This window comes from Sulfurovum sp. AR, from assembly GCF_000296775.1.
Lineage (GTDB): Bacteria > Campylobacterota > Campylobacteria > Campylobacterales > Sulfurovaceae > Sulfurovum > Sulfurovum xiamenensis.
In genome coordinates this window covers 113560-171230 of sequence record NZ_AJLE01000003.1, presented here as the reverse complement: position 1 = coordinate 171230, position 57671 = coordinate 113560, and the positions used below count along the sequence as shown (strand labels likewise).

Sequence of the window (57671 nt, the reverse complement as noted above, 5' to 3'; positions counted from 1 at the left end):
ACAGGCGGTTCGGGCAAAGTAAAGTGCTGTCATGTGATTTACTTTTGTTACTTCTTTTTTTGTTGGTACCACTGGAGTAATACTCTGCTCCCAACAATGTATATTTTTTACATATTTTTAAAATATATACTATATTTTAAAAATACAGTTGACATTTATAGTTATAATTAGTACAATTTTAAAATAAGGAGAAAAATATGGGATCTAGAGATAAATTTGTAGAACTTGCAGAAAAAAGAGTAACCAAAGCCTTAAAAGATATTCACTTAATTGGAAATCTTAGTAATAAAAATAACTATGAATACACAGAAGTAGATTATAAAAAAATAATTAATGCTTTGGACAATGCTGTAAAAAATGTAAAAAAGAGATTTGAGGAAAATTCTAAAGAAGAACATACCGAATTTAAATTATAAGGAGTAATTGCAATGTGGCGATATAAAAAATTGGCCGATGACGATAAAGAACGTGATCCGATGCAGGATGCGTTCTTTACTATTGAAAATATTGAAGAACACACACAAGCACTTGTTAGGGAAAGTACTCAAAATACACTTGATGAATCTACATCAGACAAAGTAAAAATACGGATTTATATCTCATCTGAGAGCGCCTTTCTTTCTCCTTCTGAAGTAAAACATTATTTTACAGATGCTGCACAACACTTTAAAAGCAAAGATTCCGGATTGGAAAATGTACCTGATATAGAAAATGAAAAATGCCGATTTATGGTATTTGAGGACTTCAATACACGCGGTCTTACAGGTGATGTCACTCAATATCATGGTGTAACAAACAAAGAGAATAGGTTCTACTATTTTTTACGTGCTGAAGGAAAATCAGGTAAAGGTGATTCGGATAGAGGAAGGTGGGGGATTGGTAAATATGTTTTTCCCCGTTCAAGTCGCATAAAATCCTTTTTTGCACTTACGGTCAGAGAAGATGATGGGAAAGAGTATCTTTCCGGTCAAAGTGTATTGAAAACACATACTATAGATAATGATACATTCTCACCTGATGGATGGTGGGGAAAACATGAGCCAAAAGTTAATTTGCCTATCGACGATTCAGATGATATAGCTTTATTTAAAGATACATTCAATGTTTCAAGGAAAAATGATGAACCTGGGCTAAGTATTGTTATTCCCTATTTGGAAGAGGATATAACTATTGAGAGTCTGATTTCATACATGATCCAGGAATATTATCATCCTATTAACTTTAATAAACTTGAAGTTGAAATATATGACGATATCAATACTTGTGTGATAACCAGTGATAATCTTCTTGAAAAAATTGAAACACATGTCAAGGATCCTGAAAAAAGCGAAAAAATTGTCAATATAATCAATATGTGTAGTAATGCGCTTGAACAGATAGAAACCAAAAAGTATTTTGAATTGGAAAAACCGAAAATAGGACAGACAATAAGGATTACCAAAGATCAGGTATCTGAAACTGATTTGGAGTTGATGAAAGAAAAATTTCACAATGAAGAGTTAATCACAGTCCGTATACCTATAGATGTCCACATGACTGATGATACAGTAGTAGAAAGCTATTTTGATGTATATATAAAGAAAAATTCAAAATTGGGCAACGGAATACCTGTTTTCATAAGAGAAGGCATTCTAGTTCCCGACCCTGCCAAATCTGTAAGTAAAGCCAGTGATGTATTGTCAGTTGTACATATTTATCATAAAGATTGCAATATAAAAGAAGGTATTGCTACTCTAATGGGGAATGCTGAAAACCCTGCTCATACAGAGTGGCAGTTCAGGTCAGAAAAAATGCAAAAATATAAATATCCAAAGGCATATGTAAACTTTATAAAAAGATGTGTGTATGACATTGTTAAACTAACTGATGAAAATACAGAAAAAGATGTGCTCACTCTTCGTGACTACTTTCCTTCACCATTACCAAATCCTGACGGAAAAGAAAGTACAAATAAAAAACAGAAAAAAAAGCCCAAAAGTAAAAAAACGAAGGATGATATTCCAGTAAGGTCTATAAGCAAGCCGGTATACACAATAGATGAAATTCCAAATGGTGTTATAATCAGAGGTATTGATGAATCAATTAATGAGCCCCAGCAGTTTGCAGTTAAATTTGCATATCTAACAAAAGACGGCAATCCTTTTCAACAATGGACACATCTTGATTTTCAACTTGGGAAAGATATTAAAATATTTTCTATAGGAACAGGAATGTCAGGAGAAATCTCAATTGATGAAAAAAAGCATAATCGTCTTCTGTTCAATGTAAACAATAATGATTTTAAAGTAACAGTTACAGGGTTTGACACCAATAGGGATATTGCCGTTGATGTATCGCGAAAGAGGATTGAAAATGCATAAGTTTAATTATACACATCGTCAGAAACTTATAAAGTCGGATATTGGGATAAGTACTTTTGTGAATGACAAGAATTTATGTTTTTATTTACATTCACTTGATCTTGAAAGATATGAATTCCCGGAAGAAGCAGAGATCTCTCTTGAAGCAAAACGTCTTACAACACATATGCAATTCTCTCTTGGTACAATTGCCAATCCTGAGTTTAGACCACATAAAAATATTTTATCCGAATTTCATGATCCTTCGGAGATTCAATTTCGTGTTAAAATTATTGAACCTGCTACTGGTATGTTACTTGGCGAAGTCGATAATCTGAAAGCCGGTTCTCCGAATGATGATGAGAGTGGTCTTGGAGATTCATTGTTGCCGATCATGTCTGAAAATCTTGAAGATATGGTTTGGTTTCTTGATATGACTGATACAGGCCCAGTACTTTTAATTAACAGTAATCAGATTAAAAGTGATGTTAGTACTTCAGACAGCTTCAGAGCTCTTGTTTTTCCTCAAATAATCTATCAGATTTTCACACATATTTATTATATTGAAAAATTGGATTACGATGAAGAAGACACAGATTACTGGGTTCAATTATGGTATAAGTTTGCTATAAAGGAAATGGGCAGTCAAACTTTACCTCCGCCAATTGATGCAGAAAACACCGATATAAAAGACTGGATAACTCAGGCAACAGCTACATTTGCAAAAAGATTGGATTGTAATCGTCTTTATACTAAATTGATGGAAGGATAAGATATGCGTTTAAAAAAAATGACAGATTTGGGTCTAAAACAATTTACTAAATATTTATCCGAACTTCGTGCTGGAAAAAACTCTGAGTATCCTAAATTTATTCTTGAAGATGATGAATACTCGGAACCATATGGATCTGAGGCTATTGAAGTTGTTGAAAAAAAGTTTGAAACAAAGCTTGAAATGCTTCAGGAGATAGATAATATTTTAAAAAATCCAAATAGAAAAGATGTAGATTCTGATACACATCTTTGGGCATGGCTATCTCTCTTTTATTTTGAATCAATAGTTAAAAAAGATAAAAACGGAAATATTGCACTGGAATCAACAAATATATCATATATTCCAGAGATCACAATATGGAATAGGTATTACAAACATAAAATTTTAGGCCCTTACTTAATTTACAAAATGCATCAGGATCATTTGGAAGATACTTATCCTCTACTGAAAACAAGACCTGATCAAATGGGAGAATTTATGGGTAATGTTATGGGAAGACAAAGTATGGTAAGTAATAAAACTATTATTAAACTTCTTAAAAAACTTTACTGGGATGAAAAGAATGAATCTTTGAAAAAGGGAGCCAGTTCGAGGATTGGTAAAAGTGGTAGTTCGGCAGGGTCTGGATCAATAAGCAGACTAGGTGTTTATCTTAAGCAGCTTGATATGACATATGATTTACATTCGATACCACTTGAAAAACTTTTGGAACTTCTTCCAAAAGAATATAATAAGTTTAAATATAAAACAAGTTTGTTTTAACTGATGGGAATAGTGATATAATCTCATATGGTAGATCACACTTTTGCAGCGGTTTTGTCAAAAATATAGCCTAAATACAGAAAAAGCACATTTTTGCAACGGTTTAATTACTAAACATCATATTTTTACGGTGGATTTACCGAAAAAAATGTTTCTGAAGGAGTAAACCGCAGCAACTTGTCGCCATAGGAATAAAAAACCGAGCTAAACTGTCGCTTTCATTTTTTCACTCCCATATCGAACAATGTCCACACCATACTTATCTCTGATCTTGAGAAGTCCAGCATTAAGGCTTGCCATTTTTTTATCTTTGTCATGTTCAAGCAGTGAATAGGTTTTTAGATTACTTGGAGTCATAAAATTTGAAGCGTTCATGGCAATGTAGTGGATGGCATAGTCGGGATACTTATCCAACTTTCGGATGGTTTCTAGTGCCAGGTCAATAAAGAAGCGTTCGTTGAAAAGCCTGTGATATGTGACAGATATTTTACTCGAATATCCAAACTCATAGCGTATCTTGAAATAAAAGGTAAGTGGTGATACACCCAGTTTCACAATACTGTGGCTAAGATACCTGGCTAGAATGGTAACTCTTCTAAAGATCTCATCTCTGTTGTGTATGGCTTTAAAGTTCCTACTCATGCCAATACCTCGTCTGTCATGATAGGGAATGACCGCTTCATTGTCTGTGCCGCAGACCCTTTTATAAAGGTCTCTGCCTATTTTACCATAACAGTTCAATAGAGAAGGGCATTCTCTAAGTTCTCCCAAATTTTTAATACCATGAGAAGAGAGCCTTCTAAAGATAGATCTTCCGATACCGGGAAAATCCTCTATGGGAATATGGGCAGTCTCTTTGCGTAGCTCATGATCATAGAGCACCATCGCACCATAGGGTTTAATCTCATCAGTGAGAAGTTTGGCGATCCACTTGGAGCGGCTTGCACCAATTGAGACAGGCAGGTCGAACCGTCTTTTAATATCATCACGGAGTTCAGTGATGAAATCCTGTGTATCCTCCTCTTTGATCCATCCTGTCAAATCCCCAAAGAACTCATCGATGGAGTACTGCTCCAGTACAGGTATCTTGGCTTCAAGATATCGTTTGAGCTTTTGTGAGAGCTCCTGGTAGAACATGTGGTCACTAGGCAGTACCAGCAAATCATTGCAGAGTGTAAATGCCTCTACAAGTGGTGTTCCGGTTTTAATTTTGTATCTTTTTGCTTCATAGCTCTTGGCAATCACAATACCTCGTATAGAACCATCAGGATCAATAAACTCATTCTTCCAGGCATTCAGAATATCTTCATGTTTGGGATTTCTAAATTCAAGTACCGAGTTAAATGCCCTTGTATCACCTAAAAGTACCCCTTCTTTTTTACCATCGGAAAAAATGCGTTTATCGCTACCTTTGACGATCACCACGTTTTTGTTTTTTAAAAAAGGGTAGCGTGTACGCTCTGCGGAGACGAAATAGCAGTCTAGATCAAGATGAATTTTCATTTATTCTCCTTCTATAAATTTTACTAAGTTTAATTATTTTTTGAAAAATGAATAAAATAATTGATAAAATATCAACTAATAAGGAGTATTACATGAATAACCATGAGATCATTGAAAAGCTCAAAGATATTATCAGTCAGGAAGTACCTGGGAGTATTGTCTATGAAAAGGATGTGGCGAAGGCTCTTGGTATGTCAAAAGAGTCCTTTAGCCATTTTAAAAAACGTGGCAGTGTGCCTCTTGAACAGATAGCCTACTTCTGTGCAACACGAAAGATCTCTATCAATTGGATACTTTTTGATCAAATGCCAAAGTCACTTGAAGAGGAGACAGAAAAGTACACCCGTATCAAGTACTTTTCCAAGATCAATGCAGGAGCAGGGGGTGGAACATTTAATGAGGAATCGGAGTATGAACTTATTAGCATGGACAAAGTATTGCTTGATACGCTTTACCGTTCACACAATGCCAACTCCAAACATATAGCAGCGCTCAATGTCATGGGGGATTCTATGGAACCGACCTTGCAGGATAAGGAAGTCATTCTGTTTGATAAAGAGGACAAAGACTTTACCAAAGGAGGTATCTACATAGTCTCAACGAATGCAGGGCTTTTTGTGAAACGTATCGCGCAGCGTATTGATGGAACGATAGAGCTTATCAGTGATAACAGGAACTACAACTCTGAAGTGATCAATGAAGATGAGATGTCAGGGGTATCAATCATTGGTAAAGTGGTAGGAAAAGTAGGAATTGTTTAAATATGGTAATGATTGTTAAAACAGTGCATTGCTTCTTGGCTCTATACATTGTGCTGTATTGTTTGCAGGAGAGTTCACAAATTTAGAGACCTCGTAGGCCTGCATCGCTTTGTCACTAAAAGGTTTTAGTAGCGGTGTCAAGACTTCACTCTCATGAATGTCTGCATCAAGCCATAGATGCCAATCCTTTGGTTCCAGTATGACAGGCATCCTGTCATGAATTGGTTTCATCATATCATTGGGTGTGGTAGTGATAATCGCGGAGGATATGATATCTTTGTCAGTGGAAGGATCATGCCAGGTATCACAGATCCCTGCAAGGGCAAAGTAATTAGACTGGGTAGGATATATCCAGTAGGGTATTTTATGATCTCCCTCTTTTTTCCATTCATAGAAGCCGTTGACAGGAATAATGCATCGGTTGGATCTAAAGGGTGTTTTGAAGGTAGGTTTTTGGGCAAGGGTTTCTGCTCTGGCATTGATGGGCTGAAACTTGGTATCTTTTGCCCAATGAGGGATGAGACCGAATCTTGTGTATTGATAGACTTTATTACTTGTTAGTGTTGCGATTGGTTGTGAAGGTGCAATATTGTAGCTTGGCTGTAATGTGAGATTACGTTCTACCGTTCTAATGGTTTTTATAACCTCTTCTAAAAACTGTTTATCGTCATGGAGGGCAACACGTCCACACATAGGGTATTTCTCTTTTCACTTTTTACTATAATACAAAGTCTATACTAAAAAAATGTTTTGACAAACAGGACTTTATAATCTATATTCTGCAAACATTATAATATATATAAATTATAGGAATCATCACATAATACTATATTAGGTTGTCATTATATTTCCGATTCATTTGAAATATAGTCTATAATATCTTGATAATATTCAAATTTGGATTTTTTTGCTTTGTAACGAATAGTAGATGGGTGCCAAGTTCTAAAACAAGTAGTATCACCAACTTTAAATTTCCATAATGAACGTTTTTCAATTACTTCACTTTCGCTTATAAGTTCACCCAAAAATTCTTTTATGATGTCATCATATGTGTAACTTGTAGCGAAGATAATGTAATCAGGCTTCAATATTTCAAGTTCTTCAAGAAATATCTTTTTAGATATAGATACTATTTGTGTATTAGACTTTGAGTTTCGAGAATACTTTTTCCCTCTTTCTAAATCCATTTTTAATAAGTTTGACCAAACCAAAGCACCAGGCATTCCATTACATAAGGCTTTACTTACTTTTTTGTATTCAGTAAAAAATGGTGTACTGTATTTTTCTGCCTTATAGCTTTTTAATTCATTTATATTGTTTGATTTTGGAACTTCACCGCCAAAGAACTTTACTCGGTAACGATCTTTTAGTATGTCAATAGCATTCTCAACTTCCAAAAAATGTTCTAGTTTACCCCACCACTTATTTGTCTCTTTCCCTACAAAAAGGATTCTAGTATCAGCTTGTAAATAGTTTTGATTAATATTTAAAAGATGCGGAGCAGATATTTTTCCTAAAATATTTGGAGGAAATATGCTTTGAAGTTCTTCCTTATCTAGAACTCGCGTATATAACTCATCCAACTTATTTTGTACCATTATTACATCCTTATTAAAGATTTTGCCTAGTGTCGTAAAAACTACTTCTTCCCTTTTGAAAAGTGTCTTAATTCTATCATAAAGTGTTAAAACCATTTCTATTTTATTCGTTAGTTCACTAATGCTTTTATTTTATAAATACCTATTTTAGATCTAAGTGGTAAATTATTTCTTTATTTGATTAAACCAGACATTATGCTGTCTCAAAGCAATACTATACTTGAAAAATCAAGAAGGAGTTGCATATGAGAATAAAAAGACAAAGACGAAATTTACCTGACTTATCATTAGGTTTTGAAAAAACTGATTTTGTAGAACGAGAACTTATAAACAAGATATCTCTTTGGATATTAAGAATTTTACTGAATCTTGGTGGGCATAGAGAATTCATTGACTCCAATGGTTATCTCTCAGAAGAAAAATTAGCTTACTTTTTAGATATTGGTAAATATGTTGATATGGATGTATCCGAATATAATAGAGCAGAGGTGTTAATACAATTAAAAAATAAACTCAGAAAATTACAAACACAAAATACCTTCACTACATCAGAAATATTAGCTACTAATATACGACAAATTTCAAATTTAGTACACTTAAATAAGTACGAAGAAGCCATTCTTGAGTTCGTTATACTTGTAAAACAGTATGACATACTTGATCTTGCTGTTGGTCAACTTGGGAATGATTTAAACTCAACCCGGGTAAAAAAAGTATTAGGTGTGATTTTAGATATTCCAAAAAATGAAATAGATAAGGCTTTTTCTACAAATTCAAAACTAGTTAAATCATCTTTAGTAGTATTGGATAAAAGAAATACAACAAATACGTTGGATAGAAAACTTGACTCTGTCAGTGATGAGTTTATAGATAATATGTTGAGCCTCAATGAAGATATTTCAGTTATGCTAAAAGATTCTGTTCAATCTTGTGAGAAAAGTAAGTTGACGATAAAAGATTATACACATATCAGTAAAGATATGGAGATCTTAGTCCCTTATTTAAAAAAGGTGATTGCTACAAAACAATGTGGTGTTAATATTCTTTTTTATGGTTTGCCTGGAACAGGAAAAACTGAACTTGCAAAAGTTTTGTCATCATATTTAAAGACAAATCTTTTTGAAGTGAGCTATACCGATGAAGATGGTGAGCCTATAGATGGCAGCAAGAGATTAAAAGCATATAAAACAGCTCAGGCATTGCTTGGGAATAAGAAAACATTGCTTATGTATGATGAGGCAGAAGATATTTTTGAAAGTAATAGCGGCTTTTTTGCTCCTAAACGACAAAAAGACAAAGCGTGGATCAACAGAGTACTGGAGACTAATGTGATTCCCACTATTTGGATTACAAATAATATCCACAGTATTGATAATGCATTAGTTAGAAGATTTGATATGAGTATAGAGATCCCTATACCTGCTAAATCCAAAAGAGAAGAAATTATACAAACATACAGTAATGATTTATTGAATCAAGAGACTATTGAAATGTTGGCAAAAAATGAAAATATAGCTCCAGCACTTATATCTAAAACAGCAAAAGTAATAAATTCTATAAAGAGTAAAAATAGCATAAAGTCTTTTACTCATTTATTGAATAATACATTAAAGGCACAGGGTTACAGTGAGATAAAAAAAGACACTTCTCTTATGCTTCCTAAATCCTATAACCCTGAATATATTAATACTGATATAGATCTAAAAGAGTTAGCTAAAGGTATCAACAAACATCCTAATGCAAGAATTTGTCTCTATGGTGTACCAGGTACAGGAAAGAGTGCTTTTGGTAAATGGATAGCAGAATATATTGATAAACAATTTCTACTCAAAAAGGGTAGTGATCTAATCTCTAAATGGGTTGGTGAAACAGAGAAAAATATTGCTAATGCTTTTAGAGAAGCTAAAGAAGAAGATGCTGTACTGGTATTTGATGAGGTGGATAGTTTTTTACAAGATAGACGCTCTGCTACAAACTCATGGGAAGTGACACAAGTCAATGAGATGCTGGTTCAGATGGAGAACTTTAACGGAATTTTTATAGCCACTACGAATCTAATGTCAGGATTGGATCAAGCAAGTCTCCGTAGGTTTGATATGAAGCTAGAATTTGGTTATTTACAACCTAAGCATGCCTGGAAACTTTTTAGAGATGAATGCAAAATATTAGGATTGGATATAAAAGATAAAAATCTCTATAAGCAGAAAATACAAAGATTAAATCAACTTGTTCCTGGTGATTTTGCAGCAGTAAGACGACAGAGTAGATTTAAACCATTGAAGAGTGCAGAGATATTTTTAGAAAGACTAAATGAAGAGACCCTGGTTAAAGAAAATGAATCATCTAATAAGATTGGATTTATTTGATATGAATATACAGAATACAGGTACAGTAAAAATTAGTATAAATAAAAGGCACTAGAATGAAACAACAATTTAACGAATATGGTAAAGGTAAATACCTAGGTTCAGGCGAAGATATGGCAAAACATAAGTTTGATGCTTATAGGGTTAATGATGAGATACATATCGTATATGAAAGTGGTAATGTAGCAACTCAGAATATACATGAAGTAAAAGACAATATGGATAAGTACCTATGGACACCATATGTGATGTTTGTGTAAATACATGTAGTAGTTATGTATTCTAAGAGTATAAAATAGAGTAATTTTAATATTTAAGTTGCCAGGAGGATAATTAATGTAATCATCTTAAAAAAAATTTAAGTTATATAAATATTACATCGATTGATTATAATATTTTAAAATGCAGTTTACAAAAGCATTGTGAATACATTAAAAATAGATATTGGAGGTGGCAATGAGCAAAACAGAAAATAAATTAGCTGTGATAGAAAATTTTATTTACAATGATGATATATCAGTATATTTACAAAAGATAAATCAAAGTTTTTTAGATTTTAATGTATTAGAAATTACAGGTATGGGGGCACAAGAAATAAAACATTCTAGTGTGTTGTCCTGGATGCTGGGTGATAATGAACATAATCAAGGATATGGAATTTTTATAGATTTTCTAAAAAAGATATATTTAAAGAATAATTGTAATGATAAAAAATTGCAAGAGTATATATATATTTCAACTAAGTACAATTTAAATGTCTATAGAGAAAGAGATGATATTGATATATTAATTGAAGATGAAAAAAATAAAAAAATTTTTGTTATAGAAAATAAAGTTTATTCTAGAGAAAGGAGAGATGGTGAGGATGGTGGACAATTAGAGAAATATGAAAAAAAAGTAAAGTCCAAATATCCTAAATACGATATTTATTATATTTTTTTAACACCAAATTTTGATGATGCCTCAAAAGAGCATTGGTTAAAAGCTGATTATGAAATGATTTCAAATATTATAACGGATATTTTGATACAAAATGAATTATCATCAAATACAAAGTTGGTTTTCGAAAGCTATACGGATTTATTAAAAAGAAGGAACATTGTGGAAAATAGAGAGATTCAAGAACTATGTGAAAAAATCTGGGCAAACAAAGAGTACAGTAAAGCACTGGATATTCTATATAACTATAGAGTTGATATTAAGTCAGAGATTAGTGACTATCTACAAGATAAGTTGAGTCAATTTCAAGATGAACATGTAGAAGTTGATTTATCAAATAAAAACCTTATTCGTTTTGCTGATATAAGGTGGGACGACATTCCTGGACAGAAAAGTGGCAAGGGGCAATGGACAAAAAGTGATAGAGTATTACTATATGAATTTTATTATACTGCTAGTGGCTTGACTTTAAAATTAATCATCGGTCCAGGGGATGAATTATTTAGAGAAGATATTTTTAGAAAGCTAAAAGATTTAAAGAATTTTAATCCAGGTAAAAACTTAGCATTAAAATGGAATACGGTATGGACATGGAAAAAAAGTATTATTTCTCAAAGTGATATTGATGAAAATGATATGGATATACTGAAGAATAAAATAGATATTTTTATAGAAGATTTTTTCAGAGAAGATGGCCAGTTCAATCAGCTTTCAACCATAATACTTGAGCTACTCAGATAATAAACAAGGATTTTCTAACAATGAACCTATCAAAATCACTTTATACAAGAGGACTGCAATGCTCGAAATCTCTATGGCTGAAAAAATATAAAGCAGATGTGCTTACTCCGCCAGATGCATCAGCCAAAGCTATATTTGAAACGGGAGATAAAGTGGGGGCATTAGCCTGTCAACTTTTTCCTGAGGGTAAAGAAGTACCATTTGAGGGTACAACTTTTGATGAGAAAATAGCTCTTACCAAAAAATGGATGGATGAAGGTGTTCAAAATATATACGAGGCAACATTTAAATATGATGATATTCTAGTAATGGTAGATGTCCTTCATATCAATGAAGATGGTAGCGTAGAGATAAATGAAGTGAAGAGCTCCACTGAAGTAAAAGAAGTTTATTTGCATGATGCTTCCATACAATACTATGTACTTAATGGCCTAGGTTACGATGTTAAAAAAACAAATATTGTTCATATCAACAATAAGTATGTAAGAGATGAGGAACTTGAAATAGATAAGCTCTTTTCAATTGTAGATGTATCCGATGAGGTATTAGACCTGCAGGCAGATATTCCTACATATCTACAATACTTTCGCAAGCAGTTAGGCAATAAAGATGTAGAACCAGATATTGGGATAGGTAAACATTGTACTGATCCATATGATTGTGATGCAATAGAGTACTGCTGGAATCATATCCCTGAATATAGTATTTTTAATATTTCACGATTGAAAAGCGATAAAAAGTTTCAGATGTATCATGATGGTATCATAGAGTTTGAACATATTACAGATATATCAAGTTTTTCTACCTCTCAACAAGTACAAATAAAGTCTGAGCAGACAAATAGTTCCATTATCAATAAAGATGCTATTCAAGAGTTCATAGACGGGCTAACGTATCCTATCTATCATTTGGATTTTGAAACATTTCAGCAAGCCATACCTGAATGGAAAGGTATAAGTCCATTTATGAAGATTCCATTTCAGTACTCGCTTCATGCAGAGCATAAAGATAAACCTTTAGAACATTATGAGTTTCTGGCTGAAGAAGGAATAGATCCACGATATGAGTTGGCAAAAAGGTTGGTGGAAGATATACCAACTGATGTAACTGTACTTGCATACAATATGGGATTTGAGAAAGGTGTGATTCGAGAATTAGCAGCTATGTTTGATGAATTTGCACCAGAACTTTTAGCAATACATGACAATATACAAGACTTAATGATGCCATTTCAAAAGAAAGACTGCTATGTACCTTCTATGAGAGGAAGCTATTCGATAAAGTATGTCCTGCCTGCACTTGTTCCTGAAATGGCACAAGCCTACAAAGAACTCGATAGTGTTCAAAACGGTGGTGATGCTATGCAGACTTATGCAAAGTTGGCTCATATGGAGGATAAGGAAGAAGTAGCGAGACTTAGAGAGGCATTGTTAAGATACTGTGAGCTTGATACTTTGGCTATGGTTAAAGTTTTGGAAAAATTAAAGGACGTTACTTAATGAATAGTAATATTATAAAAATAAAAGTGGGAGTTAAGTATGCAAAATACATTTAATAATTATAAAGAAATTATAAAAAAAACAGATTATGCAAATAAAAAATTTGAAGATATTGATACTTTGACGATTCAAGAAGTAGATAAAATTAAAATTTCATATGCACCTTTTGACTATATTAATAAAGATGCAAAAGTTGTTATATGTGGGATAACTCCAGGGTTCACTCAAGCGATAAATGCTTTAACTAAAGCATCTGAACTTCTCAATTATGATAATGTTTTACAAGAGCATGAAATCTTAAAAGAAGTAAAAAAATGTGCTAGTTTCAGTGGAGCAATGAGGGATATATTGATCAATATGCTTGATGATATTGAATTGAATGAATTTTTAAATCTTGAATCTTGTGAAGAATTATTTGATACTAGAGAAGACTTAATACATTATACATCTTTACTGAGAAATCCAGTTTTTATAAATGGCAAAAATTATAGTGGTAGTGGTCCAAAGATCTTAAAAAATAAATTATTAGAGTCAGAACTTGAAAATTTTAAAAATGAGATTTCTGTATTATCAGATAATACAATTTACATACCGCTAGGTAAACGTGTTGAAGAGGTTTTTAAGACTCTGCTAAAAGACGAAACTGTTCAACTAGATGAATCTCAGGTACTTTTTGGGCTTCCTCATCCATCTCCAGCAAATGGATGGAGAAAAAGACATTTTGTACAAAATAAAAATGATTTGTTAGAACAAATAAAATCTTTAAGCTATACAAAATCAAACTAACATTGAAAATAATTTGTTAAAAACTACAACGGTTATAAAAGAAAAAAAGTTTTTATAACTAGATAACTTAATAAATCAATGCAACCAGACATAAAGCTGTCATTTTAAAACACTATTCTTATATATTATTAGATTAGAGGTGTTAAATTGAATAAGATAGTTAATAAAGAAGAAGCATTTAATACTGTTAAAACAGATGGAATGCAATTAAGAAAATGTTCTGGCGATCTTAGAAACGATAAAGAGATAGTATTAGAAGCTGTAAAAAATAATCCTCACTCATTACAGTTTGCTGATGATAAACTACAAAATGATGAAGAATTGTTATCCTATGTTACTAAAGATGATAGTTATTATTATAATTTAGTAGATCCCCGCAATGGATTTAGATATGATATCCCTTTGTTAAGTCCGAATGATCCAGTGTATTACTTCAAATACATAAGATATATGAAGATGAAAGAACAAAATGAAGATACATTTGAAAAGATATTGAGATGGGATTAAAAGTAGAAGAAGATATATATGAAACAAAGACTAGATAAATTATGGAAATTCATCAGTGAACATTTAGAAGTGAATTATGGTTATCTACCTAAACTACCTATGGATTATGAAGATGATGTCCGTGTAGATGAATACATTGAAGAGATAAAAAATGATTTTAAAGATATGAGAGAACAGGGGTTGATCTATGAAGAATCTAGACAAGAAAGCATTGATATTTTAAAAAAACTAAATGACATATAACTTCTAAATAGCTAGACAGTTAGTTGTCGAAATAATGTTATAGTATAATAATCACCAAGGGAAATACGATGGCAACACATGAATATGACACAATCTTAGATCGGCTTACAGAGATACTTGCTCGACTAAACAACGGGGAAGCTCTTTCTGTTAAAGAGTTGGCAAAGGATTTTAATGTAAGTGACAGAACCATTCAGAGAGATTTCAATAAGAGGCTTGGTCTTCATTATCCTATCTACCGAGATGGGAAAAAATGGAAGATGCAAGATGGTTTTAAACTCGAAAAACTCTCATCTGTTGAAGATACTGTTGTACTTGACATTGTACAAAGATTGGTAGAAGGTGCTGGAACTACGTTTGCTGCAAAAGCAAACAAATTGCTTTCAAAGATTAAAAATGAATCTTTAAATCCTATCTATGCAAAACTCGATATGGAAGATATAGGTGATAAGCTACAAGAGATCCAGAAGCTGGAACATGCAATAAAAGAAAAAAGACAAATTAACTGTTTTTATACACCACTTGATCAACCTACTGTTCAAATAGATTTAAAGCCTCTTAAAATAGCCAATTACGAAGGTTACTGGTATCTCATAGCACTTGATAGCCGTAATGATATTCTTAAGAAGTATTACCTGAAAAGTATCAAGCAAATAACGATACTAGATACAACTTTTGAAAGCAATAAAAAACTTGATAAGTTATTGGATAATTCTATTTCTGTTTGGTTCAAAGCTGAGGTTGAACCATATAGAGTTACACTTCAAATATCTTCCAAGGTGGCAGAGTATTTTACTCGTAAACCCATTTCAAAATCTCAGATTACAGAATCTGTATATGAAGATGGAGGTATGGTTGTAAGTATAGAAGTTACTGACGATAGGGAGATTATACCTTTTGTGAAATATTGGATACCACATATTAAAGTATTAGAACCTACTAGGATACAAGATGCTATAGAGAGTGATTTAAAAGTGTATATATAAAAACCCGTATAAAATAAGTCTATTTTCTTTTTTAACTCTGCCAAATATGTATGTAACTTGTACACCAATAGCCAATTTTTTATTTACAGATGCCCTAGGGCGTTTAAGGGATTTTATCTAGTGTTCGAATCTCTCATGTCCATTATTCACAAAGACCAAATATATGGGCAATAAATCACCTTTTTGATCTTGCTGTATATTCTAAATAAATAGCTGAACGATTCAAGTATTATTTCGAGTAGATTTGGATACGGTTAACTTTTACATTAGCCGAAGAATATAAATTAGATACGCTTGATTTTATGTTTTCTTATATGTGACGGTCGGTCTCAAAGTGAAGGTTGTAGGGTGAGAGTTACCTTTGATCAAATACCAGTAATTCCACTAGAGAGTTATATCTGATATTTTTTCAAGAATATGTAATTCTAACTATCTTTCTATTTTTATTAGGTCATAATTATAGATATAAAATAATTAAGATATAATTTATTAGAAAAATATATAAGATATCACAAAGATTTCAATAAATGAATTACAACAAAAATTCCTTTCAAGCAGTTTACAATTTATATGCAAAGCAAACGTGGTTATTAGATAAAAAACATGAATTAGCGGAACTAGTTAAATTTTCTGGAGAAGACATGTCCCTTGTCGTTTCTTTACTTGAACGTTTTGTAAACATAGAAGACAAAGCATTAAACTTTTATTTAGATCAAATGAGTGATTTTATTATTAATCATTCTAGCTATTCTGAGGCAACTGCTCAAATAGTCGCAATGTCATACGATGGACAAGCAGATAGTGGTCAAAAAACTTTAGACCAAATCAAAATACCTTTATACAAAAATGGTTGGAAAGATGTTCAAACTGTAAATACTATAGGTGGTGCTGTTAAACAATACAAGAAAGGTAAAACAGAGATAATAGTAGTTGATGAATTTATAGGTAGTGGACTTACTGTATTAAATAGAGTTAAAAAACTACGTAGTGATATCAACCCTCATATAAACATCACATTTTGTATTCTCGCAGGTATAAAAGATGCTGTCGATCTAGTTGCACAGCAAGGCATAAATATTTTTTGTCCACTGCAATTAGAGAAGGGTATTTCTGGGTATTATACAGGTTCAGAATTAACAGATGCAATAGCATCAATGAAAAATTTAGAACAAAAACTTGCAAAGAAAATAAAAGATAAAAATCTAAGTGATTATTCCTTTGGATATGGTCATGCTGAAGCCTTACTAACAATGGAAGGATGTAATGGAAATACACCAAATTCTGTCTTTCCAATTTTTTGGTGGGTTAAAGACAAAGACAATAAAGATAGAGATACTTTACTTACAAGATATGAAAGAGGGTTTTAAATGACAAAACTAGAAAGGCTAATCTTGAAAGATTTGTATGAAAGTATAGATGGGCTATATCTATTCACTTTCTATTCAAGATATAAAATTGAACCAGACGCAATATATACGTTCGTTGAAAAATATAAATCAAAAGGTATAATTAACGATACATCGGATAAAATTATTATTACTGATGAAGGACGAAACATTATTATGAAACAATTGTTTTATAATAAACCTAGTAATGGTAAAAAGTTTAATATTCCTGAAGAGTTTTTAGTTGATAAGATTGGAATTAATCAGCCATTTTTACCAAATATAAAAGAAGTTCCAGAAGACATATTGAAGCGTCCTATATAACATGGTATTAGAAACTAGCATTAAGGAAGTGTAGTCGCTTCCGAGAGTTAAGGTGAGTTTTATCCTAAAGGGTTCTATTTGAAATCGAAGATTTCAAATAGAACCCAGCACACTATGCAAAGCATAGCTTTGCTCGCATCAAAATAATTTTATCGCCGCGAACGTCAATAAAATCAATTTGATGCATAAGCTAAAGAAAAGAAAGTAGTTAACTAATACCATGTTATATAGGACTTGAAAAAATGTCAAATAAAAAAACTTTTAATGAATGGAAAAAATATTACGAAGCAAAAGGAATTTCTCCAGAAATTCAAGAGCAATATCTTACATATATTAAAAAATTATTAAAAAACAATGCACCTATCATTTTTAATTTCGAACACTTATCACTCTTATTGGGGAGAAAAACTTTTTACTTAGCATCAGTTGTAAACTCGCCGAACAATCATTACCGTGAATTTAAAATAAAAAAAGAAACTCTTCCGATCATCGGATAATCACTTCACCATATCCTGCTTTAGCAGAAATGCAAGATTGGATTTATCATAATATTTTGAAAAAAACACAAATAAGCCATCATGCACATGGGTTTGCAATAAAAAAGTCTATTATTACTAATGCCAAAATACATGTTGGTCAAAAGCAACTTTTAAAACTAGATTTAAAAGACTTTTTCCCATCAATAAAACTTAATCGAATAATACATGTCTTTTCCTCACTAGGATATCCCAATATAATTGCGTATTATCTCGCTACTATATGTAGTTATGAAGATGCTCTCCCTCAGGGAGCATCAACAAGCCCAATGTTAAGTAATATTATTGCAAAACAATTAGATAAACGCTTAATAAGTTTTTCAAAAAAATTTAACTTGAAATACACTCGATATGCAGATGATCTAACTTTTTCGGGAGATGAGATCCCAGCAACTCTTATAAAATATATTACCGATATTATAGAGGATGAAGGGTTTAAACTTAACACTACAAAAACGAGACTTTATCAAGAAAAAAGTAAGCGGATAGTTACAGGTATATCGGTTATTGGTTCAAAAATAAAAATACCGAGAAAGTATAAAAGAGAACTCAAACAAGAGCTACATTATATTTTTAAATATTCTTTAGAATCACATATTTCTAAAAAGAAAATTCGAAGATTAGATTATTTATTATCCTTAATCGGAAAAGTCAATTTTTGGATTTCAGTAGAGCCTGATAATAAAGAAGCTATTAATGCAATAGAAAAATTAAGTATCTTAAAAAATAAGATACTTATAGAAGATAGTACCAAAATATAATAGATTGAAAACTAGAATTTGAGTATAAAGTAGGAGAAAATACTCAATTTTATTGGAAAGAGATAAAAACTAATAATTTTTTAGTGTTGATAAGTGTTTGAAAATCATTTTGGCAGAGTCTGCCAAATATGTATGTTAATTGTATGCCAACAGCCAACTGTATAATTTATAAATGCCCTAAAATAGGGTGTTTGAGGGATTTAACCTAGTGTTCGAATCCCTCACTGTCCGCCACTTCAAGAGTAAATACAAATCAATATAGACCAATAACTCCCTAAAAAATATTACTGCATCAATATAAAACAACAGAAGATATATACAATAGCACTAATAAATTATCGAAATGTAAAATAAGATATGTTGTTAATGAGAGAGTAGGGATATTAAGATATGGAACAACAGAGTCGATCAGACTCTGTTAAATCTTATATATTGTCAGATTTTTTTTCTATGATTTTGAGGTTAAGCCAAGATGGTGGATTGTAAAAATTAAGTTCACTTTGCTCCCAGTCATTTTTTTCACTATGACGAGTATGTAAGATCCCTTTAATCAGAGTATATTGTATCCCTGTGATACAACTAATAAGATTATGCCCTTCTTTTAACGCTTCAAAAACAGCTTCTTTACTTTTCATACGTTTTCCCTTTAAGCAATTCATAAAAAGACCTATTGGTCTCTTTATAGAAGTGTTTAAAACATGGACAGATTTCTCTGTCCATTAGATGGTCTTAAAGAGCAGTAACGTTCTCAGCCTGTGGGCCTTTTTGACCTTCACCGATCTCAAAAGTCACTTTTTGACCCTCATTAAGAGAGACACGGTCGTAACCATTGCTATTAATTTGACGATAGTGTACAAATACATCATTTCCGCCATTTTCTTGTTCGATAAAACCGAAACCTTTTTCACTGTTGAACCATTTTACTGTTCCGTTTACTTGAGTTGCCATTGCAATTCCTTTTAGTTGTTGATACACTTCATTACTGATGTGCTGAAAATATAAAGTGGAGTGTTCTTTTTCGGGTGGATAATACTGTAAACTAAAGGTAAGCAATAAAAGTCTAGCCAAAGATGAAACTCTAAATCATCTTTCAATATATTATTATAGCTGAATATTTTGATAATAGCAAATTATATGAAAAAATAGATATTATTTATGTCTCTTGTAAGTTTTAAAAATGAGACATAATTTTATTTGAAAGTTATTATACAGTTACACTATTTGTTTAAAAATAGGGAAATATTATTGATATTAGTGCTGTTATTTCATGAGGTCATTTTTATCTAAAAGTTTTTTGGCAATATTGATTGATAAGCCTGATTTAGAACAGGCAATATTAAATTGTTCATTATCATTTAAAAGTCTAATTAATACTTTTAGTCTTGAATGTTTAGATATATTATTGATTGACATATTTTCTCCTTGTGTTTTAATGTAATTGGTTGCGGAAGATGGATTTGAACCACCGACCTTTGGGTTATGAGCCCAACGAGCTACCAGACTGCTCTATCCCGCGATAATAAATATTGAAATATTTAAGTATGTTTGATTAAATTATAGATTAGTGAAGGCTACAAAATAGATTTTCATTGTATCCATATAAACTTAACTAAGAATAAATATATACATATGGGAAGGATTTTAGACTTAGAACATAAAGTGGTATATGGCAGATTCTGCCCAATATGTATGTTTATTATATGCCAACAGCTAACTATTTAATTTATGTATACTCTAAAATAGGACATTTAAGGAATTTAATCTTGTGTTCGAATTCCTTCCTCTCTGCCATATAATCCTTATAAAGCCTAATATAGCCCTATTTTTAAGACAATATAACCAATTTAAGTTTTTTATTCTATGTAAAAGTGATACCTATGTGATACCATAGTTCTTTACATGATCATCAACAATTTTATAACCATATAGTCTTTCCTTGTATGTAAAAATGGCCTAATGCAAAAAACGTGGGGCTAAATTGTCATAGTTGCAATTGTAAATTCATAAACACTAAAAAGCTCTACACACTCTTTGCACATGTGAAATATATAATACTTAAGTATTATAGAAATGTTGGGAGAAAAGGGAATGATTAAATTTACATTAGTGCTTTTATTTTGTTCAAGTATTAGTGTACAAGCGATAACATATAGTGATGCACTTGAAAAGATTCAAGAGCATGAAGTGATACAATCTGGAAACTTTAAAGTTAGAGCTATTCAAGAAGAAGCAAAAAGTAAGGGTTCATGGGGTGACCCTGTTTTTAAAATTGCAGCGAAAAACTATCCAATTGATACGTTGGCTAATGATCAAACCCCAATGACCGGAATTGACTTTGGCGTATCTCAGAAAATACCATTGACTAATAAATATGAAGTAAAAAAGAGTGCCTTAGAAAGTCTATCGCAAGCATATAGATATAATATAGAAAACCAAAAAGAGCTTTTAATCTTAAATTTTTGGAATATTTTAATAGAAAATAGAAAATTATCTGATGAACTTATTATTTTAGAAAATAATAAAGACTGGATTGAAAAAAACCTCAAAGTAAGCAGTCGATTATATACGATGGGAAAAGTTACACAGCAAGCTATACTGGAAATTCAAATTAGAAGCTTTGAACTGGATAATATAATTAGTAATAAAAAACATGAGCTCTCTAAAATTAAGGAAAAAATTAAATACTTGACAGGTCATTCTGAAATCGAAGAAAAGTCTATTCCATGGAACTCTTTAGATACATTTTCAACAGATAATATAGATTATAGAGAACTTGAGTTTCAAGAAAAAGTAAAAGCAAAACAACACGCTATAACAGCATCAAGTTTAGATCTTATATCTGATATAACCATTTCGCTAAACTATACACAGCGATCAAATATAGATATGGTTGGAGACTTTATTGGCGTATCTATTAGTTTTCCATTGCCATTTTCTGATAAAAAGTCATCAAATTATAGTAAGTCTCTGTATGAAGAATCTAAAACATTGAAAGAGTACGAAGTGTATAAAAAGTCTAAAAATAGAGACATTATGCTTAAAACGCAGGAAATCAAAAAATTAAACAGTGAATTAAATGTATTGAATAATAAAATAATTGGATTCGCAATAGATGCCAGAAAGATTATTTCAAAATCTTATGGAGTTGGGAAGGCTACCTATATAGAACTTTTACAGAGTGAATTGAATCTACAAAATATTCTTTTAAGAAAAGTAGCCCTTGAGTCAAAGAGAGATCTTGAACGAGTATCTTTAAAGTATATAAAAGGGGACTTGTTCGATGAATAGATTTTTTAAAAATATACTAATGTTTGTAATTTTATTGAATATAAGTGTTTGCTTAAATATATTATACGCATCTACTGATAATTTAGAATTACATAATCATACTGATGTTTATTATACTTGTTCTATGCATCCTCAGATACGAGAAAAGAAGCCAGGTAAATGTCCTATATGTCATATGAATTTAACAAAAATTGAAATTGATGGTGAAATGCTAAATGCATCTGATGTACAACATTCAGACAAAAAACATTTAAGTCAAAATGCTGAAAAAGTAGTAGCTAATGTAAAACTCAGAAAAGCACAGTTGAAACACTTTAAACCTGATTTTTTCCCTGTAAGTGAGATGAAAATGACAAAGAAGATAAGGCTGTTAGGTTTAGTACTTCAATCTGAACAAACAGAAAGTAAGATACCTGCACGAGTGAAAGGTCGTGTTGAAAAAGTGTATGTAAAATCAACAGGAAGCTTTGTAAGGATTAATGACCCTGTTATTGATTTGTACAGTCCTGAATTGATAACTGCTGGTGAAGAGTATTTAATAGCTAGAAAAAGCTATGAATTAGATAAGGATAACTTGTTTAAAGAGATGTTAGATGAAAGTGAAAAAAAGCTTAGTCTATGGGGTATCAAAAAGTTTCAATATGATAATTGGTATAAAAATGGAAAAGTGCCTCGTACTATTACTATCCATGCAAATACAAATGGTGTTGTTATAACAAAGAATGCAATAGTAGGAAAGTACTTTAAAGAGGGGGAAAACTTTTTTGAACTTTGGGATTTAAAAGATGTTTGGGTAGAGATGGATGTTTATGAGAGTGATGCATCATTAGTTAAAATTGGTCAAAAAATCGACTTAATGTTTAGTGCTTTACCAGGGGAAATATTAGTTAGTTATATTGACTTTATAAACCCATTTTTAGATATTAAATCTAAGACATTAAAAGTAAGAGCAACGATAAAAAATGATTTGGGTAAGTTAAGACCAGGTATGGTGGCAAATGCAGTGTTAAATATAGAAATGGATGGTAAATCTTTAGTAGTGCCACGAACAGCAATTATTGATACGGGAAAGAGAAAAGTTGTGTGGGTTAAAGTAAACAATAGAACTTTTCAAGCAAAAGCTGTACTGACTGGATACGAGTCTGAAGGTTATATAGAAATAAAAAATGGTTTAATAAAAAATGAGGAAGTCGTTATTGAAGGTAACTTTCTTTTAGATGCTCAAGCACAACTTTTTGGTGGTTATGAAGATATGAAAACAACTACAGAAATGATACACAATCATTAAGGATGTAAGATGATTCAAAATTTAATTGAATTAGCTATTCGAAATCGTGCAATGGTTGTCATAGGTTTTGTAATTATTGGGTTATTGTCAGTGTTTAGCTTGAATACAGCTCGCATTGATGCAATACCTGATATTGGAGAAAACCAGCAAATCGTGTTTACAAAATGGCCAGGTCGTTCACCCAAAGATGTTGAAGCACAGATAACATATCCCTTAAGTGTAATGATGCAAGGGATTCCTGGAGTCAAAAATATTCGTGCTAGTTCTGCATTTGGTTTTTCTATCATTTATGTTATTTTTGAGGATGATATTGACTTTTATTGGAGTCGAAGTCGTATTTTAGAAAAACTTTCAACGGCTACTTCTGAACTACCTTCTGAAGTTACTCCAACTATGGGACCAGATGCAACCGGTCTTGGACAGGTGTTTTGGTACACACTTGAAAATAAAAAAGATAGTAAACATCCAAAATCTTTAGCAGAACTTCGGTCGTTACAGGATTTTTATGTTCGTTATTTACTTCAAGGGGTAAAAGGTGTAAGTGAAGTAGCTAGCATAGGTGGGTTTGTCAAAGAGTACCAAATTGATGTCGATCCTAATAATCTTTTTGCTTATGATGTCCATTTTTCCACACTTGTAAAAGCGATTCAAAATAGTAATATTGATGTAGGTGCTGAAGTTATTGAAGAGGGTGATAGAGAATTTATTGTTAGAGGAAAAGGTTTTTTTAAAAACATTAGTGATATTGAAAATGTCGTTGTAGCTGTTAAGAACAATTCTCCTATAAGAGTAAAAGATTTAGCAAGCGTTCAGATAGGGGCAGGTTTCAGAAGGGGCGCTCTTGATAAAAATGGTATAGAATCGGTTGGTGGAGTAGTTACCATGCGTTATGGAGAGAACCCTCAGGAGGTTCTTGATAATGTTAAAACTAGATTAGAAATTGTAAAGAAAGGATTGCCAAAGGGAGTTGAATTAGTACCTTTTTATGATAGAACAGAAGTTATAGAAAGAACTATTGGTACAGTCTATTCTGCTTTAACACAAGAAATTATTATTTCTATTATTGTAATTATGTTGTTTTTATTACATTTCAAGTCCTCTGTACTTGTTTCATTGACACTTCCACTAGGTGTCGGTATTAGTTTCATTCTTATGAAATTATTAGAAATAGATTCAAATGTAATGAGTTTATCTGGATTGGTCATTGCCATTGGTTCGATGATTGATATGGGTATCATAATGACTGAAAATATATATGCTAATTTAGCTCAAAACCCCAATGTCTCAAAAGAAGACAGAGTTGAAATAATTGTAAAGGCATCCCGTGAAGTTGGCCCTGCAATTTTAACTGCAGTCTCTACAACCATAGTTACATTTTTACCAGTTTTTGGTTTGGAAGATAGTGAAGGAAAGCTTTTTGGTCCTTTAGCCTGGGCAAAAACCCTTGCTATGTTCGGTTCAGTTACTGTTGCGATAGTCTTAGTACCTGCCTTAGCAGTCTATTTTCTAAAAGGAAATTTGAAACCAATTGAAAAAAACCCTGTAAGTAATACGATTGTAAAAACTTACATTCCGATACTTCATTGGATGCTGGAACATAGAAAACTTTTTTTAACTCTACCTATAATAATATTACTTTTGGGAGGCTTTGCTTATTCTAAATTAGGAAAAGAGTTTATGCCATCATTGAATGAGGGTGAAATCTTATACATGCCAGTTACGACACCTGATGTGAGTATGACTAAGGCACGAGAAATATTGGCTTATATAGATAAAAAGCTTCAAGAACATCCGCTTGTGGCTGACGCAATAGGAAAGTTAGGAAGGGCTGATACCGCCATAGACCCTGCGCCAATTTCTATGTTTGAGACAGTAGTAAAGTTAGTTCCCAAAAATGAATGGCCTGATGGTATTTCTATTTATGACATTATGAATGAGCTTGATGAAGAACTTCAAGTTCCTGGACTTGTAAATGCATGGTTGTTTCCTATTGAAAATAGAATCTCTATGATATCAACAGGTATTAAAACACAAATTGGTGTAAAGGTCTTTGGTGATGATTCAAAAACATTAGAGGAAATATCAGCACAAATAGGTAAAGAAGTTGAAAAAATTAGTGGAGCATATGGTGTTTATGCAGAAAAAATTACGGGTAAACCATATATAGAATTTGATATAGATCGAATAGCAGCAAGCAGATATGGAATAAATACAGGAACAATAAATAAAATTCTTCAAACAGCCGTGGGTGGTATGACTATTGGACAGTTTTATGAGGGTAGAGATAGATACTCTATACGAGTACGATATAAAAAAGAACTTCGAAATAGAATTGATGAATTAAAAAAAGTCCTTGTTCCTAGTCCATTAGGACATCATATACCAATTGTTGAGCTTGCTAATGTCCAAGTAGTAACAGGGCCGTCTGTTATTCAGTCAGAAAATGGAATGCTTAGATCACTGGTTTTACTTAATGTAAGAGGCCGTGATTTAATTGGATTTGTAGAAGAGGCAAAAAATAAAATTGATAAGATTAACTTGCCAGAAGGCTATTCAATAGTTTGGGCAGGTCAATATGAAAATCAAGTCAGATCTAATAATAGATTGATGGTTTTAATGCCACTGGCATTGTTTATCAATTTAGTGATTATATATTTTGGTATAAAAAGTTTACGAAACGCAGTAATTGTATTCTCTGCAGTTCCTATTGCATTTGCAGGAGGTTTAATTCTTTTATGGGTTGGTGGTTTTAATACTTCTGTAGCTGTTTGGGTAGGGTTTATCGCTCTTTTTGGAATAGCTGTTGATGATGGTGTTATTAAGATGACATATTTACAACAATCAATGAAGAAAAATACACCTGATAATTGGAATGAATTAAAAGAGACTATTATTGAGGCAAGTTCGAGAAGAATAAGACCACTTCTTATGACAACTACAACAACTGTTGCAGCATTACTACCTATAATGTGGTCGACAGGCACTGGTAGTGAAGTAATGAAACCAATGGCTATACCAACACTTGGTGGAATGCTGGTAGAGTTAATTAGTTTGTTTGTTGTACCAATAGTTTTTTCGTACTTTGAACATAGAAAAATTTTGTTAGCAAAGAGAGATGAAGGTAAAGCTAAACAGTAGTTTTTAATTGTATATAAGTGTACCCATCTCCAATAAGTAGACCAGCACTAAACTGATAATTTCTTGCTTTGATTATGCCGTTCTAAAAATTTGATCAGGATTAAATCTCCTGCATACTTCTTTGACTTAATACGTGCCATTTACAACCCTCATTTTGGCAACCAATTTTTATGAAACATAAGACTATTAGATGAAAGTTTGGGTAATATGTTACTTATAAAGTGTCCTATTTTTAGGGCTTTATAAGGTTATCTGGGAAAGTTTAAGAAAAGATAGGAAATAGATTATTTAAAATCCCTTACTGTCCGCCACTTAATAAATTCCTAATACATCACGAACAAATCACTTTTTTGAAATATTTTAGTCTTTTACTTATTTGAACAAAAGTCTAATTTTTGTATCATTCGATATAGAAGTTAAATAAATACACTTTTGTTGTAATAATCACATGCGGATGTGGTGAAATTGGTATACACGCCAGACTTAGGATCTGGTGCTTTACGGCGTGGAGGTTCGAGTCCTCTCATCCGCACCACTTAATTTAATCAACCTTCTTATACTCCCCTAAAACACATACTTTCAGACTAACCAATCTTTAACTCTGCCAAATTTATCCTTTGCTTCATCTATTATTATGTTTCATTTGATATAGTGGCGAACAAAGATGAAGATTTGAGTTAGCAGCTGGATTAACTATAGAGACGGCTGTTGTAATATGAAAATGTCTGTACGTTTTTAAAAGAAGGAAAATCTATGAAAGATACAAACAATACCTCTGCAACGGTAGAGACGCTCGACGATCTTGCAGCGTTGGTGGATTATTCACTCATGGAGACGTTAAACACTGATCCAGAGGCAACTTCAGACGGAGTTGATCACACACCGCGACAAGTCTTCTCTGGACATTATGTCCCTGTGAACCCTACACCTATCGAAGAGCCTGTGTACATTGCGCACAGTGAGAACTTCTTTCACGAACTTGGTTTTAGCGACGCTTTGGCAACATCAGAGGATTTTATCCGTATGTTCTCAGGCGATAGCTCGCAGCTGCCAGAACCGATGAGTCGTATGGGTTGGGCTACAGGCTATGCACTTTCCATTTATGGCTCCGAATACTATGAGCAGTGTCCATTTGGAACAGGTAATGCATATGGTGACGGTCGCGCCATTTCCATCCTCGAAGCGGTGATCAACGGGAATCGATGGGAGATGCAGCTTAAAGGTGGCGGTAGAACACCTTACTGCAGGGGTGCTGATGGTCGTGCCGTCTTGCGTTCAAGTATTCGTGAGTTTTTGGCACAAGAGCATATGCATGCCCTGGGTGTGCCGACATCACGCTCTTTGAGTCTGTACACTTCAAAAACAGAGACAGTAAGGCGGCCATGGTTTACCAATGGATCGTACTCAAGAGACCCTGAAGTGATGATCGAAGAGGCTGTTGCTATTACCACACGGGTTGCACCTTCTTTTCTACGGGTGGGTCAACTCGAACTTTTCGGACGGCGTGCACGTAAAAAGGAACATCCAAAAGCGATCGAAGAGCTTGAACAGATTGTGTTACACCTGATCGATCGTGAGTACAGTGACGTCATTGACAAGCATTTACCTATCCAAGAAAAAGTGATCCTGCTAGCAAAAGCGTTCCGAAGTCGACTCACTGCACTGGTGGCAAACTGGATACGCGTGGGCTATTGCCAGGGGAACTTCAACAGTGACAACTGTGCGGCAGGTGGATTTACTCTTGATTATGGACCATTTGGATTTATCGATATGTTTGACCCGAGATATCAGCCATGGACGGGTGGCGGTGTTCACTTCTCATTTCTCAATCAGCCGCAAGCTGCCGAGCGTAACTTTTCTATGTTCTGCCTGGCGTTGAAACCACTGCTGGCGTCGAATCAGGATGCTCTGGATCAATTAGATGAGATAAGAGAGGGCTTTCCTCAAGTCATGCAGGGTCAAATGATAAAGATGTGGGCTTCCAAGCTTGGACTAGAAACCTTTGATGCATCACTTTTCAATGAACTTGTAAAACTGATGATAGAAACCTCTGTCGATTATACGATCTTCTTTCGCGAGCTCTCTACGGTCCCTGAGGATATCTCTCCACTCACTAAAAGCTTTTACGGTGACGCCGTACTCAATGAAAAGATCTTAAAACGCTGGTCGGAGTGGCTGGAAAAATGGAGATCGCTCGTTGATGCCACGACGAGCGAATCACGCGAAAATCTTTCTAAGCAAATGAAAGCCTTTAACCCAAAATACACTTTGCGGGAGTGGTTTCTTGTCCCTGCCTATAAACAAGCCACCAAGGGGGACTATACACTGATTAAAGAGTTGCAAGAAGTGATGACAAACCCCTATGCTGAGCAATCTAAAGAGATAGAGGAGAAATACTATAGAGAAAAGCCCTCTGAGTTCTTTGAAATTGCCGGTATATCCCATGTCAGCTGTTCGTCGTGATTTTCAATTATAGAAGGGACTGAATGCTTAATGGTTATGAACGTTCGCCATCAAGCCAATAAGCTACCCCTGCAAAGAGGAAGTACATTATAAGTGCTGATATCGCCAAGGATATTTCAGTGTTCCCAAAGGGTGGCCCAAATATATTAACGGCATTTACTAAGAGAAGGATCATTACGAATATACCCATGCCATATCTTCCTATGGGTGATCTTGCTGTAGTTCCACTCAGGTAGAGCCACAGTCCCCCGATCAAGAGGACTGCTTCAAGAGTATATGTTGCAATGGCATTGTTCCACAGTCCAAAACCAAGTTTGGTGGAGGTATCGCTCCAAAGTGGTAGATCCGGTGTATGAACGATGAGGTCAAAAAACCAATGCGAAAGTACAGCGATCCCCATTACCAGTGCAACTGATTTCTTTCCTCTAGACACAATTCGATACAAGATATAGATAAGACCCGCTAAAAGAATGGATGCAAGCAGACTGTGTGTGTAGGGCATATATTCCAGTTCAAAGTGAGTTGATTGAGTGAAATTTTCGATGATATTGATTTTTTCTATCCCTAGAAGTACAAATGGGAAGAACAGGATGTCAACGAATTGTACCGCTAGGAACAACATTCCCAGTGAGGCGCTTTTCTCAACCTTTTTCAGAGCAAAACATGCTGCATAGTGACCTATAAACATCTAACTCTCTTCTCCTTCTGGATTTACGTTCAAAATAAGTAATTTAAGAATCATTTGAGCATTTTTGAACGTTTTTCTGTCATTTGTCGGGCTTCATACTATCATAGTCTAAAAAGTAGATAGATCAATAGTAGGGTTACGAGGCATGACAACACCGTCCTGATCTTGTTCCAACGATTCCAACGTACTTCGAACAATTCTCGGGCCGCTTTATATGTCGACTCACTTTCAGTGTGGAGATCTAGCGTTTGTAACTTATTGTTCAGCGGTACATTGATGGTGGCCGTTGGTAATTGGACACCGAAGAGATAGACAAGTGCTGAGGAGATGATGAGAATGCTTCCAATGCTATCGAGTTCTCCTATGCCCAGTACAACCGAAGTGATCAGCACTAGAACTGAACCGACCCATACCAGCATGAATATCGGTTGATTATTTTGAATAACGCCATCGATCACCTGAAAAGCACGGATAAACCCTTTGTCATTCAACTTTTTTATACCTGGCATCACTACGACAGCAAAAGCAAATAAAAATCCTGATACAAGAGAACACAGAAGCGTAGCCAATATCAATGTTATCTGAAATATTTCCATGGGTCAATCCTTTTTCAGTGTACTATCTGACAGTCTCTAACCATTTATAAAGGAACAATGGCTCCAATCTACTCTATTGAAGGTTAACCAGTATATATAAAGTGTTTTATTATACTATGACACTACCTTGTGTGTTCATCGAAATGTAAAATGAAATATTACTGAGATAAACAGAACAAGACCGATAAAACTCAAAAGAAAACCACCATAAAAACCACATTTCAGGGCAGTATACATAATATTATATGAATACCAATTCAGTCCCTCTGATAGGGTTAATTTTTCCTTATTTAGCAATTTGGTTTGAATTTTTACTCTCTTATCAATGATACCTTCTGTACCAATTGCATTTTCATGATTTTTTTTCTCAATATAATCTATCTCTCTTTTTTGTACCCAACAAAAATATGAAATTACCAATCCCACAATAATCAATGTCAATCCCATGAGAATCCTTTTTAGTAATAGTACTTCATTGAATTGTATAAATATAAATTATATATTAACATAATATTATTAGAATTATATTACAGAGAGATCGCTCTTTAGATGTAATGAATTTTAGTCGTTTATATCAATGAAAAGTAGTAAGATGAAAATAGAAAGTTTTATAGCTTATAAGAAGTCATGCCCAGAAGAGGGCATGTTTTAAGGTCAGGTTATTATCCCGAAAATGGAAGGAGTCAGAGATAATTAAAATACCATATCTAAGTGAGGTGATGTTTCTGGAATATAGATACCTGCATCATCATACGCTGCCATGTGATGTGCTGAAGCTACCGATGCCAAACCTGCTACAAAAAGTAATGCTATCATAATTTTTTTCATATTATTATTTCCTTTCTCTATTTAAAGATAAGGCAATGATAAAACAAAAGTGTGAAATAAGTATGAATAAATAAGATTTAACAATATACTCTTTTATCAGATTGAAGAAAATGTAAAGTCATTATATTTTAAGGCATTTAACCTAGTGTTTGAATCTCACTCTGTCCGCCATAAATTATAATCGATTATCCATATGATCTTTGATAATAGCCATCATCTCATCCATTGCTTCACCCGCTTTTTTCTGAATAAAATGCTCAAAGTACTCATCTATGTATGTATGAGGGGCAAATTTATTTGCAGTCTCCTGACGTTTGGGATCAATGAGAATTGAGTGTTTAAACTCTTTTGCAATGGGAACAATGTCGATCACAGTGCCGCTGGTACCAATAGCGATGAAAAGAGTACTATGCCGGATAGCCTCTTGGATGTGGCTGTACTCTGGTGCAGCTTCGCCAAACATAACAACATTATGTCGGACCCTTGTATTGCCACAATGCGGACAATGCTCATTGCCCTCTTGAGGTGCATAACCAACATTAAATGTTTCTGTACAAGCTTCACATCGTAGATCAGTGAGTGTACCGTGAAGGTGGATCACATCTTTGGCACCCGCTTTCTCCATAAGGTTATCTATATTTTGGGTGAGGTGGATGATTCTACCACGATAGTCATATTCAAGTTGGGCTAGCACCTTATGCGCAGGATTAGGCTCTTTAAATTTAAGATCACGTCTTCTTTCATTGTAAAAACGGGTAACATATTTGTGATCTTCAATCCACCCTTGCGTAGAGCAGACTTTCATGACATCGTGATTTTCCCAAAGACCATCATGATCCCTAAAGGTATGGATGCCACTTTCGGCAGAGAGACCGGCACCGCTTAATATCATAATCTTTTTCATGTTAACCCTCTTCATATTACTTTTTAATTATACGACAATTCATAGAACGAAGTAAAGACAATGATCAGTATGATTGTGTCGTCATGAAAAAATATCGACTGTATAGTCATTTGGCAGAGTCTGAAAACCTGTATGTAATGTTTCCTATTGGTTCACTAGAATGATGCTACAATAAGTAAGAAGGTTAGACCTTAACAAGAGATATGGCTTGCTGAATCCTTCCAGGTTGACAGGGCAAAAAATATTATGATTCAAGAGGATAAAAGATGAAAAGGATATTAGTCACCGGTGCAACAGGTCAGCTCGGCTCTGAGCTCGTCCCTGTACTTAGAGATAAATATGGAAGAGACAATGTAGTTGCTGCGGGACACAGTAGGAAGCCGGACGATGTATTTATTGATTCCGGTCCTTATGAGATCATAGAGACGACAGATTCCGAAGCCATCACAGCGCTTGTAAAAAAGTACAGCATTGATATCATCTACCATCTTGCAGCGCTTCTTTCGGCAAGAGCGGAAGAGAATCCCCAGCTTGCATGGGATGTCAATATGAATGGGCTCCAGACGGTTCTGGAAGTTGCCCGTCATCATCACTGCGCGCTCTTTTTCCCCAGTTCCATCGGGGCCTTCGGACCATCCACACCACCGGACAATACCCCTCAGGTGACTATCCAGCGTCCCAATACACTGTATGGTATTACAAAAGTGGCGGGTGAACTGCTTTGCGACTATTACGTTAAAAAGTATGATATGGATATCCGCGGGGTTCGATTCCCCGGTTTGATCTCCTATAAAACACCGCCGGGCGGAGGAACAACCGATTATGCCGTTGAGATCTTCTATGCTGCTGTAAAAAATGAACCCTACCGATGCTTTTTGAAAGAGGGAACCCGTCTGGACATGATGTACATGCCCGATGCCATTCGGGCGGTCGTGGAACTTATGGAGTCGGATGGGAGGATGCTAACTCACCGTAATGCTTACAATATTACAGCCATGAGTTTTACGCCGGAGCAATTATATGCTACTATAAAAAAAGAGCTGCCCCATTTCAGCATGACCTATGAAGTAGACCCACTAAGGCAGGCAATCGCCGACAGCTGGCCTCGTAAAATGGATGACAGCGCTGCAAGAGCCGAATGGTGCTGGCAGCCGGCATATGATATCGGATCGATGACAAAAGATATGATCGAACAGTTGAGAAAGGAGGGTTCCCATGTCACTTGAAAAGCTTGAAATTCCTTTAAAGCAACAGTTGGAATCCATAGATGCAAAGGGTGTCAGTAAACGGCATGAAAAGATCATTACCGGGATCATGGAAGCCGAAGATGGTTTCGGACCGAGGGTTACCCTTAGAGGGAATGGAGATAAGCCCTTCTTGCAGATGAATTCTAACAGTTACCTGGGCCTCTCAACAGATAAAGATGTCATTGAAGCAGAGGAGGATGCATCCCAGTTATTTGGAACCGGGCCGGGTGCCGTCCGGTTTATCAGCGGTACCTTTGCGCCGCATGTGATACTCGAAAAGAAACTGGCTACCTTCTGCGGTAGAGAAGCGGCCATGATCTTCAGTGCCGCCTATTCGGCCGTTATGGGTGTCCTCCCACAGCTTATTACAGAAGAAACGGTTGTCATCAGTGATGAACTGAACCACAACTGTATCATCAATGCTATCCGGCTGGCACACCCCACTGAAAAGACGGTATACAGGCACCTTGATATGGAAGATCTTGAAGGTGCAATCAAGAGATACTTGGGTAAATACAGACGAATGATCGTCGTTACCGACGGTATCTTCAGTATGCGGGGAGACCATGCACCCCTTAATGAGATTGTTGCAATCTGCAAAAGATATGAAGAAAAGTTTGAAGAGGGGATCATTACGGTAGTCGATGACTCACACGGTGTGGGAGCTTTCGGTAAAACCGGTCGGGGTACAGAGGAGGTGACAGGTACAAAAGTGGATATCCACATTGCAACCCTTGGAAAGGCACTCGGCGTCAATGGTGGCTATGTGGTTTCCAGTGAAACCGTCATAGATTACCTAAGAGAGACAGCTCCCTTTTACATTTTTTCAAATCCTATTACTCCCTCTGAATCCGCAGCGGCCATTAAATCTCTTGATATCCTCGACAGCACCCAGGGGCTGAAGTTACTCGAAAAGCTTCGCAGACTCACACGGCATCTTAAAGAGGGGCTAAAGGATCTTGGTTATGAGACCATACCAGGGGAGCATCCTATTATCCCTCTTATGATAAGAGACACCGAAAAGACTTCCAGACTTGTGAAGCATCTTTTTAAGCATGGTATTCTTGCCACAGGCCTTAACTTTCCAGTAGTTCCAAAGGGTGACGAGGAGATAAGGTTTCAGGTTTCTGCCAATCATACAGAAAAAGATATCGAGTACTTGTTGGGAGTTTTGAAGCGTTTTTAGTAATCGTAGTGACACAGAGAGAAGAATATTGATAAGACACATAAGGTATGAAGGATAACGGGGTTCCAATAGTTCCAATCCCTCACCATTCACATTGATTCATCAATAAAAATCAATATGCTCCAAATTATCCCTAAATCAATTAGACAAACTAACCTTATGAAAATAGCCAAATTATGCATGTATTATATTGATTCATCAATAAAAATCAATATGCTCCAAATTATCCCTAAATCAATTAGACAAACTAACCTTATGAAAATAGCCAAATTATGCATGTATTATAAGGTTATATTTTATTACTCTCTACAATTAAGTATAATGATAAAATAAGGATAAAAAGTATGTTGGAAGAATTTACATCACTTGTTTCACAATATGGTTTATGGATTGTGTTTTTTGGTATGATGACTGAAGGAACCATTATGATCATTGTCTCTGGGATATTGTGTTATCTTGGGATGTTATCTTTAGAAGAGACCATACCTGTGGCTATATTCGGAGCACTTATAGGCGATCAGTTTTGGTACTTTGTAGGTAGATATTATGGTCAAAATATACTAAAGAAGTTTCCATTACTGCAACAAAGAATAAAAAAGCTTGAACATTCTGTAAAAAAACGGGGAAGCTGGCTAGCCTTCAGTGGGCGATTTATTTATAGTGGTGCGATACTATTTCCTGCAACACTGGGTACTTATAGGTATCTTCATAAAAAATTTACTCTTTTTAATACACTTGGTATCATAGTATGGAGTGTGTCAGGAATTTTATTAGGATACATATTGGGTACAGGAGCAGAACACCTTTTTGGAAAAATTGAAAAGATCGAACAATTTATAGCACTTGTATTGATCATTATTTTTTTAGTTTGGATCATAAAGCCTTATTTTAATAGTAGAGAAAAAGTTTGAAATAGTTTTGATTTTTCATGGAATCAGGAAATAGGAGTCTTCTCTTTGTTTTTTTCCTACCGTTAACATTTTACCCGTATAAAAGTTCCAAGTCGTACTTGACTTTTTTTCTTCTGATTAGTTATGATGAGTAAAAGCGACTTTATATGACAGCCACTAAAAAATGAGGTTATGTGGATGGAACGATCATTCTTTTTTTACTTCTATTCTTGTACTTTTCTTTGGAACATCTTCTCCGATCAAAAAGGAGAGATAGATGATATATGATGAAAAGATTTGGTTAAAACAATATGATCAGGGTGTACCGGCCACTCTAAAATACCCTAAAGTACCACTTTTTACTTTTTTGGAAGAGTCAGCTTCCAAATATCCCCACAATAGGGCTCTCTCCTACCTGGGAAATGATATCTCTTATAGCAAGCTGGATAGACTGGTAAATAAAGCTGCAAATGCTCTTACAGACCTGGGTGTTCAAAAAGGTGATCGTGTGGCACTTTATCTTGCCAATACACCCCAATTTATTATTATGTTATATAGTATTTTAAAGATAGGAGCGATCGCTGTTCCGATAAATCCCCTTTTTAAGTCTGCAGAAGTGGCATTTGAGCTTAATGACTCTGGTGCCAAAACTGTGATCGTTATGAGTCGTTTTTATCCGATCATCCAACAGATCAAAGAGGAAACAATGCTTAAAAACATCATTGTTACCAATGTCAAAGACTACTTCCCCTTCCTCACCAAGATCCTCTTTACGCTTTTAAAAGAGAAAGAGGATAGGGTGCGCATAGATGATACAGATCATTGGTTGGAGAAGTTGATGCACCAAAGCAATGATAAAAAACCTGATATAGGGATTGATCCTGAAGATATTGCGCTACTGCAGTACACCAGTGGAACAACAGGAACACCTAAGGGTGTGATGCTAAGCCACTATAATCTAGTCGTCAATGCACTTCAGTGCAGGGCATGGGTGACTGATACAGTTGAAGGTCAGGAGCGTGTGTTGGGGTGGCTTCCTTTCTTTCACAGCTTCGGTATGACAGCCTGTCTTAGTTATACGATGAGCTGTGCGGGCACGCTGATATTGACCCCTAATCCCAGAGACTTGTCTTATATTCTTAAAACGATGGAAAAAGAGAAAATCACGATCATGCCGGGTGTACCTACGATGTATGCAGCATTGGGTAGCTATAAGAGTGTGGCAAAATATGATCTAAGCTCGGTAAGGGCATGTATCTGCGGAGGTGCACCGCTGATAGAAAGTGTCCAAAAGAGGTTTGTGGAAGTGACAGGTTCAAAATTGGTTGAAGGGTATGGGCTTTCAGAAGCATCTCCTGTGACACATGCCAATCCGATGAATGCCCCAAATAAACCAAACTCCATCGGTGTGCCCATGCCAGATACAGAGTGTAGGATCGTTGATATTGAAAACGGAAAAGATGAGATAGAGGTCGGAAAAGAGGGGGAGCTTATCATAAAGGGTCCGCAGTTGATGAAGGGGTACTGGATGCAGCCTGAAATGACAAATGAAGCGATAAGAGAGGGGTGGCTCCATACAGGTGATATTGTAAAAATGGATGAAGAGGGTTATTTTTATGTGGTTGACAGGAAAAAGGATATCATCATTGTTAAAGGGTTGAACGTATCACCTACAGAAGTGGAAAAGGTGTGCTGCACGCACCCTAAAGTCGAAGATGCAGCGGTTGTGGGTATACCTCATGAGTACAAAGGCGAAGAGATAAAGGCATTTATAGTTCTAAAAGAGGGTGAAGCGGCTGAAGCATATGAGATCATCGAATACCTTAGAAAAAAGCTTGCACGGTTCAAGGTCCCATCATCGGTCGAATTTGTAGACGCGTTACCTAAAAATGTCATGGGTAAATTGATGCGTCGTCTGCTGCGTGAGAGGGAGATGAAAAAAAATACAGGGCTCTAAGAGCGCTGCATGACATCTATGAAAGATCCGGTTCACCACAGTGCCGTAAAATAAATTCGCGGCTTTGGTCGCGCAGCTCTATAGCTACATCCCACTCTTTTACCTCTGCTTTGGATCTGATCTTCTCAGGATCGATAGGTTTACCGATCTCTATGTGAACCGGACTGTGATGAGGGAACCAGGATGTATCCCGAAGTATCGATCGTGTACCTCTGATCGATATGGGAATGACCGGTACATTTGCCCCAGCTGCAATGCTGAATGCACCCAGCCGAAACGGCATAAGTCCGGGAACACGGCTGAAAGTCCCCTCAGGGAAAAAGAACAAGGCATGACCCGATTCCAGCACGGTACGAAGATGTTCTGTATCTTGAACACTTTTAGTGGTCTCAAATCGTTCGACAAACTCCGTATGGATCTTTTCCAGTGGCAGACGGGTATAAAAGTCTTTAGTGAACTCGGACTTGGCAATAAATCGAAAATGACGTGGCAGTGCTGCTATGAGAGCAGCTCCATCAAGAAGACTGGCGTGATTGGCGACCAAGACGCAAGATGTTCCTGCAGGTGGAAGGTTTTCGACACCATTCACTCTGAGCGGCGTGGCAGTTGCATAGGCTAGAAATTTTGTACAGACCTGTAACATACTCCATCGCATGGAAAACTTTGGCAAGAGTATCATAGAGAGCCATGCGACCGGTGTGACCAAAGCAAAGACGGAGCAACTATATAGAGCAAAGAAAAGGCTTCCAATATAGTGTTTTATACGTCGTAATTGGGGTTTGATACCGCTAAGGGCAAGTCTGACTACCTGCCATACTACATTTTGGGGCTTTTTAGTGATCATTCCTTTTTCATAGCGTTCACGGCTTGCAGAACGTCTGATCTTCCCGCTTGAAGTTTTTAGAACGCTCCCGGGAGGTGCAAAGACAACTTCATCAGGCGGTATTCCGGTCAGATCGATCGATAGTGTATTGATGTCGTTGCGCAATCTTTGGTGTTCATTGGGGTCTTCACTTCGTGTTTCAGCTAAAATGACCAGTTTTTCTGTCTGTCTCTTTGGATCCATACTGGCAAATACAGCCACACAGCCTTTTCGGATATTTGGTATATCTCCTACCATCTTTTCCAGTTCATCCGGATAGATATTGCGTCCGGCGCGTATAATAATGTCCTTGATACGTCCAGTTACATAAAGTTCTCCGTCGGCAATATAGGCCAGATCGCCTGTATCGAGCCACTCTCCATCAAAAAGGGTTTGTGTTTTTTGAACATCACGGTAGTAGCCACTGGTAGAAGAGGGACCCCGAAACTCCAAACGTCCTTCTTGACGTTCGGGCAGTTCATGTCCGGTATCATCTACGATTCTGAGCTGGTGTCCAGGAAGAGGCAACCCACAACTGACAAATTTTAAAACATTACTGTCATCCTGTACGGTATTTAAGGCACTTCCTGTACGGGTAAAAGTAGTGCGGTCTATATGGTCGATATGTACGCCACGTCCGAGTGGTGGAAATGCCAAACCGACGGAAGACTCTGCAAGGCCGTAAACAGGCATCATCGCATCTTTGTTAAATCCAAATGGTGCAAATCGTTTATTGAACTCTTCTACTGTTTCAGGACTGACTGCTTCTGCCCCGTTGAATGCAGCACGCCATGAACTAAGATCCAACCCCGTCAGATCGGTATCTTTTATGCGATGCATACTGTACTCGTATCCGAAGTTAGGTGAGGCAGAGAGTGTACCCCGATAGCGGTGGATCGCCCATAGCCAGCGTTCGGGTCTGGCCAAAAAATCCAATGGTGACATGACTACAAAAAATGCAGCATAGTAGAGGCTGCCAAGCCAGGCACCAATAAGGCCCATATCATGATAAAGTGGAAGCCAACTGACAAAAACATCTTTGGGCCCTGCTTTGACAACTTTCCCCATGGCCCTAATATTGTTAAGAAGGTTGGCATGTGTCAGTACTACGCCTTTCGGGTTTCCGGTACTTCCTGATGTGTATTGTATAAATGCGATATCCTGTTCATGTATGCTTGGCAGCATTGTACTTGAAGAGGAGTCTTTCAAATCTGTAGTTGATATGATATGCTGAAGGTTAGGGACCAGCGATTTTAGAAGTTTTGCAACATGCTTGGCTTCAGGTACGGTAATGAGGATGCTTGCACGGCAATTATCCAGTATACGTGCATGTCTTCGGATGTGGTCTTCAAGCTGTGAAGGGCGTGCAGGTGGATAGATGGGAACAGGTATGCCACCGGCCATCAGTATACCAAAAAAGATGAAAAAGTAATCCGGACTGCTGGGTAACATAATTGCGATCGGCTGACCAGGTTCTAATCTATGTTGTTGCAACAGTATTGCGGTATTTTTGGCACCTTTTTCCAGCTGAGCATACGTGATGACATCGCCTTGTCCATCATCCTGGTAGAACTTGATATGGGGACGATCCGGATGCTGTGCTACATGCCAATTCAGTACATCTACGAGGGTTTGTGCTTCAAAAGGTGTACCTTCTGTTTCATCCAGTGTTATTGAAGCAATTCCCGAATCTTGAAGGATAGCATATGCTTCTTGTGCCCCAAGCAGCATACGCAAAAGGTCCCGTGGTGTTTCTGCTTCGGAGTAGCTACGTTCCGGTAATGAAAGTTTGAACTCCTTTTCAACTCTTGCGATGAGTTCAACCCGTGAAAGACTGTCCAGTCCAAGCTCTTCTTCAAAACGACTATCAAGTGAAATAGACTCAGAAGGAAGATGATGCGGATGTATCTCTGTAAGAAGTTCACTTATGACTTTTAAGAGAGCTTGAGCCCTTTTATCCGCTTTAGACTTGATTTCATATTTCATTATGTACATCTTTTCAGTAACAGATTCTATGATAATCATAACAGATAACAAGTTAGAGAGTACTGCTTTTATAAGATTATAAAGTTACGAATAGTAGAGTTGGAGATGGTAAAAGACGAAAATGATGCTAGAATAAGTAAGGATCTTTTTTTAACGATGTATTGAAATATAGAACTTGTAAAACAAAGAAGGCCAAACATGAACAAGAGATATCGTTACTTTGACCATGATGCGGATATCGGTATTATTGGAAGAGGAAAGAGTCTGGAGGAATCATTCGAATCAGCTGCAGTGGCGATGTTTGCTATTATGGCTAATGTAGATCTATTGCATTGTGATGAGTTGATAGAAGTGGTATTTGAGGAAGATGATAACGAGTTTGCTCTGATAGAGTGGCTCAATACGCTTTTGGCTTTAGCACATATGAAACATCTTGTTCTGGGTAAGTTTGAACTGCATAGAGAGGGTAATTCCTGGAGAGGGAAAGCATGGGGAGATACTTGGCGAAAAGATCTGGAACGGGGTACAGAGGTCAAAGGGGCAACACTGACCATGCTCTCCGTGGAAGAAAAAGAGGATCATTGGGAAGCCCGATGTGTCGTAGATGTGTAAAGGAGAAGTGTCATGAATATGAACCTATTGGAAAGAATTGATGATTATACATGGACCATCCCTCTAAAGGTTGGAGAAAAAAGAAGCGGTATACGCTTATACGGTTCAGAACCTTTATTGAAAAGTATGGATGACAAAGTGTTGGAGCAGATCACCAATGTCGCAACACTGCCCGGTCTGGTAGGAGAGGCGATGACAATGCCGGATGCGCACTGGGGTTACGGATTTCCCATAGGCGGTGTTGCTGCCTTTGATGCTGAAGAGGGTGGCATCATCTCTGCAGGTGGTGTGGGATTTGATATCTCATGCGGCATTCGATGTCTGCGTACAAACCTGATGAGAGAAGATCTGACCTCTACCGATCTAACAAAGCTGGCTGATGAGCTTTCTCGCGCGATACCCGCAGGAGTCGGTAGAGAGGGAAAACTCAGACTCACGCTAGATGAACTTGATGATGTCCTTAGAGGTGGTGCCCAATGGGCGATCCATCATGGATATGGGTTAGGTGAGGACCTGAGTTTTGTTGAAGAGATGGGTAAGATGCAGGGTGCAAGGCCTGAGAACATCTCTCGGCTGGCTAAGGAACGGCAATTGGGAGAGGTAGGGACTCTGGGGTCTGGAAACCATTACCTTGAGGTTCAGGAAGTTGCCAAGATCTATGATGAAAAAGCAGCAGAAGCATTTGGTATCAAAAAAGGCCAGATCGTTGTGTCGATCCATTGCGGTTCACGGGCACTGGGACATCAGATCGGTACGGAGTATCTAGTATCGCTTGCAAAAGCGGCCACACGACTAGGGATCTCACTGCCTGACAGGGAACTTGCCTGTGCGCCTATCCATTCACCTGAAGGACAGGAGTATATCGGTGCCATGAATGCTGCAATAAACTGTGCTATGGCAAACAGGCAGGTACTTACCCATATGACCAGAAATGCTTTTGAGTGCTTATTTAAAGGTGTGAAGATAGAGACACTCTACGATGTTTCCCATAATACCTGCAAAGAAGAGACACATCTGGTCAATGGTGTGGAACGTAATTTATGGGTTCACCGTAAAGGTGCAACGCGTGCTTTTGGACCAGGACATCCCGACATACCGGTACGTTACAGGAGTGTCGGTCAGCCTGTAATTATCGGTGGAAGTATGGGAACGGGATCGTACATTCTTGCAGGTACCAAAGAGGGAGAGGAACGTGCTTTCTCTTCAGCAAGTCACGGGGCCGGCCGCGCAATGAGCCGTCATCAGGCACTCAAATTGTGGAAAGGAAAGCAAGTCATACAGGAGCTTGCCCAGAAGGGTATTTTGATCCGTTCTGCATCCATGCGCGGCGTTGCTGAAGAAGCCCCTGATGCTTATAAGGATGTGGATCTTGTTGCACAGGCTACTGAAAAGGCGGGCTTAGCAAGAAGAGTAGCCTTTTTAAGACCAAAGGTTTGCATAAAAGGGTAGTGTGCCAAAAACAGCTATATAGGAAAAGGATGGATATGTATCATTTTATTGTACGTTTTTTGAAGTTCATAGTGTTGATAAGTAGTGTTGGAAGTGTAATACACGCAAAAGATGCAGAAGCACTTGAAGCGTTTGTCAAAAGTGGTGCTGCATTGATAGAAGAGAAAGGTGATAAAGCATTTCATTTATTCAGACAAAAGGGAACAAAGTGGTTTCATGATGATCAATATATATATGTCTGGGATATGAATGGGTTACGGTATGTATATCCACCTGATGTAAAAGGTGAGGGTAAAAATGTACGTGATCTTAAAGATGTTGATGAAAAGCCAATTGGCGAACTGATGATCAAAGTAGCTTCATCCAAAAAAGGAAAAGGGTGGATTCATTACCGTTGGCCAAAACCCGGTGAATTGGATCCAAGTTGGAAAAGTACGTATGTTATGCGAGTGAAAAGTTCTTCTGGGAAAATATTTCTTATAGGAAGCGGTACCTATGATATGCCTGTTCAAAGATCCTTTATTATAGATGCAGTTGATTCAGCAGCGAGATTGATCGAACAGGATGGATTTAAGGCATTTGATACGTTGAGAAGCAAGAGAAGTCAGTATAGTTATCAGGATACCTATGTTTTTGTGATCGACGAAAATGGTGTAGAGTTAATGAATGCAGCTTTCCCAAAATTAGAAGGGCGTAATGTGATCAACTATAAGGATGCTAAGGGGAATTATTTTGTAAGGGAATTTATATATGTTGCCAAAACAAAAGGCAGTGGCTGGGTTGATTACCCATGGCCAAAACCAGGAGATGTAGAAAGATCACAAAAATCAGCATATGTCAAAAAAGTGATGATCGATGGGGAAATGATTATTGTATGTGCAGGATTGTATCTTGATTAAGATTGTAAGACTTTGAGTCTTATTTTGATGTATGATAGCAACCAAATACAAGGGGGGAGAAGTTTAAAATGAGGAGTTAACATGAAATTGGCTTTTCATGTTTTTGGTTGCTATGTAAGAAGAAGTTTATATGCATTACACTAACCGTATGTAAACATACATTTCTTACCTATGGTTCTTAGGCTCTGTAGTATTCTATCAATGTTATCATTTTGTTACCAATTGGTGAAAAACTTTTATATTTCTTTCGTATAATATATCTGATTTATTAAATATTATTGTTGTGCCAAACTTGTTGCGAAGCAAGGACGGAAAGCCTCCGGTCTCAAGTAGATAGCGGGGTTGCCATAATGAATACTTCATTACTTCCTTTTATCCTTTCGATAGGTTGTTCACTCATCATATTTAATTCAGGGCTGTTTTGTTATGTCAAATATGTAGTAAAGCTACTGCTGGAATGCTTTGGGATCTCTGAATATATCCAGGTTCCATAAGTGCTTTTCTTTATTTGAACAACATTGAACTCAATAACATATAAAATGATTGAAGGAAAAGGTATGAAAAAAATACATGTATTAACAAGCGGGTTAGTTTCAACTCTGGTAGGTCTATCTTTGATGGGATGCGGAGGGAGTACCTCTACAGAACAAACAGTTTTAGAACCGACAGCAAAAGTGATCGGTACTGTTCCTGGTACACTGATAGAAGTATTTTGTGAAGATGGAAGCTACTACTCTACAACATCTGTGCAAAACGGTACAGATCAACACCCTTTTGAGATAGAAGTTCCACTGAATACGGATTGTCGTATCGTGATGACAACGAATGAAAATGAACCAGATAATAAGGTCGTAACACCGATCGGGATTGTTACAGTCGATGGAAATAGCACACTGTTCAGAGCTCAAGGAGATGTTGATCTTGGGTATGTGGACCTAGCTATGGATCGTGAGTTTATTGTCGATATCGAGGGTGATGGTGTCTCGGATGATGTATTGGAGATCGAAGTAGAAAATGGTTTACTTTCTGTTGAACTTGAGAATGACCCGATGGATCAAGACGGTGATGGTCTTCTAGATGTCTATGACAATGATGATGGTGATGAATTCTGTAATCATGATGATGACGATGATGATAATGATGGTATCTCAGATGATGAAGATACGGATGATGATGGTGATGGTATTGCAGATAATGATACAGATGGTGATGGTATCTCAAACGATCATGATGTAGATGATGACAATGATGGATTGGATGACGACGAAGACGATGATGACGACAATGATGGTATCAATGACGATGAGGATGACGATGATGATAATGACGGCATCTCTGATGAAGAAGATGACGATTAATTTCTGAATGATAGATATACAATGATAAAAGTAGTAGAATTAAAAAAGAAATGTTTTTTAAACGCTGCTTTTATCATGAAAACTTCCATATAGTCTGTCTGTACAGCAAACTATGATTGTTATTTATTAGGTTCTAAAGGAATTCCATCATGGAAAGTGAGTTCTCCTGAAAGATAAGGCTTTCCTTCTGGAACTTTTTTGCTTGAGGTACTTTGCGTTTCAACATAGTGTTTACCGTTGAACATATAGGTTAAGTATAATGAAGGATACCCTCCACCAGATTTTAACCATGTGATATTTTTCCATCCATGGTTTTTTTCATTTGAGACGATGACGGGAATTCTTGTTGTTGCGAATTGATCGATCAATCTATATCCATTCTCTTCTTCAGTAAAAAGCAGCAGGTTACAACCACCAGTTCCACAGAAAATTGAACCCATGAGGTAGACAAACACTTCACTGTTCCCATCTTCATTGAGATCGACATGTCCGTAAACATAACGGGCTTTCTTTACACCGTATATAGGGTTGATCAGTTTATCATTATAATCTGGATAGAGTGATCGGATCGCCGTTTCAAGCTTTGGATCGGCTTTCATTTCCATTGACTCATCAGTATCTTTTTTCCAGACAAATATCCCACCGTCTGCCATTAAACTCAAGTAGAGTTTTTCATCCTTAAACAGATAAGAACGGATATACGGTACCTGCATGGATATAAATACATCCATGCTCGGAGGAGGACAGAAGGCTCTGGTTGTAGCAAGTTTACCAAATTGAAATTGGCCACTGATAGGGGATTGCCCTTCTTTGATCGACCATGTTCCTTTGGCTATATTACAGTTTAGTTTCATGGTAACGGTACCATCTTCATGGAGATTCATAGTGTATTTTGAAGGGTCATCTGTTCTCTTTATTCCCTGAGCATCATCCATTGATTGAAATTCAATAAGATGCCATTTGGTACCAGCCAATATATTAGTATGTGAGGGCTCTAACGTTACATTGCTTGGAGTATCACTTGCTAAGAGTGGATGTAATGTTGTGAAAGCAAGCAAAAATAGTTTAAAAATAAATCTGAAATCAGTCATATTGTTAGTCCTTTCTACTTCTATCAGAAAACTAGCAAAAGAGTAAACCGTATAAAATACTTTTGTATACCATCTTGATAATACTCTTTTTACACTAAACTTTAACCTATATCCTTATTTGTTGAGACTTGCCTTCTTCTCTAGAAGAATGTTATCTTTATGAAACCATATCTTGGTACAATTACTTATAATTTAAAGATAAAAATTCTTATACTGATTAAATATAAATCAATATATTTGTCAATTTTTTTAAAATCTCGGATATAATAGTTTCATTGCTAAAAGGATTGATCATGCTTACAATGAAAAAGAACGGGAACAGGGTTTGGGTGACATTTACATTTTCACCGACATATAGTGTTGAGGATGTAGCTGTTTCAGGTGAATGGAATGAATGGAAAGAGGAGCCGATGAAGCAGAAAAAAAATGGTGATTACTATATCACCAAAATACTCAGGGCAGGAGATAGTTTTCAGTTTGGGTATAAGGTCAATCAAAATGACTGGCTCACTGAGGAGGCATGTCCTAGTGTGCCTACGGTCTATGCCAGTCAAAACTCTTTACTCACATTATGAGTTCGTCTTTTTTAATGAATATGGTTCTACTTTAGATAAAAATCCATAGGAGGATAAATGAAAGCTGTTGTCATGGCAGGTGGTTTTGGAACGAGGATCCAGCCACTTACAAACTCACGTCCGAAACCGATGCTCCCGATCATGAATAAACCGATGATGGAACATACAATGATGACCCTGAAAGAGTTGGGGATCACAGAGTTTATCGTGCTGCTTTATTTCAAGCCCGAGATCATTCAAGCGCATTTTGGGGACGGAAGTGATTTTGGTATCAAGATCACCTATGTAGTTCCAGATGAAGATTATGGTACGGCAGGTGCAGTGAAGCTGGCACAGGAATACATAGGAGATGATAACTTTATTATCATCAGTGGGGACCTTGTAACGGATTTTGATTTCCAGAAGATCTTTGACTATCATGCAGAGAAAAAGTCCAAATTGACCATTACCTTGACATCGGTCGATAATCCTTTGGAGTTTGGTGTCGTGATCGCCAATGAAGAGGGGAAAATAGAAAAGTTCCTTGAAAAACCAAGTTGGGGTGAAGTCTTCAGTGACACGATCAATACGGGTATCTATATCATAGAGCCGGAGATCCTGGCGTATATCCCTAAAAATGAAAACTATGATTTTAGTAAAGACCTTTTTCCTAAATTGATGCGTAAAGGCATTGATCTGATGGCTGGATATACTGAAGGGTACTGGCGTGATGTGGGAAACCCCGAAAGCTATCGGGACGTCTATGATGATATTTTAACCGGCAGGGTCAAGTTCAACATTGATGGGGAAATAACACAATTTCCTGATGGTGTGCTTTACAGCGATGAGACGTACAGTTTTGATCAAAGTATTGAATTTATTGGTACGGTGGTACTGGGAAAGAATGTTACGCTGGAGAAGGGTGTAAAGCTCAATAATGTCGTGATCGGAGACAATGTCACCATCGGCAAAGAGAGTAAGATCAGAAACACTGTGATCTGGAATGATGTGGAGATTCATGCTAAAGTCAAGCTGGATGGTTGTGTGATCTGTAATGATAATGTGATCGATAATAATGTTACAGCCAATGCCGGGATGATCCTGGCAGAGGGATGCGAGATCGGTCAGTTAAGCAAGATTGAACAAGATGTCACCATCTGGCCTGATAAAAAAATTGAAGATGCTTCTATCGTTAACCACAGTTTGATACTTGGAAATAAATACAAAAATTCTATTTTTGTCAATGGGACGGTGTTTGGAAAGTCCAATGTTGAACTCTCTTGTGAAATGGCGACAAAACTTGCTGAAGCTTTTGGTGGACAACTGCCTGTGGGATCATGTGTCGTTGTTTCTAGAGATTATCATAAAAGCTCACGTATGCTCAAACGTGCTTTTCTGGGAGGACTTCTTTCTGCAGGTATAAACGTGATCGACTACCGTGATATTCCTTCTGCTGTATTACGTTGTAATTTATCTTCACATGATCAGTTCATTGCGGGTGTCCATTTCCGTCAAAAAACTGATGATCCAACCAGTACGGTAATGACCTTTTTTGACTGTGAAGCACTACGTATCAATAATGAAATGTCTAAAAAAATAGAAAAAGCCTTTTTCAAAGAAACTTTCCGACGTGTAGACTATTCGCTGATCGGCGAGATTCGTGAGTCCAGTCATGAAAAAGAATATAGAGTCTATAAAGAGGGAATGATGCAATTAGTGAACCCACATATATTTAAATGTTTAGATTGTCGTGTTGCAGTGGATATGATGCATGGAATGGCTTCAGATGTTTTCCCGGATATTATAAATGATCTTGGCGTAGAGAATATTATGTTTAATGCACATAGGGATGAACATCGTCTTGCCAATATCAATGCTTTGATCAAACAATCAAAACAAGATATGCATGATGTTATTAATGCACTGAAACTGAATGCAGGATTTATTCTTTACCCTTATGGTCAGCGTTTGGATATCGTAAGTGATAAAGGTGTTGTGCTTGGTAAACAAGACGCATTAAATGTGGTTCTTTTACTTTTAAATATGGAAGCGAAAGAAACAGGAACTATAAAACGCGTTTTCTTACCAACATGGGCAGTAGATATCGTCCATTTTGAAAATCTTAAAATAGAACGGGGTCAATACGCAAACTTCAAAGCAGAAAAGATGAGAGAGTATGATCTTGTGGCTACGGGTGAAGGTAATTTTGCTTTTACCGAATTTGCGACGCATCGGGATTCAATGTTTGCAACTTTGCGAATACTTGAAATGATATTGCATCATGGGGTAAAACTTTCTGATATGATCGATTCATTGCCGAGTTTTTATTATAAAATAACGAAGATTGAATGTCGACAGGCACTGAAAGGAAAGATGATGCGTATGTTCCTTGCAGATACCAAAGGAAAGGAGTCATCCACACTCGATGGTGTCAAGATATGGTTAGATAAAAATGACTGGATCCTTATGATCCCCGATCAGTATAGAGATCACCTTAACTTGTATATCCAGTCTGAAAATGAGGAAAAAGGGGAAGCGATCTTGGCTGAGTACTCTGCTAAAATTGAACAATGGTCTAAGGAGTGACAATGAAACCATCACTGAATCTCTGTTTTTTCTGGCATATGCACCAACCCGATTACAGGGACAGTGATGGAGTGATGAGTATGCCGTGGGTATTTCTCCATGCGATAAAAGACTATTATGAGATGCCATGGCTGTTAAGTCAATATAAAGGCCTTAAGGCGACGTTCAATATTACCCCACCATTGATTGAACAGTTGAATCTTTACAGAGATCCTCTGAAAAATGATTATTTTCTCTCATTGTGGGGAAAAGAACCCTCAATACTAGCGCATGACGAAAGAGAATGGCTCATTAAAACGTGTAAATCAACACAGTATGAGACGATGATCAGACCTATAGCGTATTTGAGTCAGCTTTATCATAAGGAAGAGCTCAGCGATGCAGAGCTTATTGACTTTGAGATGCTTTTTATGCTTGCTTGGTGCGGTAATTATCTGCGTCAGGAAAACCAACTGGTAAAAACACTGTTTCAAAAAGGCAAAGGTTTTACACAATCAGACAAAGCACACCTGCTTCAGGAACTGTGCGACTTTGTGGCGACCATTCTTCCTTTTTATGCACAGTTGCAAGAAGAGGGAGTCATCTCACTTTCGACTACACCTTATAACCATCCTATATTGCCACTGCTGCTTGATATGGAAAATGCAAAGCGTGCCAATTCTCATACCACTCTGCCTGACAACCCGATGTCACTCAGAGAAGATGCCATTGAGCAGGTCGAACGCTCCATCGCACTCTATAAAGAGACCTTTGGTGCTGCGCCTACAGGGTTTTGGCCCGCAGAAGGTGCAGTCGATGAAGAGAGTATAGCCATATACAAGGAGCGGGGGATCGCCTGGATAGCCACGGATGAAGCGATCCTCTTTCGATCACTTGGGGACGATACACGTGCGAATCTCTATAAACCCTACGTCTATAATGATGTGACCATAGGATTTCGTGACCATGGACTCAGTGACATGATAGGATTTAACTACCGTTTTAAATCCGGACATGACGCAAGTGAGCATTTTGTGCATGCTATAGAATCTCTCCGGCATGCACAGAAAAATGCTACGGTGTTTGTTATTTTAGATGGTGAAAATGCCTGGGAGTTTTTTGAAAACAATGCCTATGACTTTTTTATGGCACTCTATGGACGCTTTTTGCAAACGTCATGGTGCAGAACGGTCACTATGGATGAAGTCTCACGTTTATTAGATCCTGGGAAACTGGAGAAACTTGCACCAGGGAGCTGGATACATGGCAATTTTGATACCTGGTCTGGACACAGTGAAAAGAATCGTGCATGGGAACTGATCTATCAAACACGGCGTGATGTGGATAACCATGAGGGAGAGATCTCCGATGAAGTGAAAGAAGAGGTCAAATTTCATTTCCTGGCTTCGGAGTGCAGTGACTGGTTTTGGTGGTATGGTGATGATCATGTTACAGAGTTCGGATTGGAATTTGATAAGCTCTTCAGGGAGCATCTCATCACGATTTACCGCCTGATGCATATGCAGCCGCCTTCTGATCTTTTCATGCCGATCATATCACAGAAGAGTTCGGTTTCATTCTTGGTCAAACCGCACGCCCACATTTCACCCTCCATTGATGGAAAACAGAGTACTTTTTTTGAATGGATCGGCTGTGGAAGTGTGGATGAGAGCAAGCTCTACTCTACCATGGACCGGGTACGCGGACCTATAGATATGATCTATTACGGCCATGATGATGAAAAGATCTTTCTGGCCCTGGAAGGGGATATTGGATCTTTGAAAATGTCGCACATGAAACTCGAGGTCATCGTCGAAGAGACTGGAGAGCATATTCATTTCAATTTTCCTTTGGATAGTCCTTATGAAAAGGAAGGGATACGTTTTGCTGTAGATGAGCGTATAGAACTCTCCATTTCAAAAGTACACTTTAAAGACTACACGACGGTGCATTTGCGTTTTGAAATACTCAAAGGGAGCGAGATCATACAGACGATGCCTGGTTATGGTGCACTCTTTATCGATCTGGATGAAACCTATGTCCATAACTGGTTCGTATAATGCATATCTTTATGAAGAAGATATCACATAAAGAAGGGAAAAAAGATGGGAAATAAAACAAAACTACTTTTTGGCATTCACATGCATCAGCCTGTCGACAATTTCGAGTGGGTCATCAAACATGGTGTAGCAGTCTGTTATGGTCCATTTTTTGAAGTAATGAGTAAATATCCGGAGTTCCGTTTTGCTGTCCACTGCAGCGGATGGCTTATGGAACAGATAGAAGCATTTCATCCTAAACTCTATAAACAGATCAAGAGATTGGCAGAGAGTGGAACTATCGAGTTCTTTTCTGCAGGGTATTATGAACCGATCCTGAGTGTGATACCTTCAGAAGACCGTGTGACACAGATCAAAATGCTCAATGACTCCATTGCATCTGATTTTAAACAATCACCAAAGGGGCTTTGGCTCACAGAACGTGTTTGGGAATCTTCTCTTATCCCTGATCTAAAGCGTGCAGGTATAAAATATACCGTCATGGATGATTACCATTTTCAGTGTGCCGGTTTTGATGAAAATATCCTGGATGGATACTATATGAGTGAAGAGGGAGGCCATGAGATCGGTCTTTTTCCTATCAGCAAGAAGCTGCGTTATGCGATCCCTTTTTTAAATGTGGATGCTGCCATCAAAGCGATAAAATCCTACAAAAGGAAGGAGAACGCTGCAGCGATCATCTTTGATGATGCAGAGAAGTTCGGTATGTGGCCTGGCACCTATGAATGGGTCTATGAAAAAGGGTGGCTTGAAAAATTTGTGCAGGCTGTGTTAGCCGATGATGAGATCGAGACGATGCATTATGGTACCTATTATGAAGAGGAGTGTACACGAGGTATTGCTTATCTGCCTAATGTCTCCTATTATGAGATGGGGGAATGGAGCCTTCGTGCAGATGATACACTGAAACTCGAAGCATTTAAAGAGGAGATGGGACATGACCGTTACGAGAAAGAGGGTGTGAAGTTCCTTAAAGGCGGTATCTGGAAAAATTTCTTTGTGAAGTATGAGGAGAGCAACCGTATCCATAAACGTATGATGGAGCTTGCAAAAGTACGCCAGGAGGTCAAAAAGTCAGACTTCGATACAGCGCTCTATAAAGCACAGACCAATGATGCCTTATGGCATGGGGTATTTGGAGGTCTCTATCTGCCAAACCTCAGAGACAATGCCTATCATTATATTATCGAGGCAGAGAATATACGGTATAAGAAAAAAAGTGTGTTGGTGACCGATCAAAATGAATTGGACGGCTATGACAAGGTGAAAGCTGTGACACCAAAACATATCTTCCGATTTGATAGTGCACATGGGGGACAAATGGTAGAATTTGACAGCAGAGAATCGTGTTTTAACTGGCAGAATACTTTAACACGTCGTAAAGAAGCCTATCATCAGCGTTTGTTCGAAGCGACACCTAAAGAAGAGGTACCTATGGCAGAAGAGGGGATCGATACAATCCACCATGCCGCATTTGAGATCGATGATGCTTTGCGCAATGAGATCATTTATGACTGGTATCTCAAAAACTCTTTTATCGATCATATTTCGGATGAGAATTTCTGTACGGATAATTTCAAGTATTGTAATTTTCATGAGTTCGGAGATTTCTCCAATCAGCCTTTTGATCTTTTCGTGGATAAAAAGAGCATGGTCTTTACCAGGAATGGAGGTTTGTATTTTCCGCATAAACTACCTACAAAGATGAAGAAGACCTATATCCCACATAAACACGGATTTGATTTTGAGATAACTCTCTCTACACAGGCAGAAGGTAGATTCAAGTATGTACTTGAACACAATTTTCACTTTTGTGACTATGAGTCTATCACCATTAATGGGGATCCTCTGCTGGATCAGGGAACTGTGTTGTCGACTGATACACTTGAGATCTATGATGCAGAACTCAATCAAAATATTGTTATCACGCTTGGTCAAAGCTGTGATATCCATTATTTCCAACTTAAAACACTTTCTCAAAGTGAACAGGGATTTGACCTCAGTGTACAGGGGATCAGTTTTGCTATGGTAGCGCCGTTCAGTAAGGATATGTCCCTCAAGGGTACACTGGAGGTAAAAGATGTCTGACATTAGACATGACCGTGTACATGGCACGCATGTGATCATTGCACCCGAGCGGCTGCATCGACCCAACTGTTACGGCACAGAAGAGAAGGAAGAGATCCTTAAAGAGGAACATTGTCCATTTTGTGAAGGAAATGAATCCATGACGCCTCATGAGATCTTTGCTATAAGAGAAAATAGTTCTCTTCCAAATCAAAAAGGGTGGAAAACGCGTGTGGTACCAAACCTTTATAAAGCGGTTCAGATCGAAGCTCCGTATGAACATCATTATGGTTTTTTTGAGCATTGGGAAGGCTTTGGAGCACATGAACTGATGATCGATACACCTGAACACCATACCTCCATCATACAATGGAGTGAGCGTGCAGTGGTAGAGTGGTTAAAAACACTTCGAGCAAGGGTTTCTGATCTGCGGAAGGATGAACGTATTGCCTATATTTCACTTTTTAAAAACGAGAGGAGTGAGGCAGGTGCTTCACAGCAACACTGTCATACACAGATCATAGGACTTCCCATTGTACCAAAGCTACTCAAAGAGAGATATCAGCGCAGCTTTACTTACTATAACCATAATGTATGTGCGTTGTTGGAATCAGAGATCGAGCATGAGGAAGCATCCAGTGAACGCATTGTAGCGACGCATGGTGCCTTCACAGCCTACTGTCCATATGCCAGTGCCTATCCTTTTGAAGTGATCATCAGTTCTAAACAGGCACTAGGACAGATCGATACCCTTCAAGATACATCTATAGTAGAAGTTGCATCATTGCTACATATAATACTAAAAAATATGAAAAAACAGTTGGGTTGTTTTACATTTAATCTAACCATCAGTACACCACCATTACAGGCGAAAGACTTTGAATATGATATACTCACACATATAGATGAGATGTGCCGTTTTTCGATCCGGATCATGCCGCGTCTTTACCATATGGCCGGATTTGAAGTGAGTACAGGCATCATGATCAACCCTGTGGCACCTGAACATGCGGCGAAGCTTTTACGGGAGAGTGCTAATGAGTGATACACGGGTGCTATTTGCTGCAAGTGAGGTGTATCCTTTTGCAAAAAGCGGCGGACTTGCGGATGTAGCATACAGTTTGCCAAGAGCATTGAATGAAACCTATGATGTTGATGTCATCATGCCTCTTTATCAGTTCATAGATCGTGAAGTGTTTTGTATAGAGGCAGTAGGTGAAACATTTGATATCATGATGGGAGAAAGAGCCTATCCCATAACACTTTATATTTGTAAATATAAAAATATGACCTACCGTTTTGTATATACACCAATGCTGTGTGACAGAGCGTTCCTCTATGGACCTTCTCAAGGCGGTTATGCCGATAATGATATTCGGTTTGCACTCTTTAACTATGCGATACTGGAAATATTGAAGCGTGAACCGTATGCATTCGTACACCTTAATGACTGGCAAACTGCCTTGCTGCCGCTTTTATTAGAAAATGAGCCAGAGATTAAGACTAAAAGTCTCTTTACCATTCATAACCTTGCCTACCAGGGAATCTTTGAAAAAAAAGCACTGGCCAGACTAGGCATTGATGAGAAATATTTTCATATGGATTGCCTGGAATTTTACGGACAGGTGAATTTTATGAAAGCAGGGATAGCCTATGCCGACAGGGTCACAACGGTCAGCCCTACCTATGCCAAAGAAATATTAACCCCGGAGTTCGGGTGTGGTCTTGAGGGATTCTTGCAATACCACAGCGCTAAACTGATAGGCATCGTCAATGGTATAGATACTGAACAGTTCTCGCCCTCCAGTGATAAGATACTTGTGTCCCCCTATAAGGACCTAAGAGGAAAAGAAGCCAACAAAAGTGCGTTCCTGAAAGAGATAAAGATGAAAGAGCCTCAACGACCTCTCATGATATTTATAGGACGATTTACTTGGCAGAAAGGATTAGAGATCCTTATTGATGCTTTACCTGAGATGGCTTTGATGGAATGTAATATTGTCGTACTGGGTGATGGAGAAGGAAAATACCATGACGCACTCGAAGTTTTAGCGAAAAAACATGACAATATCTATCTGGAGTCAGGCTACAATGAAGCACTCTCCCACCGTATGTATGCAGCTTCAGATTTCTTTTTGATGCCGTCACTATTCGAACCCTGCGGATTGGCACAGATGATCGCAATGCATTATGGATCGATGCCTATCGTGCGCAGTGTAGGAGGATTGGCAGATACAGTATATGATCATGCAGTCTTTGATCGCAAAAGTCAAAAAGGGTATGGGATCGTCTTTGAAAAAGCTGACCATCATGCATTGCTATCTGCTGTTACAAATGCTTTAGAGCTTTATGGCACAAAAATACAATATAACCTGATAGTAAAACATAATATGCTGTGTGATTTTTCCTGGAGAGAGAGTGGGGAAATGTATATTAAAGAATATAAGAAATTGAAAGAAGAGGGTTATCGTGGATAAATTCAATATCTTACTAGCAGCTTCTGAAGTGGTGCCTTTTGCTAAGAGCGGCGGTTTGGCAGATGTCTCCGGAGCACTTCCAAAAGCACTTCGTGCTTTTGGACATGATGTCCGTGTGGTAATGCCCCGCTACTATATTGTAGACAAGGAAAAGTATGGTTTGAAAGCACTTGAAGGTTCCTTAGGGGTTCCAATGGGAAGTATGGCTGAAGCATGGGCAGCTGTATATGAGGGTGTCTTGCCGGGAAGTGATGTACCTATTTACTTCATAGAGCATGAAGGGTTTTTCGGAAGAAAAGGGTTGTATGATGAAGATGGCAGAGGCTATGATGACAATGACAATCGCTTCATTTTCTTCTCCAAGGCAGTCATGCAGTTAGCCAAAAAGCTGCATCTCAAACCAGATGTTATCCATGTCAATGACTGGCATACGGCAGCCATACCTGTCTTGCTCAACACTACGTATGCTTTTGATCCTGATTTTCAATACACAGGCTCGCTTTTGACCATCCATAATATGCAGCACCAGGGTAAATTTTATAAAGGTGGGATGGATGTGTTGGGTGTAGGATGGGAGCACTTTAATGCAGATGAACTTGAAGAGTTTGACGGCATCAATCTGCTCAAAGGCGGTATCGTACATGCAGATGCCATCAATGCGGTGAGTCAGAAATATGCGCAGGAGATACGTACACCTGAGTTTGGATGGGGATTGGACAGGCTTATTGATGCAAAGGCGTATAAACTCTACGGTATCCTGAACGGGATAGATTATGAAGAGTGGAGCCCGGCAGTAGATAGCTTCATCCCTGCAACCTTTGATCTTGATGATCTATCGGGGAAAGCACTCTGTAAATCAGCATTGCAAAAAGAGTTCGATCTTCCACAGAGAGACGAAGTACCGCTCATAGGTCTGGTTGGCCGTCTAGTGGAACAAAAAGGCATCACCTTGCTCAGTGCTGCTATGGATGAATTAATGAAACTGGACATTCAGATCGTACTCTTGGGTACCGGTGAGAAGTGGGCAGAGAACTTTTTCTCGGAATGTACCGCCAAATATCCTGAAAAGTTCGCCTGTTATATCGGATACCGCAATGATATCGCCCATAAAATAGAAGCAGGCAGTGATATGTTCCTTATGCCTTCACTTTTTGAACCTTGTGGACTTAATCAGATCTACAGTTTGCGTTATGGGACCCTGCCTATTGTACATGCGACCGGAGGGCTGGATGATACCATAGAGAATTATAACAGTGGAGATCAAAACGGAACAGGATTTAAGTTTTACAATCCAACACCCGAGGCACTGATCGGGACTGTAAAATGGGCAGTTGATACGTGGTATCAGGATAGATCAGGGATTAAACAACTCCAACACAATGCTATGTTAAAGCGTTTTAACTGGGAAGTAGCAGCACACGGCTATGAAGACCTCTATCGTCATATCATTCTGGGTCGCCATAAAAGTAAGGAGCAGAAATGACACATGCTATGCATTATGATGTATCAACGTTGAGTGATCTTGATATCTATCTGTTCAAAGAGGGGAATCATACGAAACTCTATGAAAAATTCGGTGCGCATAAAATGCAGCACGAAGGCATGGATGGTGTACACTTTGCTGTTTGGGCACCTAATGCACAAAGTGTAAGTGTACGTGGTGATTTTAACAGCTATGCAACAGAGTCACACCCCCTTAAATTACGGGAAGATGATTCGGGTATATGGGAAGGTTTTATTGAAGGTGTGGAACAGGGGTTGACCTATAAGTATCATATCGTCTCAAAGTTTCATAATATTATCAATGACAAGAGTGATCCTTTTGCTTTTTTCTCAGAGAAACCTTCTAAGTCAGCTTCGCGTGTCTGGAGTATTGATGGGTATGATTGGCAAGATGAAGAGTGGATGAAAGCACGTCATAAATTCAATGCACATGATGCCCCGGTCAGTGTTTATGAAATGCACCTTGGCTCATGGAAACGAAAAGTAGAAGAAGAGAATCGCTATCTCACTTACCAGGAATTGGCCGTAGAACTTCTGGCCTACCTCAAACAAATGCATTATACCCATGTGGAGTTCATGCCTTTAACTGAGTATCCCTATTTTGGTTCATGGGGGTATCAAGTCACAGGTTATTTTTCAGCTACGGCACGTTTTGGTGAACCTCATGATCTCATGTATCTTATCGATGTGTTGCATGAGAATGGATTTGGTGTCATTATGGACTGGGTACCTTCACATTTTGCTGTAGATATGCATGGACTTGTCAATTTTGACGGTACGGCACTCTATGAGCATGAAGACCCACAAAAAGGATTTCATCCTGAATGGGGAAGTTATATCTTTAACTATGGGCGTAATGAAGTAAAATCATTTCTGATCTCCTCAGCAATGTTCTGGCTCGACA

51 protein-coding genes, 2 tRNA genes and 1 riboswitch (2 of these 54 only partly in view) are annotated in these 57671 nt (G+C 37.1%); of the genes, 38 read left to right on the top strand and 15 right to left on the bottom strand.

The window, feature by feature from the left end; all coding sequences use genetic code 11:
• Positions 1 to 97, bottom strand: partial view of a hypothetical protein gene (locus SULAR_RS03995; RefSeq protein WP_188084877.1) — the beginning only. 440 nt of this gene lie to the left of the window's left edge; the window shows 97 of its 537 coding nt (coding positions 1-97); its start codon is at positions 95 to 97; its stop codon lies off the left edge, out of view.
• 100 nt (positions 98 to 197) lie between these two features.
• Here SULAR_RS03995 and SULAR_RS03990 point away from each other — a divergent pair, with 100 nt between their 5' ends.
• From SULAR_RS03990 to SULAR_RS03975, 4 genes are read left to right on the top strand one after another with little or no spacing between them, the layout of a single operon-like run.
• Positions 198 to 416, top strand: coding sequence for a hypothetical protein (locus tag SULAR_RS03990; RefSeq protein WP_008243224.1), 219 nt, complete (start codon positions 198 to 200; stop codon positions 414 to 416).
• A gap of 12 nt (positions 417 to 428) precedes the next feature.
• A complete protein-coding gene (locus tag SULAR_RS03985) occupies positions 429 to 2360 on the top strand; it encodes a hypothetical protein (RefSeq protein WP_008243221.1) in 1932 nt (643 codons plus the stop codon).
• Positions 2353 to 3111 (top strand): hypothetical protein, encoded by a 759-nt coding sequence (locus SULAR_RS03980; protein ID WP_008243219.1) that lies wholly within the window; start codon positions 2353 to 2355, stop codon positions 3109 to 3111. The genes SULAR_RS03985 and SULAR_RS03980 overlap by 8 nt, the downstream gene beginning before the upstream one ends.
• Positions 3112 to 3114: 3 nt before the next feature.
• Positions 3115 to 3876: a hypothetical protein gene (locus SULAR_RS03975; RefSeq protein ID WP_008243217.1), complete on the top strand. Its 762-nt coding sequence runs from the start codon at positions 3115 to 3117 to the stop codon at positions 3874 to 3876.
• Between the two features lie 204 nt (positions 3877 to 4080).
• On the opposite strand, the gene SULAR_RS03970 is transcribed toward SULAR_RS03975, so the two are convergent.
• On the bottom strand, positions 4081 to 5379 hold the full coding sequence (locus tag SULAR_RS03970; protein ID WP_008243213.1) for a DNA-directed DNA polymerase: 1299 nt from the start codon (positions 5377 to 5379) through the stop codon (positions 4081 to 4083).
• A gap of 92 nt (positions 5380 to 5471) precedes the next feature.
• Here SULAR_RS03970 and SULAR_RS03965 point away from each other — a divergent pair, with 92 nt between their 5' ends.
• Positions 5472 to 6140, top strand: a complete 669-nt coding sequence (locus SULAR_RS03965) for a LexA family transcriptional regulator (protein WP_008243212.1) — start codon at positions 5472 to 5474, stop codon at positions 6138 to 6140.
• A 15-nt stretch (positions 6141 to 6155) separates the two neighbouring features.
• On the opposite strand, the gene SULAR_RS03960 is transcribed toward SULAR_RS03965, so the two are convergent.
• Both SULAR_RS03960 and SULAR_RS03955 read right to left on the bottom strand, forming a co-directional pair.
• Positions 6156 to 6833: an SOS response-associated peptidase gene (locus tag SULAR_RS03960; protein WP_008243210.1), complete on the bottom strand. Its 678-nt coding sequence runs from the start codon at positions 6831 to 6833 to the stop codon at positions 6156 to 6158.
• 149 nt (positions 6834 to 6982) lie between these two features.
• On the bottom strand, positions 6983 to 7738 hold the full coding sequence (locus tag SULAR_RS03955; RefSeq protein ID WP_008243208.1) for a hypothetical protein: 756 nt from the start codon (positions 7736 to 7738) through the stop codon (positions 6983 to 6985).
• Positions 7739 to 7983: 245 nt separating this feature from the next.
• Here SULAR_RS03955 and SULAR_RS03950 point away from each other — a divergent pair, with 245 nt between their 5' ends.
• The 12 genes from SULAR_RS03950 to SULAR_RS03900 all read left to right on the top strand — a co-directional run bounded on the left by SULAR_RS03950 (position 7984) and on the right by SULAR_RS03900 (position 18811).
• On the top strand, positions 7984 to 10104 hold the full coding sequence (locus SULAR_RS03950) for an AAA family ATPase (protein WP_008243206.1): 2121 nt from the start codon (positions 7984 to 7986) through the stop codon (positions 10102 to 10104).
• Positions 10105 to 10160: 56 nt separating this feature from the next.
• On the top strand, positions 10161 to 10364 hold the full coding sequence (locus tag SULAR_RS03945; protein WP_008243203.1) for a hypothetical protein: 204 nt from the start codon (positions 10161 to 10163) through the stop codon (positions 10362 to 10364).
• Between the two features lie 196 nt (positions 10365 to 10560).
• Positions 10561 to 11784, top strand: a complete 1224-nt coding sequence (locus tag SULAR_RS10890; RefSeq protein ID WP_008243194.1) for a PD-(D/E)XK nuclease family protein — start codon at positions 10561 to 10563, stop codon at positions 11782 to 11784.
• A gap of 20 nt (positions 11785 to 11804) precedes the next feature.
• On the top strand, positions 11805 to 13283 hold the full coding sequence (locus SULAR_RS03935) for a DUF2779 domain-containing protein (RefSeq protein WP_008243192.1): 1479 nt from the start codon (positions 11805 to 11807) through the stop codon (positions 13281 to 13283).
• A 39-nt stretch (positions 13284 to 13322) separates the two neighbouring features.
• Positions 13323 to 14069 (top strand): uracil-DNA glycosylase family protein, encoded by a 747-nt coding sequence (locus SULAR_RS03930; protein WP_008243185.1) that lies wholly within the window; start codon positions 13323 to 13325, stop codon positions 14067 to 14069.
• A gap of 147 nt (positions 14070 to 14216) precedes the next feature.
• Positions 14217 to 14576 carry a DUF4116 domain-containing protein gene (locus SULAR_RS03925; RefSeq protein WP_008243183.1) on the top strand — a complete coding sequence of 120 codons (360 nt, stop codon included), beginning with the start codon at positions 14217 to 14219 and terminating at the stop codon, positions 14574 to 14576.
• A gap of 18 nt (positions 14577 to 14594) precedes the next feature.
• A complete protein-coding gene (locus SULAR_RS03920; RefSeq protein ID WP_008243182.1) occupies positions 14595 to 14819 on the top strand; it encodes a hypothetical protein in 225 nt (74 codons plus the stop codon).
• 68 nt (positions 14820 to 14887) lie between these two features.
• Positions 14888 to 15805, top strand: a complete 918-nt coding sequence (locus tag SULAR_RS03915) for a YafY family protein (RefSeq protein WP_008243181.1) — start codon at positions 14888 to 14890, stop codon at positions 15803 to 15805.
• A gap of 527 nt (positions 15806 to 16332) precedes the next feature.
• Complete coding sequence (locus SULAR_RS03910; RefSeq protein WP_008243180.1) at positions 16333 to 17172, top strand: hypothetical protein; 840 nt, start codon at positions 16333 to 16335, stop codon at positions 17170 to 17172.
• Positions 17173 to 17514 carry a hypothetical protein gene (locus tag SULAR_RS03905; RefSeq protein ID WP_008243179.1) on the top strand — a complete coding sequence of 114 codons (342 nt, stop codon included), beginning with the start codon at positions 17173 to 17175 and terminating at the stop codon, positions 17512 to 17514.
• Between the two features lie 242 nt (positions 17515 to 17756).
• The gene (locus SULAR_RS11290) at positions 17757 to 18011 is read left to right on the top strand and encodes a hypothetical protein (protein WP_051002493.1); all 255 of its coding nucleotides are present in this window, start codon (positions 17757 to 17759) and stop codon (positions 18009 to 18011) included.
• 29 nt (positions 18012 to 18040) lie between these two features.
• Entirely contained in the window at positions 18041 to 18811 is a 771-nt protein-coding gene (locus SULAR_RS03900; RefSeq protein ID WP_051002492.1) for a reverse transcriptase family protein, read from the top strand.
• A gap of 425 nt (positions 18812 to 19236) precedes the next feature.
• On the opposite strand, the gene SULAR_RS03895 is transcribed toward SULAR_RS03900, so the two are convergent.
• The 4 genes from SULAR_RS03895 to SULAR_RS03885 all read right to left on the bottom strand — a co-directional run bounded on the left by SULAR_RS03895 (position 19237) and on the right by SULAR_RS03885 (position 20327).
• A complete protein-coding gene (locus SULAR_RS03895; RefSeq protein ID WP_008243178.1) occupies positions 19237 to 19446 on the bottom strand; it encodes a hypothetical protein in 210 nt (69 codons plus the stop codon).
• A 94-nt stretch (positions 19447 to 19540) separates the two neighbouring features.
• The gene (locus tag SULAR_RS03890) at positions 19541 to 19759 is read right to left on the bottom strand and encodes a cold-shock protein (RefSeq protein ID WP_008243172.1); all 219 of its coding nucleotides are present in this window, start codon (positions 19757 to 19759) and stop codon (positions 19541 to 19543) included.
• Between the two features lie 312 nt (positions 19760 to 20071).
• The gene (locus SULAR_RS11110) at positions 20072 to 20224 is read right to left on the bottom strand and encodes a hypothetical protein (protein WP_155993757.1); all 153 of its coding nucleotides are present in this window, start codon (positions 20222 to 20224) and stop codon (positions 20072 to 20074) included.
• Positions 20225 to 20250: 26 nt separating this feature from the next.
• Positions 20251 to 20327, bottom strand: a tRNA-Met gene (locus SULAR_RS03885).
• 554 nt (positions 20328 to 20881) lie between these two features.
• Here SULAR_RS03885 and SULAR_RS03880 point away from each other — a divergent pair.
• From SULAR_RS03880 to SULAR_RS03860, 5 genes are all read left to right on the top strand, one after another.
• Positions 20882 to 22099 carry a TolC family protein gene (locus SULAR_RS03880; RefSeq protein WP_008243171.1) on the top strand — a complete coding sequence of 406 codons (1218 nt, stop codon included), beginning with the start codon at positions 20882 to 20884 and terminating at the stop codon, positions 22097 to 22099.
• Positions 22092 to 23387 (top strand): efflux RND transporter periplasmic adaptor subunit, encoded by a 1296-nt coding sequence (locus tag SULAR_RS03875; RefSeq protein ID WP_008243170.1) that lies wholly within the window; start codon positions 22092 to 22094, stop codon positions 23385 to 23387. The genes SULAR_RS03880 and SULAR_RS03875 overlap by 8 nt, the downstream gene beginning before the upstream one ends.
• A 9-nt stretch (positions 23388 to 23396) precedes the next feature.
• Entirely contained in the window at positions 23397 to 26525 is a 3129-nt protein-coding gene (locus SULAR_RS03870; protein ID WP_008243169.1) for an efflux RND transporter permease subunit, read from the top strand.
• A gap of 450 nt (positions 26526 to 26975) precedes the next feature.
• Positions 26976 to 27060, top strand: a tRNA-Leu gene (locus tag SULAR_RS03865).
• Between the two features lie 218 nt (positions 27061 to 27278).
• Positions 27279 to 28988, top strand: coding sequence for a YdiU family protein (locus tag SULAR_RS03860; RefSeq protein ID WP_008243168.1), 1710 nt, complete (start codon positions 27279 to 27281; stop codon positions 28986 to 28988).
• Positions 28989 to 29022: 34 nt separating this feature from the next.
• Here SULAR_RS03860 and SULAR_RS03855 read toward each other — a convergent pair whose 3' ends face one another.
• The 5 genes from SULAR_RS03855 to SULAR_RS03840 all read right to left on the bottom strand — a co-directional run bounded on the left by SULAR_RS03855 (position 29023) and on the right by SULAR_RS03840 (position 32004).
• The gene (locus SULAR_RS03855) at positions 29023 to 29676 is read right to left on the bottom strand and encodes a hypothetical protein (protein WP_008243167.1); all 654 of its coding nucleotides are present in this window, start codon (positions 29674 to 29676) and stop codon (positions 29023 to 29025) included.
• 101 nt (positions 29677 to 29777) lie between these two features.
• Positions 29778 to 30272, bottom strand: coding sequence for a DUF1772 domain-containing protein (locus SULAR_RS03850; RefSeq protein ID WP_008243166.1), 495 nt, complete (start codon positions 30270 to 30272; stop codon positions 29778 to 29780).
• A gap of 135 nt (positions 30273 to 30407) precedes the next feature.
• Positions 30408 to 30719 (bottom strand): hypothetical protein, encoded by a 312-nt coding sequence (locus tag SULAR_RS03845; RefSeq protein WP_008243165.1) that lies wholly within the window; start codon positions 30717 to 30719, stop codon positions 30408 to 30410.
• Between the two features lie 246 nt (positions 30720 to 30965).
• On the bottom strand, positions 30966 to 31100 hold the full coding sequence (locus SULAR_RS11405) for a hypothetical protein (RefSeq protein WP_255344705.1): 135 nt from the start codon (positions 31098 to 31100) through the stop codon (positions 30966 to 30968).
• A gap of 175 nt (positions 31101 to 31275) precedes the next feature.
• A complete protein-coding gene (locus tag SULAR_RS03840) occupies positions 31276 to 32004 on the bottom strand; it encodes a Sir2 family NAD-dependent protein deacetylase (RefSeq protein WP_008243164.1) in 729 nt (242 codons plus the stop codon).
• 266 nt (positions 32005 to 32270) lie between these two features.
• Between SULAR_RS03840 and SULAR_RS03835 the strand changes: the two genes are divergently transcribed.
• From SULAR_RS03835 to SULAR_RS03820, 4 genes are all read left to right on the top strand, one after another.
• Positions 32271 to 33230, top strand: a complete 960-nt coding sequence (locus tag SULAR_RS03835; protein ID WP_008243163.1) for an NAD-dependent epimerase/dehydratase family protein — start codon at positions 32271 to 32273, stop codon at positions 33228 to 33230.
• Positions 33220 to 34437: an aminotransferase class I/II-fold pyridoxal phosphate-dependent enzyme gene (locus SULAR_RS03830; RefSeq protein ID WP_008243162.1), complete on the top strand. Its 1218-nt coding sequence runs from the start codon at positions 33220 to 33222 to the stop codon at positions 34435 to 34437. The genes SULAR_RS03835 and SULAR_RS03830 overlap by 11 nt, the downstream gene beginning before the upstream one ends.
• Before the next feature lie 344 nt (positions 34438 to 34781).
• Positions 34782 to 35348 carry a DedA family protein gene (locus SULAR_RS03825; RefSeq protein WP_008243161.1) on the top strand — a complete coding sequence of 189 codons (567 nt, stop codon included), beginning with the start codon at positions 34782 to 34784 and terminating at the stop codon, positions 35346 to 35348.
• 256 nt (positions 35349 to 35604) lie between these two features.
• Positions 35605 to 37284 carry a long-chain fatty acid--CoA ligase gene (locus SULAR_RS03820; protein ID WP_008243160.1) on the top strand — a complete coding sequence of 560 codons (1680 nt, stop codon included), beginning with the start codon at positions 35605 to 35607 and terminating at the stop codon, positions 37282 to 37284.
• Positions 37285 to 37300: 16 nt separating this feature from the next.
• Here SULAR_RS03820 and SULAR_RS03815 read toward each other — a convergent pair whose 3' ends face one another.
• On the bottom strand, positions 37301 to 40132 hold the full coding sequence (locus SULAR_RS03815; RefSeq protein ID WP_008243159.1) for an AMP-binding protein: 2832 nt from the start codon (positions 40130 to 40132) through the stop codon (positions 37301 to 37303).
• A 198-nt stretch (positions 40133 to 40330) separates the two neighbouring features.
• Here SULAR_RS03815 and SULAR_RS03810 point away from each other — a divergent pair, with 198 nt between their 5' ends.
• The 4 genes from SULAR_RS03810 to SULAR_RS10880 all read left to right on the top strand — a co-directional run bounded on the left by SULAR_RS03810 (position 40331) and on the right by SULAR_RS10880 (position 44450).
• Entirely contained in the window at positions 40331 to 40744 is a 414-nt protein-coding gene (locus SULAR_RS03810; RefSeq protein WP_008243151.1) for an archease, read from the top strand.
• A 12-nt stretch (positions 40745 to 40756) separates the two neighbouring features.
• On the top strand, positions 40757 to 42193 hold the full coding sequence (locus SULAR_RS03805) for an RtcB family protein (RefSeq protein WP_008243149.1): 1437 nt from the start codon (positions 40757 to 40759) through the stop codon (positions 42191 to 42193).
• 35 nt (positions 42194 to 42228) lie between these two features.
• A complete protein-coding gene (locus SULAR_RS03800) occupies positions 42229 to 43092 on the top strand; it encodes a cache domain-containing protein (protein WP_008243147.1) in 864 nt (287 codons plus the stop codon).
• Between the two features lie 275 nt (positions 43093 to 43367).
• A riboswitch (cyclic di-GMP riboswitch) is annotated at positions 43368 to 43442 on the top strand.
• Between the two features lie 207 nt (positions 43443 to 43649).
• A complete protein-coding gene (locus tag SULAR_RS10880) occupies positions 43650 to 44450 on the top strand; it encodes a hypothetical protein (RefSeq protein WP_008243145.1) in 801 nt (266 codons plus the stop codon).
• Between the two features lie 119 nt (positions 44451 to 44569).
• On the opposite strand, the gene SULAR_RS10875 is transcribed toward SULAR_RS10880, so the two are convergent.
• The gene (locus tag SULAR_RS10875; protein WP_008243143.1) at positions 44570 to 45541 is read right to left on the bottom strand and encodes an META domain-containing protein; all 972 of its coding nucleotides are present in this window, start codon (positions 45539 to 45541) and stop codon (positions 44570 to 44572) included.
• A 293-nt stretch (positions 45542 to 45834) separates the two neighbouring features.
• On the opposite strand from SULAR_RS10875, the gene SULAR_RS03785 reads away from it, so the two are divergent.
• The 8 genes in view from SULAR_RS03785 to glgB are tightly spaced (at most 57 nt apart) and all read left to right on the top strand, a layout consistent with a single transcriptional unit that may run on beyond the window.
• Positions 45835 to 46116: a hypothetical protein gene (locus SULAR_RS03785; protein ID WP_008243141.1), complete on the top strand. Its 282-nt coding sequence runs from the start codon at positions 45835 to 45837 to the stop codon at positions 46114 to 46116.
• A gap of 57 nt (positions 46117 to 46173) precedes the next feature.
• Positions 46174 to 48681, top strand: coding sequence for a sugar phosphate nucleotidyltransferase (locus SULAR_RS03780; protein WP_008243138.1), 2508 nt, complete (start codon positions 46174 to 46176; stop codon positions 48679 to 48681).
• Between the two features lie 2 nt (positions 48682 to 48683).
• Entirely contained in the window at positions 48684 to 50720 is a 2037-nt protein-coding gene (locus SULAR_RS03775) for a glycoside hydrolase family 57 protein (protein WP_008243136.1), read from the top strand.
• Between the two features lie 45 nt (positions 50721 to 50765).
• Positions 50766 to 52808, top strand: coding sequence for an alpha-amylase/4-alpha-glucanotransferase domain-containing protein (locus SULAR_RS03770; RefSeq protein WP_008243135.1), 2043 nt, complete (start codon positions 50766 to 50768; stop codon positions 52806 to 52808).
• On the top strand, positions 52801 to 53832 hold the full coding sequence (locus SULAR_RS03765; protein WP_008243133.1) for a UDP--glucose-1-phosphate uridylyltransferase: 1032 nt from the start codon (positions 52801 to 52803) through the stop codon (positions 53830 to 53832). The genes SULAR_RS03770 and SULAR_RS03765 overlap by 8 nt, the downstream gene beginning before the upstream one ends.
• A complete protein-coding gene (locus tag SULAR_RS03760; RefSeq protein WP_008243130.1) occupies positions 53825 to 55264 on the top strand; it encodes a glycogen synthase in 1440 nt (479 codons plus the stop codon). The genes SULAR_RS03765 and SULAR_RS03760 overlap by 8 nt, the downstream gene beginning before the upstream one ends.
• The gene (gene glgA, locus SULAR_RS03755) at positions 55257 to 56747 is read left to right on the top strand and encodes a glycogen synthase GlgA (protein WP_008243129.1); all 1491 of its coding nucleotides are present in this window, start codon (positions 55257 to 55259) and stop codon (positions 56745 to 56747) included. Before SULAR_RS03760 ends, glgA begins: the two co-directional genes overlap by 8 nt.
• Positions 56744 to 57671 carry the start of a 1,4-alpha-glucan branching protein GlgB gene (glgB, locus tag SULAR_RS03750; RefSeq protein WP_008243128.1) on the top strand. 992 nt of this gene lie beyond the right edge of the window, so 928 of the gene's 1920 nt are visible here — the first part of the coding sequence; the start codon lies at positions 56744 to 56746; the stop codon falls past the right edge of the window. Before glgA ends, glgB begins: the two co-directional genes overlap by 4 nt.

Coding starts and splice junctions, on each gene's coding strand:
- SULAR_RS03990 (WP_008243224.1), top strand. CDS start 198: ATGGGATCTAGAGATAAATTTGTAGAACTTGCAGAAAAAAGAGTAACC.
- SULAR_RS03985 (WP_008243221.1), top strand. CDS start 429: ATGTGGCGATATAAAAAATTGGCCGATGACGATAAAGAACGTGATCCG.
- SULAR_RS03980 (WP_008243219.1), top strand. CDS start 2,353: ATGCATAAGTTTAATTATACACATCGTCAGAAACTTATAAAGTCGGAT.
- SULAR_RS03975 (WP_008243217.1), top strand. CDS start 3,115: ATGCGTTTAAAAAAAATGACAGATTTGGGTCTAAAACAATTTACTAAA.
- SULAR_RS03970 (WP_008243213.1), bottom strand. CDS start 5,379: ATGAAAATTCATCTTGATCTAGACTGCTATTTCGTCTCCGCAGAGCGT.
- SULAR_RS03965 (WP_008243212.1), top strand. CDS start 5,472: ATGAATAACCATGAGATCATTGAAAAGCTCAAAGATATTATCAGTCAG.
- SULAR_RS03960 (WP_008243210.1), bottom strand. CDS start 6,833: ATGTGTGGACGTGTTGCCCTCCATGACGATAAACAGTTTTTAGAAGAG.
- SULAR_RS03955 (WP_008243208.1), bottom strand. CDS start 7,738: ATGGTACAAAATAAGTTGGATGAGTTATATACGCGAGTTCTAGATAAG.
- SULAR_RS03950 (WP_008243206.1), top strand. CDS start 7,984: ATGAGAATAAAAAGACAAAGACGAAATTTACCTGACTTATCATTAGGT.
- SULAR_RS03945 (WP_008243203.1), top strand. CDS start 10,161: ATGAAACAACAATTTAACGAATATGGTAAAGGTAAATACCTAGGTTCA.
- SULAR_RS10890 (WP_008243194.1), top strand. CDS start 10,561: ATGAGCAAAACAGAAAATAAATTAGCTGTGATAGAAAATTTTATTTAC.
- SULAR_RS03935 (WP_008243192.1), top strand. CDS start 11,805: ATGAACCTATCAAAATCACTTTATACAAGAGGACTGCAATGCTCGAAA.
- SULAR_RS03930 (WP_008243185.1), top strand. CDS start 13,323: ATGCAAAATACATTTAATAATTATAAAGAAATTATAAAAAAAACAGAT.
- SULAR_RS03920 (WP_008243182.1), top strand. CDS start 14,595: ATGAAACAAAGACTAGATAAATTATGGAAATTCATCAGTGAACATTTA.
- SULAR_RS03915 (WP_008243181.1), top strand. CDS start 14,888: ATGGCAACACATGAATATGACACAATCTTAGATCGGCTTACAGAGATA.
- SULAR_RS03910 (WP_008243180.1), top strand. CDS start 16,333: ATGAATTACAACAAAAATTCCTTTCAAGCAGTTTACAATTTATATGCA.
- SULAR_RS03905 (WP_008243179.1), top strand. CDS start 17,173: ATGACAAAACTAGAAAGGCTAATCTTGAAAGATTTGTATGAAAGTATA.
- SULAR_RS11290 (WP_051002493.1), top strand. CDS start 17,757: ATGTCAAATAAAAAAACTTTTAATGAATGGAAAAAATATTACGAAGCA.
- SULAR_RS03900 (WP_051002492.1), top strand. CDS start 18,041: ATGCAAGATTGGATTTATCATAATATTTTGAAAAAAACACAAATAAGC.
- SULAR_RS03895 (WP_008243178.1), bottom strand. CDS start 19,446: ATGAAAAGTAAAGAAGCTGTTTTTGAAGCGTTAAAAGAAGGGCATAAT.
- SULAR_RS03890 (WP_008243172.1), bottom strand. CDS start 19,759: ATGGCAACTCAAGTAAACGGAACAGTAAAATGGTTCAACAGTGAAAAA.
- SULAR_RS11110 (WP_155993757.1), bottom strand. CDS start 20,224: ATGTCAATCAATAATATATCTAAACATTCAAGACTAAAAGTATTAATT.
- SULAR_RS03880 (WP_008243171.1), top strand. CDS start 20,882: ATGTTGGGAGAAAAGGGAATGATTAAATTTACATTAGTGCTTTTATTT.
- SULAR_RS03875 (WP_008243170.1), top strand. CDS start 22,092: ATGAATAGATTTTTTAAAAATATACTAATGTTTGTAATTTTATTGAAT.
- SULAR_RS03870 (WP_008243169.1), top strand. CDS start 23,397: ATGATTCAAAATTTAATTGAATTAGCTATTCGAAATCGTGCAATGGTT.
- SULAR_RS03860 (WP_008243168.1), top strand. CDS start 27,279: ATGAAAGATACAAACAATACCTCTGCAACGGTAGAGACGCTCGACGAT.
- SULAR_RS03855 (WP_008243167.1), bottom strand. CDS start 29,676: ATGTTTATAGGTCACTATGCAGCATGTTTTGCTCTGAAAAAGGTTGAG.
- SULAR_RS03850 (WP_008243166.1), bottom strand. CDS start 30,272: ATGGAAATATTTCAGATAACATTGATATTGGCTACGCTTCTGTGTTCT.
- SULAR_RS03845 (WP_008243165.1), bottom strand. CDS start 30,719: ATGGGATTGACATTGATTATTGTGGGATTGGTAATTTCATATTTTTGT.
- SULAR_RS11405 (WP_255344705.1), bottom strand. CDS start 31,100: ATGAAAAAAATTATGATAGCATTACTTTTTGTAGCAGGTTTGGCATCG.
- SULAR_RS03840 (WP_008243164.1), bottom strand. CDS start 32,004: ATGAAAAAGATTATGATATTAAGCGGTGCCGGTCTCTCTGCCGAAAGT.
- SULAR_RS03835 (WP_008243163.1), top strand. CDS start 32,271: ATGAAAAGGATATTAGTCACCGGTGCAACAGGTCAGCTCGGCTCTGAG.
- SULAR_RS03830 (WP_008243162.1), top strand. CDS start 33,220: ATGTCACTTGAAAAGCTTGAAATTCCTTTAAAGCAACAGTTGGAATCC.
- SULAR_RS03825 (WP_008243161.1), top strand. CDS start 34,782: ATGTTGGAAGAATTTACATCACTTGTTTCACAATATGGTTTATGGATT.
- SULAR_RS03820 (WP_008243160.1), top strand. CDS start 35,605: ATGATATATGATGAAAAGATTTGGTTAAAACAATATGATCAGGGTGTA.
- SULAR_RS03815 (WP_008243159.1), bottom strand. CDS start 40,132: ATGAAATATGAAATCAAGTCTAAAGCGGATAAAAGGGCTCAAGCTCTC.
- SULAR_RS03810 (WP_008243151.1), top strand. CDS start 40,331: ATGAACAAGAGATATCGTTACTTTGACCATGATGCGGATATCGGTATT.
- SULAR_RS03805 (WP_008243149.1), top strand. CDS start 40,757: ATGAATATGAACCTATTGGAAAGAATTGATGATTATACATGGACCATC.
- SULAR_RS03800 (WP_008243147.1), top strand. CDS start 42,229: ATGTATCATTTTATTGTACGTTTTTTGAAGTTCATAGTGTTGATAAGT.
- SULAR_RS10880 (WP_008243145.1), top strand. CDS start 43,650: ATGAAAAAAATACATGTATTAACAAGCGGGTTAGTTTCAACTCTGGTA.
- SULAR_RS10875 (WP_008243143.1), bottom strand. CDS start 45,541: ATGACTGATTTCAGATTTATTTTTAAACTATTTTTGCTTGCTTTCACA.
- SULAR_RS03785 (WP_008243141.1), top strand. CDS start 45,835: ATGCTTACAATGAAAAAGAACGGGAACAGGGTTTGGGTGACATTTACA.
- SULAR_RS03780 (WP_008243138.1), top strand. CDS start 46,174: ATGAAAGCTGTTGTCATGGCAGGTGGTTTTGGAACGAGGATCCAGCCA.
- SULAR_RS03775 (WP_008243136.1), top strand. CDS start 48,684: ATGAAACCATCACTGAATCTCTGTTTTTTCTGGCATATGCACCAACCC.
- SULAR_RS03770 (WP_008243135.1), top strand. CDS start 50,766: ATGGGAAATAAAACAAAACTACTTTTTGGCATTCACATGCATCAGCCT.
- SULAR_RS03765 (WP_008243133.1), top strand. CDS start 52,801: ATGTCTGACATTAGACATGACCGTGTACATGGCACGCATGTGATCATT.
- SULAR_RS03760 (WP_008243130.1), top strand. CDS start 53,825: ATGAGTGATACACGGGTGCTATTTGCTGCAAGTGAGGTGTATCCTTTT.